Below are 56,321 nucleotides of genomic sequence, written 5' to 3'. Positions count from 1 at the left end.
GGCCGGCGCGAAACGGGCCGGAGGAGTAGGCGGCGATCAATTGACCAGCGGGGTCAGTGCTGTCTTGGGGCGGTTGAGACCGCCCTGGGAGCCGGCTGGGCATGATCGCGACGGGCTGAGGGGGTCGTTGCGGGGGTGCGGATGCGGGTGGTGGGGGTGCCGGTGTTGTGGGCGACGGCCTGGCGTGGGCAGGTGGCCCGGCGGGCGCGCTGCGGCATGGAGTTGCAGATGGTCGCGCGGCTTGGCGGGCGTTGTGGTTGCGGTTGTGGGCGAATTGCCGCGTACGAGAAAGGAAGAATCGCAAATAAACGGACAAATAGGCGATCGGGGTTTTGGGGGTGACACTTGCGGAAGGGGGGCTGTACAGTGCCGTGCGATGAATACCTTCGTTTGTGGATCGGGGGTTCTGTTCGCAAAAGGTGAGTGCTGATGCGCTCATGGATTGCGAACGGGGAATCCCGTCGTCAGGGCTGGCGGCGTGCGCGGGAGTTCGGCGTACCGCCTTCGATGATCGAGTCCGCTACCGCGCGACGGGTGGCCGGCGATTGGGCCGGGGCCTGCGCGGCCGCGCATGTGGACGTTGATCTCAATCTTCGGGCCGTTGGGCGCGCCTATGGGCGTGGGTTCGCGGCGATGATTCGTGCCGATCTTCGGCGCATGGCTCCTGAGCTGCTGCGATGGCATCTTCCGCGGGTTGCGCCGGACGGGCTGCTGCGGCCCGGTCTGACCATGACGCTCGCCCGGTATCCGGGAGCGGCCGTCCATCTGGTGGCACGGACCGCTCCGGGATGGGCCGCCGGCGGGCAGCGGATCAGTCTCGCCTTGTGGGAGCCGCGTTCCCGGGATCCGGGGCCGCATCCTCGCGCTCGGCCGGATCGGCGGTTCCGGCTCGATCTGCATCCTCATCTCTGGGCCGCCGATCAAGCTGCTGAGCTGCGGGAACGCTGCGGCTCGGACAGTTGGCAGCCCGCTCCGGAAGGGTATGCGGCGCACCGCTGGGAGGCCGAAGCCGCGATTCTGCGGGCGGCCGAAGGGCGGGACGGGGCGGTCACCGTTCGTCTCGGGGGCGGGCGGCGGCTGGTGCTCGGGGAGGACCGTCCACGGCGTGCCGACCGGGGCGGGGATCCGGCCGGGATGGTGCTGCCGTGGGCGGCCACCTGGGTCCTGCCCGACCTGGAACTGCTCCATGCCGGACTGATCACACCGGACCGGTTGCATCCGCTGGTGGCCGCGGCGTTGGCACCGGGCCGTTCCGGGGCGCCCAGCCGTTCCGGAGCACCCAGCCCGGCCGGAGCCGGTGCGACCGGAGCCGGTGCGGGCGGAGCCGGTGCGGGCGGAGCCGGTGCGGGCGGAGCCGGTGCGGGCGGAGCCGGTGCGGGCGGAGCCGGTGCGGGCGGAGCCGGTGCGGGCGGAGCCGGTGCGGGCGGAGCCGGTGCGGGCGTCCGCGATGGGGAGCGGCTGGTCGAGTGCCGGGGCGAGGTCCATCGGCTCGGGCTGGTGGACGGGGCACTGAGGCCGCTCGATCACGGCGAGGAGGAGCTGCGGCGGGAGGAGATCCTGCGGCGGCTCGGCGGCCCGCAACTGCCGTGCCTGGCGGCCATCACCGGTCAGGGACGGCGGCCGGCGTTCCTCGACGAGGTCCGGAACCGGCTCGATCACGGCGATCATGACGGGGCGCTGGCTGTCGCGGAGGAGCACCTCGGGCCGGAGGCGCGGCTGCCGGAGGGTGAGCTCCGGGACGAGTTCGCGGCCGCCGTGGAGGAGCGGGTCCGGCACGGGATGTTCCGGGCCGGGGTGCTCTCCGGCGAGCCGGGGCTCTCCGGGAAGGTCAAACTCGGGCGGCTCGGGCGCCGGGGACGGGACCATCGGACGAAACGACGAGCACGCCCCTTTCAACCCATCAAATCGATAAAAGGTGATCATTCTTGACTCTTACCGTGGCCACGGATCTGCTCACTCTGCTCGCCGACACCCGTACCGAGGAACGGCCCGACAACCAGCTCGACGCTCTCACCCTGGCCGTCGCCGCCGACCTGCCGGTGCTGCTCTGGGGCGAACCGGGCATCGGCAAGACCGCCACCCTGCATCAACTCGCCGACGGTCTGGGACTGCCACTGACCACGGTGATCGCCAGCGTGCACGAACCGTCCGACTTCGCGGGTCTGCCGATCGTCGGTGACGATCCGGCCGTGCAGGGGGTGCCGATGGCGCCGCCGGACTGGGCGGTCCGGCTGGTGCGGGCCGGTCGTGGCCTGCTCTTCCTGGACGAGCTGTCGACCGCCCCGCCCGCCGTGCAGGCCGCCCTGCTCCGGGTGGTCCTGGAACGGCGGGTGGGCGCGTTGCGGTTGCCGGACGGCGTACGGATCGTGGCCGCCGCCAACCCGCGCTCCTCGGCGGCGGACGGCTGGGAGCTCAGCCCGCCGCTGGCGAACCGGTTCGTACACCTCCAATGGACGTACGAGCACGAGGTCGTCGTCCGTGGCCTCGGCGGAACCTGGCCGCGTGCCGTTCTTCCGTCCCTGGATCCGGGCCGTCTGCCGGAGGCGGTGGACATGGCCCGGCGCGCGGTGTGCGGTTTCCTGCGTGCCCGGCCGACCATGGTGCACCGCCTGCCGGACACCGAGACCCGCCGGGGCGGCCCGTGGCCGTCGCCGCGCAGCTGGGACATGGCGTTGCGGCTGATCGCGTTCGCCACCGCGGCGGGCGCCTCCCGCGAGGTGCTGTCCATGCTGATCCGGGGCACGGTCGGCGACGGTCCGGGCCTGGAGGTGATGGCCTTCCTGGACCGGATGGACCTGCCCGACCCGGAGCACCTGCTCGCCGAACCGCACACGGCCCTGCTCCCGGAACGCGGCGACCTGCGCCAGGCGATCCTGGACGGGCTGGTCGAGGCGGTCCGCCGGCGCCCGGAACGCTCCCGCTGGGACGCGGCGTGGGTGGTGCTGGTGCGGTCGCTGAAGATGGGCGCCCCCGACCTGGTGGTGGCCCCGGCGTCCGCGCTGGCCGCCCTGCGCCGCGCCGACTGGGTGCTGCCACCCGACATCGAGCAGCTCACCCCGGTCCTGTCCCTCGCCGAGCGGGTCGGCGCGGCCCGATGACCGGCACAGGGCCGCGTGCGGCGCTCACCGCCGAGGAGAGCGAGAGACTGTACGCGGCGCGCCTCTACGCCGCCGAGGCACGGCCCTACCTGGCGACCGCCCTGTTCGCACTGCGGGTGGTGGAGTCGCCGACCGTACCCACGATGGCGGTCGACCGTTACTGGCGCTGCTACGTCTCCCCCGCCTTCGTGGCCGCCACACCCCTCAAGGATCTCGCCGGGGTGTGGGTGCACGAGGTCGCCCACCTGCTGCGCGACCATCACGGCCGCGGCGAGCGGCTCGCCGCCGCGAAGGATCTGACCCGGCGCGGGGACCGGCTGCGGATGAACATCGCGGCCGATTTCGAGATCAACGACGATGTGTACGGCGATGGCCTGCCGCAGCCACGCGGGGCGGTCCACCCCAGCCAGGTGAATCTGCCGGTCGGCCTGCTCATGGAGGAGTACGTCGCCCAGCTCTCGGCGAACACCTATCGCCGGCAGCTGGCCTGGCTGGACTGCGGCAGCGGCGCGGACGGCCTGGCCCGGGTCTGGGAACTCGGCCCGGACGGCGCCCACGCCCTCAACGAACAGGAACGTGACCTGGTCCAGTTGCGGGTGGCGCAGGCGATCACCGGCGCTCCGGGCCGGGCGCCGCTGGGCTGGCGGCGGTGGGCGGAGCGGGTGATCCATCCGCCGCAGCCGTGGCGGCATCTGCTGGGCGCCGCGATCCGCTCGGCCGCCTCGGCCCCCGGCGTCGGCGAGGACTACGTCTACAGCCGGCCGGCCCGGCGCTCGGTGTGCCTGCCGAAGGTGGTGCTGCCGAGCCTACGGCGCAACCCACCGCGGGTGGCCGTGGTGATCGACACCTCGGGTTCGGTGAGCGACACCGAGCTGGGCAGCGCTCTGCTCGAGGTCGCCGCGATCAGCCGGGCCGTCGGTGGCCACCGCGATCTGGTACGGGTGGTGGCCTGCGACGCCGCCGCCCACCTGGTGGCCCCGGTCTGCACCTCGGCGGGCATCGAGCTGACCGGCGGCGGCGGAACCGACCTGCGGGCCGGCTTCGAGCGTGCGCTGTCCACCCGCCCGGCACCGGACGTGGTGGTCGTCCTGACCGACGGCCAGACGCCGTGGCCCCGCAGTCAGCCCGCCTGCCGAACCGTGGTCGGCCTGTTCCACCGCCCCCGGACCGTCAACGCCGCGAACCCGGACCACCGCCCCGATCCCCCACCCTCGTGGGCCCGCGTAGTGACAATCGGCTGACCCCTCCGCCCCACCCCACCCCCGCCGCACCCCGCCCTCACCCTCGCCACCCCACCGCCGCACGCCCACCCCCACCACGACCTTGGACGATCTACCACCGCAGCAGGCGGTGAATCGTCCAAGATCGCGGCCGGCGGGAGCGCCCACCCCCTCCCCGATCTTGGACGATTCACCGCCGCGGAAGGCAGTAGAACGTCCAAGATCGCGGGGCCGGCGGGAGCGCCCACCACCGCCGCGACCTTGGACGATTCGCCACCGCGAGAGGCACTGGAACGTCCAAGATCGCGACCGGCAGGCCGGACCACCCCATCACCCCGCAACCTTGGACGATTCGCCACCGCGAGAGGTAGTAGAACGTCCAAGATCGCGGCCGGCGGCGGGCGCGCTCCACCATCCCCGCAAACCTGGACGTTTGGCCGCCTTCAGACGGGGTGGTGGGATGGCCAGGCGGCACGGATCAGTGGGGTGACCGTGTCTGCGAGCCGGGCCGCCTCAGCGGGGCTGAGGGAAGGGTCGGCGCGGCGCACCGCGATCGCGTCGCCGAGGGCGGAAAGCGCGCCGTCGCCGATCCGGGCGAGGAAGCCGGTGAGGAACTCGGCGGCCGCGGCGGCATGCGGGTGGGTTCGGTCGGCGGCGACCTGGGCCATGATGATCGCGGTCAGGCAGACGTCGACGGCGGCCGGGCCTTCGGCGGCGTTGTGCCAGTCGATGACGACCGGGCCGCGCGAGGTGAGCATGACGTTCTCGGGATGAAGGTCGCGGTGCAGGATGCGGTCGCCGGGCGCGGAGCTCAGGCGGGCGGGCAGCTCGTGCAGGCGATGATGCAGGCCGACGAGGATGTCGGCGCCTTCCGCCACGGTGAGCGTCCCGGCCGCGAAGGCGCCGGACATGGTGGGGCCGTCCAGCCGTTCCATGATCATGTCAGGGCCGTCCACCGAGTGCACCCGCGGCACCGGGAATCCGCGCCCGGCCAGGTATTCCATCACCGCGGCCTCGCCCGAAGCGTCATCCCCGCGACGGTACCGGCGCAGGACCCGGTGCTCATCGAGGGCGTAGATGTCGGCCTCCCGGCCGGATCCAAGAAGATCCATGCCCCGGGACGGTAACCGCCCCCGGCAAACCCCGGGACCGGCGATGCTGCCAGCACCGGTCCGCGAAAGCATCAGGTAGACACGCCCGGCCGGTGAAAGAGGCGGAAAACCGAACGCCCAGCCGGCGAAGAGGCCGGGGAAAACGGAACGCCCAGCCAGCGAACAGGCAGGAAACCGAACGCCCAGCCAGCGAACAGGCCGGGAAACGGAACGCCCGGCCGGTGGAGGCCGGCCGGGCGTGACGTGACGTGCAGGGGTCAGTGCAGGACGACGGGAGGGACGTTCTCGTCGTCGAGCAGGTGGGACTCCTCGTGCTTGCGGGGCAGGAACAGCGCCGGGACGATGGTGAGCACCGTCAGCACGAAACCGACCATGAACGTGTTGGCGAACGCGTCGGCCGCGAACTGGAGGCCGCGTTCGATCAGGGTCGGGTCGGGGATGGTCGCGGCGATCGACGGGTCGGACTGGGCGGCCATCGCGAGGCCCGCCTCGGTGACCGGGGCGCCGGTCTCCGGGTTGGTGACGCCGGGGATGGCGGGCGAGCCGTTCAGCTCGCTGGTGAGGATCACCGACATGACGGCGGATCCGACCGAGCCGGCGATCTGCTGGAGGATGTTCAGCAGGGTGGAGCCGCGGGCCACGTCGTGGTTGGTCAGGGTGCGCAGCGCCGAGGTCATGATCGGCATCATGGTGCCGCCCATGCCGAGGCCCATCACGAACAGCGAGCCGCACAGAAGCAGGTACGACGTGTCCGTCCCGACCTGGGTGAAGGTGTAGAACCCGCCCGCGATCAGGAGCAGCGCGAACGGCACGGTCCGCCCGACCGGGATCTTGTCGGCGAGGATGCCGGCGATCGGCATGGTCACCATGGCGCCGATGCCCTGCGGGGCCATGAGCAGGCCGGCGTGCAGCGTCGACTCGCCCCGGATCTGCAGGAAGTAGCTGGGGAAGAGCAGCCCGGCGCCCATGAAGGCGACGGTGAAGACGGCCAGCGTGATCGACGCGACGGTGAGGTTGCGGTTGCGCAGCAGCCGCAGGTCGAGCAGCGGGTGCACCGGCTTGAACGAGTAGAAGATGAAGCCGATCACCAGCGCGGCGCCGACCAGCATCGGGATCCACACCTTGTTCGCCGTGAGGGTCTGCTCCTCGGGCAGGGAGGACACGCCGTAGAGGAAGAGGGCGAGGCCGGGTGACAGCATCAGCATGCCGATGAAGTCGAACGACTCGGACGGCTCGGGGCGGTCCGCCGGCAGCACGACCTGCGCGTAGATCAGCGCGCCCAGACCGATCGGCAGGTTGATCAGGAAGATCCAGTGCCAGCTGTAGGAGTCGATCAGCCAGCCGCCGAGGATCGGGCCGCCGATCGGGCCGAGCAGCATCGGGATGCCGAGGACGGCCATCAGCCGGCCGATCCGCTCGGGGCCGGCCGCCCGCGTCATGATCGTCATGCCGAGCGGCATGAGCATGCCGCCGCCGAGACCCTGGAGCACGCGGTAGGCGATGAGCTGGCCGATGCTGTCGGCGGTGGCGCAGAGGACGGAGCCGATGGTGAAGAGCAGAAGGGCGGACATGTAGAGCCGCTTGGTGCCGAACCGGTCAGCGGCCCAGCCGGTGAGCGGGATGACCGTGGCCAGGGCCAGCGTGTACGCCGTCATGGTCCACGCCACTTCGGCGTAGGTGGCGTTGAACTCCTTCTGGAAGGTGGGCAGCGCGACGCTGACCACGGTCACGTCGAGGATCGACATGATGGCGCCGAGGACCACTACCCCGGCGATCTTGAGGACGGCACCGTCGAGTTTCGCCGGCGCCGCCGCGGATTGACTGCTCACAACATCTCCACAGGTTGGGCGGCATTCCGGAGCGTAGCGGCGGGGTACGACAGGGTTCTCAGGTTTCGTCGCGCTCGCCGATATCCGGTTGCCCGGATCGGCGCACCCATGCCGAGGTGAGTATTCCCAGGCCATTGGCGGTCCAATGGAGCACGATGGGGGCCAGAAGTCCGCCGCTGAGCAGCCGGAGAAAGCTGAGAACGACGCCCGCCAGGGTGGTGAACGCCACTTCCCGGGTGTCCGGAAGATGCCAGAGCCCGAAGAGCACCGAGGTCACGGCCACCGCCCAGGCCGGTCCGTGGGCCTGGGCGACCAGCGTGAACAGCACGCCGCGGAACGCCACCTCCTCGAAGATCACCGTGCTCAGCGGGACGCCGAGGAGGGCGCTGCGGACCGGGTGCGGGAAGTACGGTTCGGCCAGCGCCCGGCGCGCGGCCGGGATCGAGAGGGCCACCCCGTAGCCGGCCGCCACGAGCAGGGCCGCGCTCACCGCGTACCCCCGACCGGCAGCGAGGGTGAGACCCGCCTCGGCGGGAGTGAGCCCGGAGAGAAGGACCAGCGTGGCCGCGGCGAGCGGCCCGGTGAAGGGCTGGGCCCGCGCCGGACCGCGGCGGTTCCACACGCGGACCGCCGCCATGAACGCCAGCACCAGGACGATGATCGCTTCACATTAATCGCTCGACATCCCTGGCGGATCTTCCGTACCGTGACGCCATCACCGCGATCGGGAAGGAGACACGGCCATGCGCTACCGCACCGCCGTCGTCATCCCCGTGTCGCGTTTCGAGCTGATTCTCGTGTCTGGTGCGGCCGGCCCCGGCTGCGCCACCGGGGCTGGTTGCCGCCTGTAAACGGCGCGGTCCGCCTTCCGATCAGACTCGAAAGACCGATTCATCATGCATGTCCGTAATATTGGCATCCTTGCGCACGTCGACGCCGGCAAGACCACGCTCACCGAGCGGATCCTCTTCGCGACCGGCATGACCCACCGCACCGGCGAGGTGCACGACGGCGACACCGTCACCGACTTCGATCCACAGGAGCGCGACCGTGGCATCACCATCTTCGCGGCGGCGGTCAGCTGCGACTGGGCCGGCCACCGGCTCAACCTGATCGACACGCCGGGGCACGTCGACTTCGCCGACGAGGTGGAGCGGTCGCTGCGGGTGCTGGACGGCGCGATCGCCGTCTTCGACGGCGTCGCCGGAGTGGAGCCGCAGAGCGAGAGCGTCTGGCGGACCGCCGACCGGTACGGCGTACCCCGGATCGCCTTCGTCAACAAGCTGGACCGCCCCGGGGCCGACCTGGACGCGGCCGTGGCCTCGATCCGCGACCGGCTGGAGGTCACGCCGCTGGTGGTGCAGCTGCCGATCGGCCGGGAGGGCGACTTCGCCGGCGTGATCGACCTGGTCAACGATCCACCGGCCTCCGCGGGAGCAGCGAGGCAGAAGCTGGAGGAGGCGGTCGCCGAACTGCATCCCGAGGCGCTGGATCACCTCGACAACATGTCGGATACAACACTGAAGAAGGCGATACGCGATCTCAGCGTCACCCAACGCGCGGTAGTCGTGCTCTGCGGCTCGGCCTACCGGGACAAGGGTGTGGAACCGTTGCTCGACGCGGTGGTCGACTACCTGCCGGCGCCCGCCGGCGACCCGGCGAAGGACCTGGTCGCGCTGGTCTTCAAGCGGCGGGAACGGCTCACCTACCTGCGCGTCTACGACGGCACGATCACGAAGGGGGACACCGTGTGGGACGCGGGCGCCGGGCGTACCGAACGGATCGCCCGCATCCTGCGGGTGCAGGCCGACCGGCACACCGACATCGACCGTGCGGTGGCCGGCGACATCGTGGCGGTGGCCGGGGTGAAGGCGGCCCGGACCGGTACGACGCTGTCCAGCCGGCAGCGGCCGGTGCTGCTGGAGGCGCCGCGCACGGCTGAGCCGCTGGTGTCGGTGGCGGTCGAGGCGCGTACCCGGGCGGGCGCGCTGAAGCTGCCGGCGGCGCTGGCCGCGCTTGCCGGCGAGGATCCGTCGCTGACCGTGCGCACCGACCCGGAGACCGGGCAGACCCTGCTGTCCGGTCTCGGTGAGCTGCATCTGGAGGTGGCCGTGGAGAAGGTGCGGCAGACCACCGGCCTGGAGCTGACCGTGGGCCGGCCGCGCGTCTCCTACCGGGAGGCGGTGACCGGCGGCGTCACCGGCATGCTCTACCGGCACGTCAAACAGGACGGTGGCGCGGGCCAGTTCGCGCACGTCGTCCTGGACGTGACGCCGGAACCGGGCACGGGTTTCGTGTTCGCCTCCACGGTGACCGGTGGGCGGGTGCCGGCCGAGTACATCCGGGCGGTCGAGGCGGGCTGCCGGGAGGCGCTCGGCGACGGTCCGCTCGGCGGCCATCCGGTGGTCGGGCTGCGGGTGACGCTCACCGACGGGCAGACGCATCCGAAGGACTCGTCGGAGATGGCGTTCCGCGCGGCCGGCCGGTTCGGCCTGCGCTCGGCGCTGCGCGCCTGCACGCTGACGCTGCTCGAGCCGGTCGCGGAGGTCACCGTGAGCGCGCCCTCGGACGCGCTCGGCGCGGTGCTCGGCGATCTTGCCGCGCGCCGCGCTCAGGTGACCGATTCGACGGTACGGACGGTGACCGCGACGGTTCCGCTGTCCGAGCTGTTCGGGTACGCGACCCGGCTGCGCAGCCGCACGCACGGCCGCGGCACGTTCACCAGCCGTCCGGCCGGCTACCGTCCGGCGGCATAGCGAACGGTCGGCGCCACGATGATCTCATCCGCACGGGGGGATGTCGTGGCGCCGCCCTCCGACCAGGCTCTCGTCATGGCACGAGATGCGGAGCAGACGGTCGGCCGTCCCAATCGGCTGGCCGTGCTGCTGTCGATGGCGATGTTCGTCCTGGTCGTGGACACCTCACTGATGAACGTCTCGATCTCGGCGGTGGTCCGGGACCTGGACACCACGGCGAGCCGGGTGCAGTCGGCCATCGCACTGGAGGCGCTGGTGTCGGCCGCCTTCATCCTGATCGGTGGCAAGGTCGGCGACCTGATCGGCCGCAAACGGGCCTACGTGCTGGGCCTGCTCGGCTACGCGGTCGGCGCGGTGGCGATGACCGTCTCGCAGAGCCTGGCCCCGATCGTGATCTGCTGGGCGCTGATCGGCGGCATCGGCGCGTCCCTGCTGCTGCCGGCCATGCAGTCGCTCATCCACGGCAACTTCGAGGGCAAGGCACAGACCAAGGTGTACGCCATGGTCGGCGCCGCGGCCGCGATCGCCGCCGCGGTGGGGCCGCTGATCGGCGGTTTCATCACCACGTTCCTGTCCTGGCGGGTCGGGTTCGCGCTGGAGGGCGTGATCATCGCGGTGGTGCTGTCCGGCATCGGCCTGATCCGCAACGTCGAGTATGCCGGGCCACGGCACATCGACCTGGTCGGCGCGGTGCTGTCGGTCGTCGGCATGGGTGGTGTGGTGCTCGGCATCCTGGTCTGGCAGGAGGGCGGCGACCGGGTCTTCGCGCTGATCGGCCTCGGCGTGGTGGCGCTGGCGGGTCTCGCCTACTGGCTGGTGCGGCGCAAGCGGGCGAACCGGCCCGCGCTGCTGGACCCGGGCCTGTTCGGCTCCCACCTGTTCCGGGCCGGGATCACCGGGCAGCTGCTCCAGCAGATCACGCTGGGCGGCATCATGATCGCGCTGCCGATCTACCTCCAGATGGTTCTCGAGTACAACGCGCTGGAGGCCGGCCTGTCGCTGGCGCCGCTGTCGCTGACCATGTTCGGGGTCGCGCTGCTGGCCGGGCGCCGGGCCGGGAAACGCCGCCCGGCGGCCATCATCCGGACCGGGTTCCTGCTGCTCAGCCTCGGCACGGCGGTGCTCATCCCGCTGGTCCCGCGAGCCGGTTTCGGCTGGCAGCTGCTGATCCCGCTGGCGGTCGCCGGCGCCGGGCTCGGCCTGCTGGTGTCGCAGCTCAACAACTACACGCTGTCGCCCGTCGAGGACGAGCGGGTCAGCGAGGCGGCCGCGGTCAACTCGGCGGGCGGTTCGTTCGGCCTGTCGTTCGGGCTCGCCTTCGCCGGCGCGATCATGCTGGCCACGCTCAGCCTGTCGTTCACCACGCTGGCCGACCGCAGCACCGTGCTCGACCCGGGCGAGAAGCAGGAGGTCGCCCAGGCCCTGGAGCAGAACGCCGAGGTGATGACGAACGAGCACCTGGACACCCTGCTGGCGGGCAGATCGCCGGAGGTGCACGACGAGATCATCCGGATCAACACCGAGGCCCGGCCGGTCGCGCTCCAGACCGCGCTGATCATCCCGCTGCTGGCCGCGCTGCTCGGGCTGCTCAACGCGTTCCGGATGACCCGCCTGCCCGACCCGCGGCCGTCCAGCGGCGACAGCAACCTGCTCGGCTGATGCCGGAGGTGGTCGCAGGCCCCGGAGTCGAACCGGGCGGTCCTCCCTTATGAGGGGTGGCTGGGCGCCACGCCCGCCTGCGGTTGGCGCATGATCATGCGCGATTCGTCACCCGCCCAACACAATGAGCTGCCATCATGCCCGCATGCGTTCAACGGTGGCGGCAGTGCACGAACTCGTGACCCGGCTGGAGCCGGTCGACAACCTGGAAGGTGAACACCGCGGACACGTGCTCGGATGGCTGCGCCGCACCGACGACGTCTACCGGCGGGTCAAGCCGGCCGAGCCGGCGAAACACCTGGTGTCCTACGTGGTGCCGGTCGATCCGGCGGACGGCAGCGTCCTGCTCGTCGAGCACCGCAACGCCGGGCTGTGGCTGCCGCCCGGCGGGCACGTCGAGGTGGACGAGGAGCCGTACGACACCGCGGTCCGCGAACTCGAGGAGGAGCTCGAGGTGGTGGCGAAACCGTGGGCCGAGCCGCTCTTCCTGACCGTCACCGAGACGGTCGGCCTGGACTCCGGCCACATCGACGTGAGCCTGTGGTACGTCGCCGAGCTGCACCGCGGCCAGGAGCTGCGCCCGGACGCCGGCGAGTTCCACCAGGCCCGCTGGTGGACCCCGGTGGAGATCGCCGCGGCCGACCCGGCCCACTTCGACCCGCATCTGGGCCGCTTCCTGAGCAAACTGCCTACCTCAGTACGCGGTAGGTGAGATGGGTGACGCCGGTTCCCTCGATCACGTCGGGGCCGGCGAGGCGGATCGGCCCCACCTCCTGCTCGCGGAAGAAGCTGACACCCGCGCCGAGCAGCACCGGCACCAGCGACACGACGAGCTCGTCGAGCAGGCCGGCGTCCAGGTACTGCTGGGTGAGCGCCGGGGTGGAGACCGAGACGGTCCGCTCCCCGGCCGTGTCCTGTGCCGCTTCCAGGGCGGTGATGGCGTCGGGGTGGAAGCTGGTCTCCGAGTCCGGCCGGGGCCAGCCGCCGGGCACGGTGTGGCTGACCACGAAGACCGGGCAGCCGGCCGGGTGCCGCCCGCCCCAGCCGTCGGTGCGGTCGAAGAGCCGCCGCCCGCAGATCAGCGCGCCGGTGCCGGTCAGGGTGTGGCGCAGGAAGCCGGCGCTCGCCTGGGAGACGTGGAAGACCCGGCGTGGGTCGGCGCTCGGCACCTCGACGTCGCCGTTCTGGTGCCAGCCGAACAGCTCACCGACGCCGTCGTTCTCATCCGCGACGAACCCGTCCAGTGACATGGACAGGGCAGCGACGACCTTGCCCATGGCAGGCCTCCTTCTGCGCATCCCTTCTCGCAGGTTTCTACCCCGCCGGCGGTTCACGCAAGGCGTTCACGCGGCGATTCCCTAACGAAGGCGGAGACGGAGGGAGTCGAACCCCCACAAGGCGTCAAACCTCCAACCGCTTTCGAGGCGGCGGCCGGCACCCATCGGCTGGCGTCTCCCTGTCGAACAGTCGGGTCGGCGGGATTCGAACCCGCGACATCTCGCTCCCAAAGCGAGCGCGCTGGCCAGGCTGCGCCACGACCCGTTGACCAATTGCGCGGAGGGCGGGAGATTCGAACTCCCGACAGGGGTTGTCACCCCTGTTGCGGATTAGCAATCCGCCGCCTTGGGCCACTCGGCCAGCCCTCCATCGTGGATCCTCCATGATCCTTCGCGTACCCGGAGAGGGATTCGAACCCCCATCCTCCGCGCTCTGAACGCGGCGCCTCTTCCAGTTGGGCTACCCGGGCCTGCGTGTCCCCGGAGAGATTCGAACTCCCGACACCCGGATCCGTAATCCGGTGCTCTCTCCGCTGAGCTACGGGGACCTGTCATTCGCTGTGGAATTGTCAAGGGAAACGAAAAGCCGCCCGGTTCCGATGATCGGAAGGGCGGCGCGAAGATCGCTAGCAGGCTGCTAGCCGCGCCACCGCCCCAGCGGTCGGCTCAGGGGAAGCATCTGCATGACGGACATCGCTTCCCCTCCTCTTCCTGATCCGACTCGCTCGGTCGGTGCTGAAACCAAGGTAGGCAATGGCACGGGGACCCGTCCAACGAATTAATCGAGGAAACTGGACGGTATGGGTTACCGGATCCTTGCCGAGGTCACGATGGCCGTGCACTTCCTGTTCATCGCGTTCGTGGTGCTCGGCGGTTTCCTGGCCTGGCGCTGGCCGAAGGTGGTCTGGTTGCACCTGCTGGCGGCCGGGTGGGGCCTGTGCATCGTGCTGTTCGGGCTGAACTGCCCGCTCACCTACGTGGAGGACCGGGCCCGGGAGCGGACCGGCGAGGCCGGGCTGAGCCGCGGATTCATCGACACGTACCTGACCGGGGTGATCTATCCGGAGCGCTACCTGAACGAGGTTCGCCTGCTGATCGCCGCCGTGGTGGTCTTCTCCTACGCGGTCGCCGTGCGCCGCTGGCGGCTCAGGCGGGGATGATCGTCTCGACGGTCCGCAGGACCCGCTCCGGGGCGGGCGGGTCGCCGGTCCGGTCGGCGAAGAGCAGATGTCCGGTGCCGATCAGCACGGACCCGAGGGTCGCGGTGTCGGCGCCGGCCGCCACCCGGCCGCGGGCCCGCTCGTCCTCCAGGTAGTCGCCGATCATCACGGCCGCGTCGGTGAGCACCGGGACGCCGGCCGGCCAGGTCTCGCGGAGCCGGGCGCGCAGCCCGTCGCGGAAGGTGACCAGCGCGACGATGGCGACCGCGACCGATCCGAAGAGCGACGTCAGGGCCGCGGCCACGTTGCCGGTGACGGTCCCGGTGCCGGCGGCGTCGCGCAGGCCGAGGACCTCGGTGTCCATGCGGTTGGCGCGATCCAGCACGTACTCCGCGAGGAAGGCGTCGAAGTCGGCGAAGTGGCGGTGCAGCACGCCCTTGGCACAGCCGGCACCCTCGGTGACGGCACGACTGGTCAGCGCCTCGGGGCCGGATCGCAGCAGGATCCGGTCGGCGGCGTCGAAGAGTTGTTCCCGCACGTCGCGCAGGGCCACACCGGTCGGCACGAGCCGAATCTACACGAGCCGAATCTGTCGGGTGGGCAACCGCCCACTAGAGTGGGCGCATGCCCACTAAAAAGGAGATCGCCGAATCGTTCGGGCTGGACGCCGACCGGTACGACCGCGCCCGCCCCCGCTACCCGCAGGCCATGGTCGAGAGGATCGCCGCTTCCGGCCGCGACCTGCTCGACGTCGGCATCGGCACCGGGATCGCTGCCCGCCAGTTCCGCGACGCCGGCTGCCGGGTCCTCGGCGTCGAGCCCGACCCGCGGATGGCCGAAACGGCACGCCGGCACGGCTTCGGTGTCGAGGAGACCCGTTTCGAGGACTGGGAGCCCGGCGGCCGTACCTTCGACGTGGTCGTCGCCGCTCAGGCCTGGCACTGGGTGGACCCGGCCGCCGGCGCGGCGAAGGCCGCCGGGATCCTGCGCCCCGGCGGCCGGATCGCGCTGTTCTGGAACACCTGGCAGCCCGGCCCCGAGCTGGCCGCCGCGTTCGGCGACGTCTACCGGCGGGTCGCCCCGAGCCTGCCGTTCAACCCGTGGGCGATGGCCGACCCGTACGCGACGGTGGGCGACCGGACCGCCGACGGCTTGACGGGAAACAAGACCTTCACCGAGCCCGAGCAGTGGCGGTACGGGTGGGAGCACGAATACACCCGCACCGACTGGCTCGATCTGGTGCCCACCGCCGGCGGCCACCAACTGCTGCCACCGGCCGAGCTGGCGGCCCTGCTCGACGGGCTGCGCGAGGTGACCCCGGCACGGTTCGCCATGCCGTACACGACGGTGGTGGTCACGGCAACGGCAGCGTAGGCCCGGAGCTGCCGGCCGGGTATTCGCGCAGCGGCACTTTCCCGGCCCGCCACGCCTCCGTGACGGGCTCGACGATGCGCCAGCACTGTTCGGCGGTGTCGGCCCGCACCGACAGGGTCGGGTCGTCCTCGAAGACGCCGCGCAGCACCTCCCCGTACGGTGGAAGGTCGCCCCCGCCCAAATCGGCCTCCAGGGTGACCGGATCGAGTACGAACGGGTCAGCCGGCCCGTTGATGTTGAAATCGACGGCCAGCCGGTCCGGACCGAAGCCGATGCGCAACCGGTCCGGCTGGTCGCAGCCGCGCAGCCCGTCCGGAACCCGGGGCGGCTTCTTGAAGGTGATCACCGCTTCCTTGCGGCTGTGCCCGATCGCCTTGCCCGAGCGCAGCCGGAACGGCACCCCGGCCCACCGCCAGGTGTCCACCGCGACGATCAGCTCGGCGAGGGTCTCGGTGCCGCGGCCCGGGTCGACGCCGGGCTCGTCGGCATAGGACGGAAGCTGCCTCCCACCCAGTTCACCGGCGGTGTAGCGGGCGCGCAGACTGCACTCGGCGGGCTCGTCGCTCCACGGCCGGGTGGCGCGCAGAACGTCGGCCTTGCGGTCCCGGAACTCGGCGGCCTCCAGGGTGAACGGCGCCTCCATGGTGAGCAGGCCGAGGATCTGGAGCAGGTGGCTCTGGATCATGTCGGCCAGCGCGCCGGCGTGGTCGTAGTAGCCGGCCCGGTTCTCCAGGCCCAGGTCCTCGTCGAACACGATCTCCACCGACTCCACGTGGGTGTTGCCGAGCAGCGGCTCGAAGATCCGGTTGGCGAACCGCAGGCCCAGGATGTTGAGCACCGTCGACTTGCCGAGGAAGTGGTCGACCCGGTGCACCCGCTTCTCCGGGACCAGCCGGGTGAGCAGCGCGTTCAGCTCGGTGGCGGCGGCGCTGCCGGTGCCGAACGGCTTCTCCAGCACGAGCCGGGTGCCCTCCGGCAGATCCACGTCGAGCAGCGCCTGACAGGCCTTGGCGGTCACCGCGGGCGGCAGGGCGAAGAAGATCGCCACCGAGCCGCGCGCCTCCCCGAGCAGTCGCCGCAGGTCGTCGGCCTGTGTGACGTCGGTCCGCAGATAGCGGGCGCGGTCGGCGACGTCGGAGGCGGCCGCGGCGGTGTCGGTGACCGGGGTCGCCTCACCGGCCGATCGGGCGGCGGCCGCGGCGCCGTGCGCGCCGAAGGAGTCGTGGACCCGCTCGCGCCACCGTGTGTCGTCCCAGTCGTCGATGGCGGCGCCGATCAGGGTGAGGCCGGGCACGTGCCCGGCGGTGAGCAGCGCGCCGAGGCCGGGCAGCAGCAGCCGGCCGGTCAGGTCACCGGTCGCGCCCAGGATGATCAGGGTCTGATCCGTCATGGGCGCTGGATACCCCCGGACCCCGGCCGGTACTCGGCCGCGGGCTCGTGTCATCCCCCGGCCCGGGGTCGTTTCATACAGGTGATCACCACAACCGCCCCGATCGAGCGCGACCGCGCCCACTACCTGTACCTGGCGGTCATCGTGGCCGCCCTGCTCGGCGTCGCCGTCGGCCTGCTCGCCCCGGAGACCGCGGTCGAGCTGAAGCCGATCGGCACCGGGTTCGTCGACCTGATCCGGATGATGATCGCGCCGGTCATCCTCTGCACGATCGTCCTCGGGGTCGGCTCGATCCGGCAGGCGGCCCGGGTCGGCAGGGTCGGCGGCCTGGCCCTCGCCTACTTCCTCACCATGTCGACGGTGGCGCTGGCGATCGGCCTGGTGGTCGGCAACCTGATCCACCCGGGCTCCGGGATCAGCCTGGACGAGACGGTCGCCGCGGCCGGGCAGAGGGCGGCCGGTGCGGAGAGCGCCGAGAGCACCGCCGACTTCCTGCTCGGGATCATCCCGGACAGCCTGCTCACCCCGCTGGCCACCGGCAACGTGCTCCAGACCCTGTTGGTGGCGCTCCTGGCCGGGTTCGCCCTCCAGTCGCTGGGTGAGCGGTCCGAGCCGGTGCTGCGCGCCGTCGGGCTGTTCCAGCGGCTGGTCTTCCGGATCCTGGCGATGCTGATGTGGCTGGCCCCGTTCGGCGCGTTCGGCGCGATCGCGGCGGTGGTCGGCGCCACCGGTGTGGACGCCCTGATCAGCCTCGCGCAGATCATGCTGGGCTTCTACGTCACCTGCGCGATCTTCGTCCTCGGGGTGCTCGGCACGGTCCTCTGGCTGGTCGCCCGGATCAACATCTTCCGCCTGCTGCGCTACCTGGGCCGGGAGTTCCTGCTGATCGTGTCGACGTCGTCCTCGGAGTCGGCGCTGCCGCGGCTGATCGCCAAGATGGAGCACGTGGGGGTGAGCCGGCCGGTGGTGGGCATCGCGGTGCCGGCCGGGTACTCGTTCAATCTGGACGGCACGGCCATCTACCTGACGATGGCGTCGCTGTTCGTAGCGCAGGCGATGGGTGACCCGCTGTCGGTGCCCGAGCAGATCTCGCTGCTCGTCTTCATGATCATCGCGTCGAAGGGTGCGGCCGGGGTGACCGGGGCGGGCCTGGCCACGCTGGCCGGCGGCCTCCAGAGCCACCGCCCCGACCTGGTCGACGGTGTCGGCCTGATCGTCGGCATCGACCGGTTCATGTCCGAGGCGCGGGCGCTGACCAACTTCGCCGGCAACGCGGTCGCCACCGTGCTGATCGGCGTCTGGACCAGGGAGTTCGACCGCGACCGGGCAAAGCTGGTGCTCTCCGGCGGAGACCCGTTCGACGAGGCTGAGCTGGCTGGCTCCGCTTCGCTCCGCGGCAAAACGCCTTGTAACCGGTGACGAGACAGGCGATTCCCCGCCGCCCGCAAACCCCACGGGCGGCGTTTTGCGGGACGTTGAGTGCGCCGCCGTTCCGGTGACAGTGCTCGTTCACAGATACCAGGGGTGTGTCAGCGGCGTGTGCGGGCCGTGCCAGCGGGCACCGGCAACCTTCTCGGCATGACCGAAGATCTGGTGGTGCGCGCCGAGGGGCTGCGCAAGCGATTCGGGAGCACGCAGGCGCTCGACGGGGTCGACCTGTCGATGCGCCGCGGCACCGTGCTGGGAGTGCTCGGGCCCAACGGCGCCGGCAAGACGACCGCGGTACGGGTGCTCGCCACCCTGCTCCGCCCGGACGAGGGCCGCGCCTTCGTGGCCGGGATCGACGTGCTCAAGAACCCGCGGCAGGTGCGCCGCAAAATCGGCCTGACCGGCCAGTACGCCTCCGTCGACGAGGACCTCACCGGCGTACAGAATCTGGTGTTGATCGGGCGTCTCCTCGATCTGAGCGGGAGGGACGCGCGGCGCCGGGCCGACGAGCTGCTGGAGTGGTTCGATCTGAGCGAGGCCGCGCGGCGGCCGGCGAAGACCTACTCAGGCGGCATGCGCCGTCGCCTGGACCTGGCGGCCAGCCTGGTCGGGCAGCCTGAGGTGATCTTCCTGGACGAGCCGACGACCGGCCTCGACCCGGCCAAGCGCGAGGACATGTGGGGTGTGGTCCGCACCCAGGTCGCCAGCGGCGCGAGTGTGCTGCTGACCACGCAGTACCTGGAGGAGGCGGACGCGCTCGCCGACGAGATCGTGGTGGTGAACCACGGCAAGGTGATCGCCCACGACACCCCGGACGGCCTGAAGCGCAAGGTCGGCGGCCAGACGCTGCGGGTACGCCCGGCCGACCCGGCCCGGCTGCCGGACGTGCTGCGGCTGCTCGACCTGGTGGCCGCACCGGGCACCACGGCGAGTCTCGACGAGGCCGCCGGCTCCCGTCCCGGCGCGGCGTCCGTGCCGGTGACCAGTGACGAGGCACTGGACAAGCTGATCCCGGCGCTGCGTGCCGATCGCGTCGAGGTGACCGAGCTGGCACTGCATCTGCCCAGCCTGGACGAGGTGTTCCACGCCCTGACCGGGCGTGTCCGGACGGAGGAACTGGTATGACCGCGATCGCCATGCACAGCGCGGCCCTGGCCAAGCGCAGTCTCATCAAGACGATGCGGACACCGGAGGCGCTGATCGACGTCACGATCCAGCCGGTGATCTTCCTGCTGCTGTTCACCTACCTGTTCGGCGGCGCCATCGCGGACGGCGACCGGCACGCGTACCTCCAGTTCCTGTTACCCGGAATGCTGGCGCAGTCGCTGGCCATGGGCGGGGTGGCGCTCGGCCAGAACCTGAACGCGGACATCGAGAAGGGCGTCTTCGACCGGTTCCGGTCGCTGCCGATCTCCCGGGCCGCGCCGCTGATCGGTGCGGTGTCCGCCGACGTGATCCGCTATCTGTCGGTGTGCGTGAGCCTGCTGGTCTTCGGCACGATCATGGGGTTCCGGGTGGAGACCGGGATCCTGCCGGCGCTGGGCGCGGTGGCGCTGTCGATCGGCTTCGGGCTCTGCTTCTGCTGGATCTCGGTCTGGGTCGGCATGATGGTCCGGACCTCGGGCGCGGTGCAGGGCATCATGTTCCTGCTGGTGCTGCCGCTGACGTTCGGCTCCAACGTGTTCGTGTCGACCGAGACACTGCCCGGCTGGTTGCAGGCGTTCGTGGCGGTCAACCCGATCACCCCGCTGGTCGAGGCGATCCGGGGGTTGCTCGTCGGCGGGCCGGTCGCCGGGCCGCTGACCACCACGCTGCTGTGGATGGGCGGGCTGCTGGTGGTGTTCGTGCCGCTGGCGCTGCGCGCCTACTCACGCAGGGCCTGAGGGGAGCGCAGGGCCTGGTGAACGCCGCGCGGGGTCGACCAGACTCCGCGCGGCTTCCGCGTCCAGGGTCCAGCCGACGGCGTACGCCTCCCCGAACCCGTCGTCCCCCAGCGCCGCCCGGGCCTCCGTGGCCACCTTCGCCACGTTGAGGTCGGTGTGGTCGTGGGCGCCCCGCAGCCGGGCCGACGCGCCCAGCAGCACCGCCGCGTCCCGGTGCCGTCCGTGCAGCCCGGCCAGCCCGGCGGCGGCGACCGCCACCAGCGCGAGGATCGGCATGTCGTGGGTCTCCAGGGCGGCCGGGTAGGCGACCAGCAGCGCCTTCTCCGCCGTACCCGGGTCGCCGCGGCGCAGCGCCACCGACGCCCGGACCGCGCCGACGATGGCGGTGCCGTGGTCGCCGCCCATCATCGGCATCTCCTCGGCGTCCACCCCCAGCCCGTCGGCGGCCCGGTTGATCAGTTCCTCGCCGCGGTCCAGCTCGCCCTGCCAGATCAGCATCCCGGCCTCGAGCGCGTCGACCAGCAGCCCGATCTCCCGGTTCCCGGACCGCTCGGCACGCTGCCGGGCGGTCGCCAGCGCGGCCGTCGCCTCGGCCGGGTCACCGCGGCGCATGTGCAGGTCGGCCCAGCGCAGGTCGATGAAGATCTCGTCGTTGACGTCCAGCGAGCCGAACTCGGCCGCGAACGCCCGAGCCGCCCGCAGATCGGTGAGCGCCCCGTCCAGATCGCCGTCGAACTGGCGGATCAGGGCACGCAGCGGCAGCACCGACGCCTGACCCCACCGGTCGCCGATCTCCCGGAACGCGTCGAGGGCCGCCCCGGCGTTCACCGCGAGCCCGCGCGTGTCGCCGTCGTTCTCGGCGACCTGGGCCCGGTACATGTGGGCCAGCGCCGCCTTCCACCGGTCCGGCCCGGTGATGAGCTGCTCGATCCGGCGGTCCGCGAGCTCCTTCTCCCCGGCGAAGTAGAGGGCCATGGTGGCGATGACACCGGCCGGGCCGGGCAGCTCCGGATGGGTGCCGAGCCGCTGTGCGACGGTCCGCAGACGCTTCTGGCGCCGCGCGGCGGTCTCCCCGACCGGGGACGGTTCGGTGCCGCCCCGGTTGATGGCCATCACCGCCTCCGCGCAGTCGGCCAGCACCGGGTCGGTGTCGCCGGGCACGGCGAGCGCCTCGGCCAGCCAGTACGCGGCGTCGGCGTGCCGGCCCATCATGTGCCAGTACCAGCACAGGTCCAGTGCGAGCGCGAGCGCCGCCGGGGCGTCCCCGGTGTCACAGAGGTGACGCAGGGCGGCGAGGGCGTTGTCGTACTCCGCACGCAGCACCCGGATCGCGGCCATCTGTTCGGCGGTGCGCAGCAGCGGGTCGTGGTGGGCGACCAGCGCGGCCAGGTGCGCGGCCGCCCGGGCCCGGACCTCGCCGAGGACACCCTGCTCGGCGAGACGTTCCAGGCCGTACTCGCGGATCGTCTCCAGCATCCGGTAGCGGCCGCCCGGCGCCAGCTGGAGCAGCGACCGGTCGACCAGACAGGCCAGCAGATCGGCGGTGACGGCGCCGGACCCGCTGACCGCGGCGGCCGAGGCCACCGTGACCCCGCCGGGCAGCACCGCGACGTGCTCGGCCATGGCCCGTTCGGCGTCGTCGAGCAGATCCCAGCTCCAGGCGATCACCGCGCGCAGCGTGCGGTGCCGCGGCTGGGCGGTACGGCTACCCGTGGTGAGCAGCCGGAACCGGTCGGAGAGCCCGTCCGACAGCTCGGCCAGCCCGAGGGTACGCAGCCGGGCCGCGGCCAGTTCGAGGGCGAGCGGCAACCCGTCCAGCCCGCGCACGATCCGGACGATGTCACCCACCGTGCCGTCACCGACCGTGAACCCGGGCCGCACCGCACCGGCCCGCTCCGCGAACAACCGGACCGCCGGGGCCCCGGCCGCCTGCACCGCGCGGGCGCCCGGTTCGGGCAGGCCGAGCGGCCCCAACGGCACCAGCGACTCGCCGTCCACCGCGAGCGGCTCCCGGCTCGTCGCCAGCACCCGCAGCCGCGGGCAGCACACCAGCAGCCGCGACAGCAGATGCGCGACCGCGTCGACCAGGTGCTCACAGTTGTCGACGAGCAGTAGGATCTCCCGCCCGCTGAGCCGCTCGGCGAGCACGTCCAGATCGTCGCGGCCGTCCGGGCGTGCCCGGTTGGCGGTCTCGAACAGCGCCGAGCCGCGCAGCCCCGCCGCGGCCACCACGGCCGCGCCGACCTTCGCCGGTTCGGTCACCGACGCCAGGTCGACCAGCCAGGTCCCGTCCCGGTAGTGGTCGCCGTAGCGCCGGGCCGCCTCCAGCGCCAGCCGGGTCTTGCCCGCGCCACCCGGCCCGAGCACGGTGACCAGCCGCCCGCGCGTCAGCAGCGCATCGATCCGGGCCAGGTCGTCCTCCCGCCCGATGAAGCTGGTCAGCGGCGCGGGCAGATTGCCCTCACTCACCCTTCGCGGTGGTCCGGCTTCAGGAACAACACTTCGCGGGGGTACGACCGGAGCACCGCGCAACAACCGCAGATGCCGCTCCCGCAGCGCCGCGCCCGGGTCGGCCCCGAGCTGGTCGGCGAGCCGTTCCCGGATCCGCTCGTAGACGGCGAGCGCCTCACCCTGCCGCCCCTGACCGGCGAGCGCGTCGATGAGCAGCCCGGCCAGCCGTTCGTTGAGCGGATGCTCGGCCAGCAGCCCGGTCAGCCGGTCCGCGGCCCGGTCCAGCTCGCCCAGCGCCACCTCGGCCTCGGCCAGGTCGGCGCCCGCCTCGACGATCACCCGCCCGAGCCGGACGGCCTGGGCCGGCGCCACCTCCCCCAGTTCCGCCGCGATCGGTCCGCGCACCAGCGCGACCGCCTCCCGCAGCAGGCCGGCCGCCGCCCGCGGCTGGTCACCGCGCAGCCACTCCCGCCCGTCCGCCACCAGCCGCTCGAACCGGCCGGCATCCACGTCCTCGGCCTCGACCGCCAGCCGGTAGCCGCCCTCGGCCTGGGTGACGGTGTCCCCGCCGCCGAGCAGCCGCCGCAGTCTTGAGATCAGCGATTGCAGGGCGTTGGCCGGATCCCCGGGCTGCTCCTCGGGCCACACCGCGCCGGCGAGCGCCCCGGCCGGGACCGGGCGCCCACCGGCCACCGCGAGCCGCACGAGCAGCCCCCGCAGCCGGGCGCCGGGCACCGTCACATCGACGTCCCCCCGGCACACCCGAAGCTCCCCGAGCAGCCCGACCCGCAGCCGGTCCCCGTTCCCACTCACGCCCCCGATCCTCCCCCGGCCACGCCGCCACCCCAAATTCAGCGGACCAGCCGGGCCTCGGGGTCAGTTCTCGTCGGCGTAGGACTCGACCTTGGCGGTGTCGCCGGCGACGATCAGGACGGCGTTCTCCGGGACGACGGTCTCGGGGCGGGCGTACACGAAATCCTCGCCGGGGCGTTTGGTGCCGACCACCGTGACCCCCCACCTGGTGCGGAGGGCGAGGTCGGCGAGGGTGCGCCCGGCGGCGCCGCGCGGGGCGCGGACCTTGGCGATGGCGAAGCCGTCGTCGAACTCGATGTAGTCGAGCATCCGGCCGGTGAGCAGATGGGCGACTCGTTCGCCCATGTCCGACTCGGGGAAGACGACGTGGTCGGCGCCGACCGACGACAGGATCTTGCCGTGTTTGACGCTGGTGGCCTTGGCCCAGATCTCCGGCACGCCGATCTCGGCGAGGGTGAGCACGGTGAGGACGCTGGTCTCCAGGTTGGTGCCGATGCCGACGACGGCTCGCTCGAACTCGTGCACGCCGAGCTGGCGCAGCGCGTCCTCGTCGGTGGAGTCGGCCTCGGCGACCTGGATGAGCCGGTCCGACCAGTCCTGGACGATGCGCGCGTCGCTGTCGATGCCGAGCACCTCGTAGCCCAGTTCCAGCAACGATTCCGCGACCGCGCCACCGAACCGGCCGAGGCCGATCACCGCGACGTGGCCGCCCTTGGGCAGTTTCTCGTCAGCCAACGAGGGGTCTCTCCTCCGGGTAGCGGTAGAGCCGGCGGCGGGTGTTGAGGGCGATCGCGGTGCCGACCGCGATGGTGCCGACCCGACCGCAGAACATCAGGACGACCAGGACGATCTGGGCGGAGGGCGGCAGGCTCGCGGTGATGCCGGTGCTCAGCCCGACCGTCGCGAACGCCGACGTCACCTCGAACAGCGCCCGGTCGAACGGAATGCCTTCGGTGAGCGCGTCCAGCACGACCGTACCGGTGGCGACCAGCGCGACGCCCAGCAGGGCAACGGTGACGGCCTGCCGCTGGGAGTCCTCGGCGATCCGCCGTTTGCGGATCACCACGTCCGGCTCGCCGCGGATCTCCGCCCAGATCACGTACGCCAGCAGCAGGAACGTCGTGAGCTTGATGCCGCCGGCGGTGCTCGCGCTGCCGCCGCCGATGAACATCAGGCCGTTGGTGACCGCGATCGTCTCACTGTTCAGCTTCCCCATGTCGACGCTGTTGAAGCCGCCGGAGCGGGTCATCACGTCCTGGGTGAACGCGGCCAGCATCTTGCCCGGGACGCTCAACGGCCCGAGTGTGCCCGGATTGCGCCATTCGAAGATCAGAAAGACCAGGAAGCCGACGATCGTGAAGAGCAGGCTTCCGGTCACCGTCAGCCAGGTGTGGGTCGTCCAACACCCGGGGGTACGCCACTCGCGCGCGAGTTCGAACAGGACCGGAAAGCCGATCGAACCCGCCAGCACACCGAGCGCCAGGGTGACGCAGATCCACGGGTCGGTCACGAACCCGACGAGACTGTCGGAGTAGAGGGCGAACCCGGCGTTGTTGAACGCCTGCACGGCGTGGAACACGGCTTCCCACAGCGCCCGGCCGAACGTGTAGTCGTACCCGAGCCAGAAACGCAGGGTGAGCACGACGGTGATGGCGCTCTCCGCGATGAGCATGACCATCGCCACCCGGCGCAGCAGGGCGACCATGTTCGCGCCGGTCAGGCCGGCGCTCTCGGCCTGCGCGAGCAGGCGGCCGCGCACGCCGAGCCGGCGCGTGACGAGGATGCTGAGCAGGGTGGCCAGGGTCATGATCCCGAAGCCGCCGATCTGCGACAGCACGGTCAGCAGCACCTGACCGAAGGTGGACCAGTAGGTCGGGGTGTCGACGACGGACAGGCCGGTGACGCAGACCGCGGAGGCCGCGGTGAACAGTGCGGTGACGAACGGCGCATGCCCGGGCTCGGCGCGCGCGGCCGGCAGCATCATCAGCGCGGTGCCGGCGACGATCAGGGCCAGGAACGCGAACGGCACGATGCGGGCCGGACGCCGCCAGGGTGATTGCACCAAAGGTTCATATCACCGGCACGTGCCCCGCGCTGGACGAGGGTTGCCGCCCCTTCTTGATCGACTGGTCTCACTCCCCCGGGGCAGCCCGGGTTGTGGCCACGACGATACGATGCGAGGGCAACGGGGGCCGGGAGTGCGACGGTCGACACGTTGCGGCCGGTAACCGGAATTCACAAACGCCGGTTATCCTCCTCCGCCGGGGAGGGCAACATGAAACTTGTACGGGGGATTCTGGCCGGCGGTCTGCTGGCCGCGTTGGGAGCGGGCCTGGCAGCCTGCGGCCCGATCGGTGTCCCGGGGACACAACTGGTCGAGCCCGAGGGCGGCGGACTGTCCGGTTTGAACGGACACGTGGTGTTGACCACTCAGCCGGGCGTCGCGCAGGGCGAGACCCGGGTCCGGTTCAGCCGTGAGCCACTGCCGGACGACCGGCCTCTTCCGCCCGGCATCGTCCCGGTCGGCGACATGATCGATGTCACGTTCGACAGCGGCAACCTGACCAAGGCCCGGGTCACCCTCGACTACGGCGACCTGCCCGCCGGGGTGCGGCCGGAGATGCTCAACGTCTTCGCCTGGTCGGCCGAGCTGGGCGGCTGGTTCCCGCTGACCGCCACCGCCAACGACGCGGTCGAGCGCGCGGTCAGCGGCGACACGGTGCTGTTCGACGGTTTCGTGCTGGGCACCTGGCAGGTCACCTCGGACGCCACCGGCGACACCATCCGGACCGGCTCGGGCGCGGTGCTGCCGGTCAAGCCCGGCACCGTCGGAACCTTCTGGGGTTACGCGCGAGCCGGCGCCGCCGCGTCGCTGGAGGAGACCCTCAAGCACCTGACCGGCGCCCCGCAGGCCCTCTCCTGCGAGCCCAAGGCGGCGAACGCCACTGTCCGTAACGTGTCGGTCCCGGCCGGCCGGGTCGACGCCTGTGTGATCTCCGGGACCGGATCCCAGCAGATCAGGGTCCGCAACCGGTTCCCCTTCCCGATGGTGCTGGACCTGCCGGACGACGGCTCGGTCCGCCCGGTGCCGACGTCCGAGGCCGGCTCCCTCGACGGGGTGCGGGACACGATCCTGACGTACCTGGACGGTTCGGTCGCGGTGGGCGGCGGCCAGGTCGTCACCCTGGAGCTGACGCCCGGGCGCAGGGACCCGGTGATCCTGTCCGGGCGGCTGGACTGGTCGGTGATCGCTCTCGACTCCGGTCTGCGCCACCTGGACCTGCTGCTGCCCAACAGCCGGGCGCTGCGTGGCAGCACCGCCGAGGCGCTGCTCCAGGCACACCAGGAGTTCGGTGCGGCGGCCCGGAACGCGCTGGCCGAGGGGCAGGAGGGCGACCCGGCGGTCCGCTCGCTGCTCCAGGCGACCGGGCTGTCCGACGCCGGGCGCAGTGTCGCCGACGTGTTCCGGTTCAGCTCCTGCGTACTGGAGCGCAGCCGTACCGTCGCCGGGTCGGACCAGGACGTGCTCGCCGCACTGAAGACGGCCGGTCCGGCGATCACGCTGGTCACCGGCGACTGCCTGCGGGAGATCTACGACCGGTACCAGCCGGTCGGCGCCCGCTCCTACATCGCCGTCCTGGACACGCTGAAGGCGACCACGTCGGTGGTCCGCAAGGCGGTGCCGAAGGCGGACCGGGTGCGCGGCACCGGACTCGTCACCGTGACGATCGACCCGAACTGAGACACCCCTTTCCGTTTCGCCCCGGACCTGCCCATACGGGCCGGCCCGGGGCGATTCGCATAGTTGTTGCAGAAATCCTGCAAACGGATATCTCTTCCCATCCATCCAGGCCTATGTTTTTCTAGGGCCGGGAGCGCTCCCCTCATCCCCCGAGATCCGTCGATCGGGCGCCGGTCGACGGGTCGGTGATATCTGAGAAGGAGCACCACAATGCATCGCCGAATTCATCGGTTCATACAGGGCGCCATCCCCCTCGCCCTCGTCGGCGCAGTGCTGGCCGCACCCCAGCCGGCCTCCGCCGCGATCACCGACCTGGTCGGGTGGGCCACTCAGAACGGCGGCACCACCGGCGGCGGCAGTGCCGCCACCACCACCGTGACCAGCGCGTCCGCCCTCACCACGGCGGTCGGGTCGACGTCTGCCGCGGTCATCCGGGTGTCCGGGACCATCTCCTGCTCCGGCATGCTGCGGGTCCGGTCCAACAAGACGATCATCGGAAACGCCGGTGCCGCGATCGTCGGTTGCGGGCTCAACATCAACGGCGACCGGAACGTGATCATTCGCAATCTGACGTTCCGGAACTGGAACGACGACGCGATCAACGTGCAGGAATCGGCCACCAACATCTGGGTGGATCACAATAGTTTCAGCAATGGATACGACGGCGCCGTGGACATCAAACGCGGTTCCGATTTCATCACCGTCTCGTGGAACCGGGTGTTCTCCCACGACAAATCCATGCTGCTCGGGCACAGCGACAGCAACGCGAGCCAGGACGTCGGCCATCTGCGGGTGACCTACCACCACAACTGGTTCGACGCGTCGACCCAGCGGCATCCGCGGGTGCGATTCGGCAACCCTGTGCACGTCTACAACAACTACTACAACAACAATTCCGGGTACGGCGTCGCGTCCACCGAGGGCGCCGGCGTCCTGGTAGAGGCCAACTCGTTCGAGAACGTCGACGACCCCTTCCACCTGGGTGAAGGCTCCTCCGACGCCGGAACCCTGGTGGCCCGCAACAACCTGCTGGTCAACTCGGGCAGCGGCCAGACCGGCGGTTCGGTCGCGTCGATCCCCTACTCCTACACCGCGGACGCGGCCGCCAACGTGAAGTCCATCGTGACCGCCAACGCGGGCGCCGGCCGCATCAGCGTCTGACACTCCACACGCGACACCCGTGCCGCCGCTCCCCGCGGCGGCACGGCCCGGAGCCCCGGCGGTCAAGGCCGCTCACGGTTGGCGAGGCCCGCGGAGCCTCTTTCCCGGTTGTCGCCTGGCGTCGATGTCAAGTCGCCTGTTCGCGTGTTTCCCCGCCTTCGCCGCGAGATCCGGCCGGTCACCGCCGGCCGCTCGATCCACCCGCGAGCGTCGTAGATCTTGAACCAAGATCGCCGGCGAGTCGGGGTGAGCGGCCATTGTGGGGATGGGCGCTCACGAAGAGCCCCGCGTGCGCGCGTGCCGACCATAGTGAACAAGTCGGCGGGCACGGACCCGCAATGGTGAGACCTCACCCCGCCTCGAGAACTGTCGGGCGACGGCTACTGCGGGCGGCGTCACCGCGGCGAACGGGGCAAGCCGGACGCTCACAGTAAGCGGGCGGAGCCCCGGAAAGTTGGCTGAGGGACCGCGGGGACAGACAGCCGGCCGGGGCGGGCTAGGGCTCGGATGTCGCGGGGGGCCAGGGGAGGTTCTCCCACAGCTCCGGGTGGCGGGTGAGGTGCAGCAGGCGCTCGGCGAGGCGGCGGTCGGCGGGAGTGTTCACCGCGCCGCCCCACAGCGGGGTGCAGCTCAGGCCGTCCGCGGCGGCCACCACCAGGGTGAGGACGCTCTCCGGGAGGCCGTCCGCGGCCAGGGCGGCGTCGATGCGCTCGGCGTCGGCGCGGGCCACCTCGGCGACCGCGGGCAGGGACATCAGCTGGGTGATCAGGGCGAGCGAGACGCGCACCTCGTCGTCGGCCACCGGAATCAGGACGGCCCGGATGTAGGCGCGGGTGAGCCGTCCGGGGGCGGTGTCGGCCGGGTCCAGCTCGGCGTCCATGGCGGCCTGGAAGGTGGCCAGCTCGGTGCGGACCAGCTCCATGATCAGCTCGTCCTTGCTGGCGAAGTGGTAGATCAGGCCGCCTTTCGAGACCCCGGCGTAACGGGCGATCTCGTCGAGGGAGGCGTGGATGCCGCGCGCCCCGATCGCCGCGGCCGCCGCTTTCAGCAGCGCCCGTCGCGTCTCCTCCGGTGACCGGCCCGCCGTACGTCCCACGCTCGCCACCGTACCCATCCGTCATCGTGCCGCGGCGTCTGGCCCACACCGCGACGCAGCCGCGAATCATCAAGCGCACGGGGTCGACGCGGAAGGAACGCCCACACCACGACGCAGCCGCCAAGCCTCAAGCGCACGGGGTCGACGCGGAAGGAACGCCCACACCACGACGCCGCCGGCGGGCGTCAAGCGCGCCGGGCGGGGGTGGAGGGGATCAGGCGCCAGGCCAGGAACGCGGCGGCCAGGGTGAAGACGGCGGCCACCAGGGAGGTGATCCGCATGCCGGCGATGAAGGCGTCCCGGGCGCCGTCGGCCGCCGGGGACGTCGGGTCGAGCACGTGCAGGGCCGAGGCCAGCGAATCGCGGATCGCCGCGGCGTCCCCGGCGGGCAGGCCGGCGGGGATCTCCACGCCCGCACGGTAGACCAGGGTGGCGAGCGATCCGAGGACCGCGATGCCGAGGACGACGCCGAGTTCGATGGCGGCCTCGGTGATCGCCGACACCGATCCGGCCTTGTGCGGCGGCGCGGCCGAGACGATCGCGTCGCCGGTCAGCGTCATCGCCAGGCCGATGCCCAGTCCGATCGGGACAAGGGCAAGACCCAACCAGAGGTACGGTCCCCGCGCGGCCGCCGCGACCAGAGCGAGTCCGGCCGCGGCCATCGCCAGGCCGAGCGCGATGGCCCGCCCCCGGCCGAGCCGTGCCGCGGCGACGCCGACGACCCCGACGACGGCGATCGACGCGATGGTCGCCGGCAGTTCGGCGAGCCCGGCCTCCAGTGGGCTGTGCTCCCGGGCGAGCTGGAGGTACTGGGAGAAGAAGAACAGCAGCCCGGTCAGCGCGAAGATCGCGATCATGTTGGCGGCGACCGCACCGGAGAAGGTCGGGCTGCGGAACAGTTCGACGTCGAGCATCGGCTGGTCGAGGCGCCGCTGACGCCGGACGAACAGGACACCCGCGGTGACGCCGGCCAGCACGCACGCCACGGTCACCGGGTCCGGGCCGTGCCCGGCGGCGTGCTTGATCGCGTAGACGACCGGGACGATCGCGGCCATCGACAGCGCCGCCGAGGGCACGTCGAAACGGCCGGGCCGCGGGTCGCGGGACTCCGGGAGCAGCAGCCATCCGGAGACCAGGACCAGGATCATCACCGGTACGTTGATCAGGAATACCGAACCCCACCAGAGGTGCTCCAGCAGCAGTCCGCCGACCAGCGGGCCGATCGCCGAGCCGGCGCCGAACGCGGTGGACCAGATCGCGATGGCCCGGGCCCGTTCGGTGTCGTCCGGGAAGATGTTGCGGATCAGCGACAGCGTCGCCGGCATCAGCGTCGCCCCGGCCACACCGAGCAGCAGCCGGGCCGCGATCAGCTGTTCCGCGCTGGTGGCGAACGCGGCCAGCAGCGACACCAGCCCGAACCCGGCCGAGCCGAGCAGCAGGATCCGCTTGCGGCCGAACCGGTCGGCCAGGTTGCCCATCAGCACGAGCAGTCCGGCGAGCGCCAGCGAGTAGACGTCACCGATCCAGAGGATCTGCTCGGCGGTGGGCGAGAGGTCCGCGCTGAGGGCCGGCACGGCGAGGGCCAGGACCGTGTTGTCGATGGCCAGCAGCAGGACGGCCGCCGCCAGGACGGCCAGGGCCGCCCACCGTCGCCGCGCGGGCAGCGGCGTGCCCACCGCGTTCGTGGAGAGGAGCATTCCGAAACTGTACCGACCGGTCGGTACAGTTTCACAGTCACGGTTCGGTCATACTCCGCGGAGCCGGTCGTCAGCCGGTGGCGTCCTGGTAGCCGGCGAATCGGGCACGGGCAGCCTCCAGCCGGGCCGCGAAATCCGGATCCGTGGCGATCCGCTGCTCCACGTCCGGTTCACGCAAGCGCCGTCCCATGGCGAACAGCAGGCTGGACAACCGCCAGGAGCCGGCGACCGGCAGCACAGCGAGCAGGTACAGACAGGTGCCGGGGGAAAGAACCTGGAGCGCCAGCCGCACCGCCAGTTCGGCGGCGAACCCGTCGTAACGCCCTGACGGTTGCCCGCGGCCGATGGCGAGACAACTCAGCGCCAGGGCGGTGGTCTCGCCGGTGAGCCGCCAGTCGGCGGCGAGGACGTGCCCGATCAGCCGCAGGACCTCGGCGGACGGCAGCCGGCCCGCATCACCGGCGAGTGACCGGAGGAACAGATCGACCGGGCGGTTCTCCGAGTCGCGCAACAGCGGGCTCAGCCGGTCGATCGCCTTCACGGCACGGTTGTAGGACTCCAGCAGATCCGTGGTGAGGGCCGGCGCCCCGGAGTTCATCGAGAGGCGCATCAGGGTGTGCGCCACCGATTCGGCGTCGCCCGGTCCGTGCTCGACGAGGATCACCAGCGATTGGAAAGGAAGATGGGCCAGCGCCGTCTCCGCCGCGTGCCGGATCGCGTCGTCGGAGAAGGAGTTGCTCAGGTTCATCGATTGGAACGCCATGGCCAGCGGGAAGTGGTCGGTGCTCGACATGACCTCCGGGAAGTTCCAACTGCGCCCGAAGCTGAACGCCCAGTGTGGATCCACCCCGGTCCACAGGATCACCCGCTCCCTGCTCAGCACCATGTCACGGCGGCCGTCGGCGGCCCACTCCCGCTTCACCTGCAAAAGCCCCAGCGCGTCGAGGAACATGCCGCCGGGGACGGCCGCCCGCCACTGGAGGGCCATGTCGCGCAGCCAACCGGCCGGGTCCCTGGCGTGCCGGTAGAGATCGGTCGCCCGGACCGGCTTCCCGCAGGCCAGGGTGAGCAGCAGCAGGTTGAACGAGTAGGTCGCCATCCAGTGGTCGGCCCGCTTGTCCACCGGCTGGTAGGCCCTCGGCGCCCAGGTCGGGCGGATCACCGCCGTCCGCAGCCGGTCGATCAGCCATTCACGCAGATCGTCCGGGCCCGACCGGGCCACCAGGGCGGTGACGAACGGCAGGATCGTGTTGCGGGCGCTGAGCGGCGTGTACCCGAGCAGGTTCTGGAGCAGTTCGTCGTCCTGGGACTGCTGGCCCAGCCGGATCGAGCGGACCTTCGACAGGGCGGCCGCCTCCTGGACCGCGTGCACCACGAGCCGGGCCACCAGGTACTCGCCGAACGTCGCGTGCAGGAACTCGTACGTCTGACGGGTTTGATCGTCTTGCAGGGCCTGCGCCCGCTGGATGAAGAAGAACCGGCCGACCATCTCCTGGCCCGCGGAGAGCCGACTGCGGAAGTCGGCGGTCCGGCCGGTGGCCGAGCGCCGGAGGCCGAGCCCGGCCAGGTCGGCGTCGAGTTCGTCGGTGGTGACCCAGAGACGGAGCCGGTGGAACATCGCGAACGCCACCACCGACAGCCGGAGCAGTTCCTCCTCGACGAGCCCCGGCAGTTCGGCGTCCGGGCGCCCGTCGTGGACCCGGCGCACCTCGCGGGCGGCGAAATCATGCAGCAACTGTTCGTAGAGCTGGCCGGTGTCGAAGTCGGTGGCGTCCTGGAGAGCGTTCGAGGTGGCGTCGTAGAGGGCCAGCATGAGCAGCAGCAACGGCTGGGTGGCCAACTCCGGGAAGCGCAGCACCACATCACGGACGAGCGGCCGTAGCCCGGTCCGTGCCCAGTAGGGGGCGTTGGCGTCGTTCCAGGTGGTGAGCCAGCGGTCCACCTGGGACTCGTCGAAGGGTTCCAGGCGGGCGGCGAGGCTTCCGGCGGGCAGGCGGGCCCGGTCGGCGACCGCGATCCGGCTGGTCACCACGACCGCCGCCGGGCGGCCGAGCCGGGCCTCACGCTGCTGGAAAGTGGCCACCCGGGTCAGGTAGTCGGACTGGTGCAACCCGGTGGCCTGCAACAGCTCGTCGAAGCCGTCGAGCAGGATCACCGGCATGGCGGCATCGGCGTCGCGGGCCAGGTCGGCCCAGGCGACGGTCTCGCCGATGGCACCGCGCAGCGCCTGCTCGATCTGGTCCTGGATCTCGGCTTCGGCGCGGACCTCGCGAAGCGTGACCCGGACGACCAGGTAGTCCGCGGCCGGCAACCGGGCGGCGAGAACCTTGGTCAGCGTGGACTTCCCGGCGCCGGGCTGACCGAGCAGCAGCATCGGGGCCTCGGCCGCCTGCGGGGTGGTCAAATACGTGGCCAGGAAGGTGTCGAAGTCGTCGCGGACCAGCGCGTCCGCCCACCAGTCCTCGTCGGCGGCGCGGGCGCCCGGGCCGGCGGCCTTCACCCGGAAGCGCGGGTCGAGGTAGGCGGTCCCGAGGCTGGGCTTGGTCACCTCACCGGTGTCGCCGCCGAGGACCGGGTCGTCGAGCACGGCGTGGTAGATGGCGGCGAGGTCGGCGCGGTGCCGGGCCGGCGCGCGGTTCGACGTGACCCGGAGCAGGGCGGCTTCCAGTGCCTCCAGTCCGCGGGAGGTGGCCCGGGAGTCGAGGCGGGACAGCCAGATCGCGAACTCGGGCACGTCCAGGGACAGCTGCCGGGCGGCCTCCTCGTAGCGGGCGGCGGCCATCGCGGGCACCGCTTCCATGAGGGCCTTCTCGGCGGCGTCCCGGGTGCGATGGTCGGCCGACTCCCAGATCGCGAAGCCGTGCAGGTGCTTGGCGAGACGCCAGGACAGCGACTCGAACCAGGTGACCAGTTCGGCGACGAGACGGTCGTGGGTGAGGTCGGCGCCCGGGGCGGGGATCCGGGCGGCGAGCAGCTGCGACTGCCAGGATCCGTCGGCTTTGGCCGCGGCGGCCAGGAAGATCTGGTCGTCGCGGGTGAAGCCGGGATTCTCCAGGCCGGCGGCGCCGAGGGTTTCGTCGAGGGCGGTGAAGAACGAGGTGACGACCAGGACGGCATGGGCGGCGTGCAGGCGCTCGGTGCGGTTGTAACGTGTCTGGCCTCGTACGATATCGGTGATCCTGTCGGTGACCAGGTGGCCGAGCCGGACCGCTTCGATCTTGGCGTCGAAGAGGCTCATGGCGGCTTCGCTGCCGCCGGCCGTCGCCACGCTGAGCACGCCGCCCAGCACGTTGTCGGCGACCTTCATGAGCGGCCCGGAGCCGCCGAGCAGTTTGACGGCGTCGAGATAGGACAGCGACTGCGGCACGGCCCCATCATAGGGACGGCGGTCCTACCATCGAGGGATGCGCGAGGTGCTGCGGGCCGGGTGGAACGAGCCCCGGGCGACTCCCCCGCCCCCGGAGCGGGTGTGGTGGGACAGGGTGCTGATCGGGGTCCTGCTGGTGGCCGCGATCGTCGAGGGTGTGGTCCGGTCGTCGCCGGTCGGTGCGCTGATCTCGGCGGCCGTGGTGCCGGTGCTGTCGATTCGGCGCACGCGGCCGCTGGTGGCGCTGGCGATCGGCTTCGGGGTGTGCGCGATCGAGCCGTTCCTGACCGGCTTCCCGAGTTTCCTGACCCTGGCGGCGGTCCTGGTGCTGCTGCCGTTCGCGCTGTTCCGCTGGGGGTCCGGGCGGGAGATCGCGGCCGGTGCTCTGATCATCGCCGGGCGGCTGGCGGTGGGTTTCGGGTTCGGGCAGATGACCGGGGCCGACCTGGTGGCCGGGCTGATCATCCTGTTCGGGATCGGGGCGCTGGGGTCGGCGATGCGGTTCCGGGCGCGGGCGCGGCTGCGGGAGCGGCAGCACCTGCGGATGCTGGAGCGGGAGCGGCTGGCCCGGGATCTGCACGACACGGTGGCGCATCACGTGTCGGCCATGGCGATCCGGGCGCAGGCCGGGCAGGCGACGGCGGAGAGCGATCCGGCGTCGGCGGTGGAGGCGTTGCGGCTGATCGAGTCGGAGGCGTCGAAGGCGCTGGCGTCGATGCGGTCGATGGTGCGGGTGCTGCGCGAGCCGGGCATCGGTGACGTGCGGGCGCTGGCCGGGCCGTCGACGGCGGGCCCGCCGGTGGAGGTGCGGCTGGACGGTGACGTCGACGATCTGTCCCCGGCGGTGGCGGCCACGCTGTTCCGGCTCACGCAGGAGTCGGTGACGAACGCGCGCCGGCATGCCCGCAACGCCACCCGGATCGAGGTCCGGGTGACGGCGGACGAGACGTCCGTGCGGCTCGAGGTGAGCGACGACGGCGAGCACGGTGGGCTTTCCTCGGGGTACGGGGTGAGCGGCATGGTCGAGCGCGCCGGCTTGCTCGGTGGGACGTGCCAGGCGGGTCCCGATCCGGATCGCGGCTGGTCCGTGAACGCGGTGCTGCCGCGGGCCGCCGCGTGAGCGTTCGCGTCGTCGTCGCGGATGATCAGGAGATCGTCCGGACCGGGCTGGCGATCATGCTGAACGCGCAGCCGGACATCGAGGTGGTCGGTGAGGCCGGGGACGGGCGGCAGGCGGTGGAGCTGGCCCGGCGGCTGCGGCCGGACGTGTGCCTGCTGGACATCCGGATGCCGGGGATCGACGGGATCGAGGCGACCCGTCTGCTGGCCGGCCCGGCGGTCGCGGATCCGCTCGCGGTCGTGGTGATCACGACGTTCGACCTGGACGAGTACGTGTACGCGGCACTGCGCGCGGGCGCCCGCGGTTTCCTGCTGAAGGACGCCGGGACGGCGCTGCTGGGTCAGGCGGTGCGGGCCGCGGCGTCGGGGGACGCGCTGATCGCCCCGAACATCACCACCCGGCTGCTGAAGGCGTTCGCCGGGACGGCTCCGGCGCCGGTGCCGCGGCAGCCGGTGGATCCGCTGACCGAGCGGGAGGAGCAGGTGCTGGCGCTGGTGGCCCGGGGGCGGACGAACGCGGAGGTGGCGGCCGAGCTGTTCATCACGCTGAGCACGGTGAAGACGCACGTCACGAGCCTGATGAACAAGCTGGGCGCCCGGAACCGGGTGGAAGTGGCGATCTGGGCGTTCGAGACGCGGCGGATCGAACTTTAGTACGGCTTCCGGAGCGTACCGCGGACCGATGAATGTGGACCGCCCAGTCGCGACCATCGAGGTATGAGGGCGATGGTGCAGGACCGGTACGGCGAGACGCTGCGGATGGCCAAGGTGGCGGCGCCGGTTCCGGCTGACGACGAGATTCTGGTACGGGTACGGGCCGCGTCCCTGAACGCACGGGACTGGCACGTCATGCGCGGCGACCCGTACGTGGCCCGGCTGATGTCCCCGATCTTCGGGCGGCGCGGACCGGCCGCCCCGATCCGGGGCAGTGACGTGGCCGGGGTGGTGACCGCGGTGGGCCGGTCGGTGACCCGGTTCGCGCCGGGTGACGAGGTGTTCGGCGACGTGATCGCCCACGACGGGGCCTTCGCCGAGCTGGTGTGCGTGCCGGAGTCGCTGGCGCAGCGCCGCCCGGAGAACCTGGGTTTCGAGGAGGCCGCGACCCTGCCGCTGGCCGGCCAGACGGCGCTGCTGGCGGTGCGGGAGGCGGCTCCGGTGCGGCCCGGCCACCGGGTGCTGGTCAACGGGGCGTCCGGTGGGGTGGGGACGTTCGCGGTGCAGCTGGCTCGCGCGTACGGCGCGGAGGTGACCGGGGTGTGCAGCGCCCGCAACGCCGACCTGGTCTCCTCGCTGGGCGCCGAGGTCGTCGACTACACGCGGGAGGACTTCACCCGGTCCGGCCGCCGGTACGACATCGTGCTGGACCTGGCGGCGAGCCGTCCACTGCGGGCGCTGCGCCGGGCGGTGGCCCCGGGCGGGACGCTGGTGCTGGGCGGTGGCGGCAACGCGCGCCCCGGCCGTCCGTCGCTGATCGGGCCGGTGGGCCTGTCGGTGGCCGGGCAGACGGTGGGCCGGCTGGGCCGGACCCGGGTGGCGCAGCTGAACGCGAGGTCGGAGCCGGCGATGCTGGCCACGCTGCGGGAGCTGGCCGAGGAGAAGACGATCGTGCCGGTGATCGACCGGGCGTACCCGTTCGAGCAGACCACGGAGGCGCTCCGCTATCTGATGGTCGAGCACGCCCGGGCGAAGGTGGTCGTCACCTTCCCGGCGTGATCACCGCGTGGCCAGCAGGGTGGACAGTGTCTGCACGTCCTTGACCCGCTCCGCGCGCTCGGTGGCCAACGGGGACACCAGCAGCGTGGTGACGCCCGCGCCGGCCAGGGCGTCGAGGCGGCGGCGGATCTCGTCCGGCGGGCCGGTCAGCGAGGTGGCGGCGACCAGGTCCTCCGGTACGGCGGCGACCGCCTCGGCCCGGCGGCCGGACAGGTAGAGCTCCTGGATGCGGGTGGCCTCGTCGGCGTACCCGTACCGGCGGACCAGGTCGTTGGAGAAGTTGCGGCCGCGCGCGCCCATGCCGCCCAGGTAGAGGGCGAGCTGGGCGCGGTGCCGGTCCAGGCCCTGCTCGCGCAGCGCGAACGGCACCGGGACGCTGATGTCGAGCGGGCCCAGCGCCGGGTCGCGGCGGGACCGGCCGTCGGCCAGCGCGTCGCCGAAGACCCGGGCGGCGTTGCGCGGGTCGATCCACAGCGCCTGCCAGCCCTCGGCGATCTCGGCGGCCAGGGCCACGTTGCGTGGTCCCATGGCGGCCAGCAGGACCGGGATCCGCGGCCGGACCGGGTGGTTGATCAGTTTGAGGGGTTTGGCGTACTCCCCCGGCAGCGGGATCCGGTAGTGGCCGCCCTCGAAGACGAGCGTCTCGCGGCGCCACACCCGGCGGCAGATCTCGACGATCTGCCGGGTCCGGGCCACCGGCGCGTCGTAGCGGACGCCGTGGAAGCCCTCGATCACCTGTGGTCCGGACGCGCCCAGCCCGAGGCTGAACCGGCCGCCGGAGACGTAGTCGATGCCGGCCGCGGTCATCGCGGTCAGGGTGGGCGTGCGGGTGTAGATCTGCATCACCCCGGACGCCAGCTCCATCCGGCGGGTGCGGGCGGCCAGGAAACCGAGCCGGCTCACCGCGTCGAAGCTGTACGCCTCCGGCACCACGACCAGTTCGGCGCCGGCCTCCTCGTACTCCACGACCTCGTCGACGTCCGCCGCGAAGCCCTCGCCGCTGTAGCCGAGCTGGATCCCGAGGCGCATGTCAGTCGTGGACGATCACTTGGCGGATCACGTCGCCGCTGCCCAGTGCGGCCAGCGCGTCGCCGATCTGGTCCAGCCGCAGCCGCCGGGTGATCATGCCCTCGATGTCCAGGCGGCCGGCCCGCCACAGGGCCAGCAGGCGGGGGAAGTCGCGGTGCGGTTCGGCGGAGCCGTACAGCGAGGGCAGGATGCGCTTGCCCTCGAAGAGCAGCTCGAACGGGCTGAACTCGACCTGGTGCTCGGCGCGGCCGGCGCCCACCACGATCACACTGCCGCCGCGCCGGCACGCGGTCCAGGCGGTCCGGAGCGTCTCGGGTACGGCGACGACGTCGAAGGCGTGGTCGAAGCCCTCCGGCGCCACCGCCATCTGGAGGTCGCTCAGCTCGTCCGGGGTGGCCGTGTGGGTGGCGCCGAACCGGCGGGCCGCCTCGTGCCGGGCGGGCACCGTGTCCACCGCCATGATCAGGGCGGCGCCGGCGATCCGGGCGCCCTGGACGGCCGCGATGCCGACGCCGCCGCACCCGATCACCACGACACTGTCGCCGGGCCGCACCCGCGCCGTGTTGATCACCGCGCCCACGCCGGTGGTGACGCCGCAGCCGACCAGGGCGGCCACCTCGTACGGAACGTCGTCGTCGATCTTCACGGCCCCGGCCCGCGGCACCACCATCTCCTCGGCGAACGCCCCGCATCCGGCCAACCCGAAGATCGGCAGGTCCCCGGCGGTGAACCGGGGCATCACGTAGCCGGCCATCACGTGCGTCATGCAGAGGTACGGCTCCGCGCGCCGGCAGTGTGTGCAGACCCCGCAGGCGGGCAGCCAGTTGACCGCGACCCGGTCGCCCGGCGCCAGGTCGTCCACATTGTCGCCGACCTCGAGCACGTCGCCGGCCGCCTCGTGGCCGAGGATCGCGGGCACCGGCTGGGGCAGGCCGCCCCGCAGGGCGGACAGGTCGGAGTGGCAGACGCCGGACGCGCGCACCCGCAGGCGCACCTCACCCGGACCGGGGCCGAGGACGGCCACGTCGTCGCGGATGTCGAGCTTCTCGTCCCCGATCGTGTGCAGCACCGCCGCGCGCATCCCGGACCTCCTCGAAAATTAGAACGCGTTCTACGCTAACCGGGAGGGGGGTACCAAGCAAGCGTTCGGTCGGCGCCCATAATGGCCCGGTGAGCACCTCGAAGACGCCGTCGGAACGGCGCACGCACCTGGTCCGGCTGGCCGGCGGCCTCTTCGCCGAGCAGGGGTTCCGGGCCACCACCGTGCGGCAGATCGCCGACGCCGCGGGCATCCTGTCCGGCAGCCTCTACCACCACTTCGACTCCAAGGAGTCGATCGGCGACGAGATCCTCAGCGCGTTCCTGGAGGACGTGCTGGCCGGGTACCGGGCCGCGGTGGCCGAGAGCGACGACCCGCGGGCGGCGATCGAGCGGATCGTCCGGTCCAGCACGGCCACGCTGAGCCGGCACCGGGCCGCGCTCACCATGCTCCAGAGGGACTGGAACTACTTCTCCGGGCAGCCCCGGTTCGCGTACCTGCGGACCGCCATGAAGGAGATCGAGCAGACCTGGATCGACCTGCTGGAACGCGGCAGGGAGACCGGAGTGTTCCGGGCCGACCTGGACGCGCGGCTGACGTACCGGCTGCTTCGCGACATCCTCTGGCTGCCGACGTCGTGGGCGTCGTCGAAGAGCTGGACCACCGACCAGATCGTCGACGGCCTGTTGCGGCTCCTTTTCGACGGCATCAAGTCGGCGTAGCCTCCCAAGCAAGCGCTTGGTATGCGCTTCGACGACACCCGGGAGGCGCCATGGGGCGGCTGGACGGCAAGGTGGCTCTGATCACCGGCGGGGCGCGCGGCATGGGCAAGGCACACGCCCGGCACTTCGCGGCCGAGGGCGCCCGGGTGGTGATCGGCGACGTGCTCGACGACAAGGGCCGGGCCGTCGCCGACGGGATCGGGGCGGACCGGTGCCGGTTCGTGCACCACGACGTCACGAGCGAGGACGACTGGGCGGTGGCGGTCGACGAGACGATCGACGCGTACGGGCGGATCGACGTGCTGGTCAACAACGCCGGCATCCTGCGGCACGCGCCGGTCGCCGCGATGGACCCGGCCGATTTCCGGCAGGTCGTCGAGGTCAACCTGGTGGGCACGTGGCTGGGCATCCGGCAGGTGGTGCCGCCGATGACCGCGGGTGGCGGCGGCTCGATCGTGAACATCTCGTCGATCGAGGGCTTCGCCGGGGCGGCCGGGCTGTCGGCGTACAGCGCCAGCAAGTTCGGCGTCCGCGGCCTCACCCGGTCGGCGGCGCAGGAGCTGGGGCCGGCCGGCATCCGGGTCAACTCGGTGCACCCGGGCGGCGTGATGACGTCGATGGCGCTGGCCGCCGCGCAGACCATGACCGGCGTCGACGGGGGCGGGTTCCTCAAGTCGCTGCCGATCGCCCGGTTCGCCGAGCCGGTGGAGATCTCCCGGCTGGTCGCGTTCCTCGCCTCCGACGAGGCGTCCTACACCACCGGCGCCGAGTTCCTCGCCGACGGCGGCCTGCTCAGCGGCCCGGGCTACTGAGATGGCCACGCTGGACGGGCGGGTCGCGATCGTGACCGGGGCCGGGCAGGGGCTGGGCGCCGCCGAGGCGGAGGCGCTGGCCGCGGCGGGCGCCCGGATGGTGCTCAACGATCTGCCCGGGCCCGCGCTCGACGCGGTGGTCGAGCGGATCCGGACGGCCGGCGGGACGGCGGTCGCGGTCCCCGGCGACGTGGCCGACATGGCCACCGGGGAGGCGCTGGTCAAGGCCGCGGTGGACGGGTTCGGCGGCCTCGACGTGCTGGTCAACAACGCGGGCGTGCTGCGCGACCGGATGATCTTCTCGATGTCCGAACAGGAGTGGGACACGGTCGTCCGGGTGCACCTGCGCGGCCACTTCGTGACCACGCGGTTCGCGACCGCCTGGTGGCGGGACCGGAGCAAGGACGAGGGCGGCCCGGTCTACGCCCGGATCGTCAACACCGCCTCCGAGGCGTTCCTGCTCGGATCGGCGGGTCAAGCCAACTACGCCGCGGCCAAGGGCGGGATCGTCTCTCTCACCCTCGCGACCGCTCGGGGTTGTGCCAGGCATGGGGTACGGGTGAACGCGATCTGCCCACGGGCCCGTACCGGGATGACCGGCGAACTCATGGGGCCGCCGCCCAGCGGAGCGGACCCGATGGCGCCGGACCGGGTGGCGCCGCTCGTCGTGCACCTGGCCGGGCCGTCCGGCGCGCGGATCACCGGCGAGGTGTTCGTGGTGCACGGCGACGTGGTGGCGCTGCTCGGGCCGCCGACCGTGCGGGCGGTCTTCCGGGCGGAGACCGGCACCTGGACGGCCACCGAGCTGGACGCCGCGCTCGGCCCGGTGTTCACCGCCGAGCAGCCCAAGCCCGGGTTCGTCTGCGAGGAGACGCTGCCGCTGGCCGCGACCACCTTCGGCGAGGCGCCGTGAAGCAGCGGGTGGCGGTCACGATGACCGATGACGAGGTGGGCGCGCTTCTCGCGTACGCCCGGAAGGTCCAGACAGCGACGATCAACCCGGACGGAACCCCGCACCTGGTCACCATGTTCTTCGGTCTGGCCGAAGGCCGGATCGCGTTCTGGACCTACCGGTCGTCGCAGAAGGCGCGGAATCTGGCCCGCGATCCCCGGCTGACCTGCCTGGTCGAGGACGGCGAGGACTACTTCGAACTGCGTGGCGTGCAGGTCACCGGGGTCGTGACCCGGATCGAGGACCTGCCCGGGGTGACCGCGGTGGGCCGCCTGATCGCGGCGCGGATGCCGGACGTCCCCCGCGACGCGCTGGACGCCTACGTGACGCACGCGGCCCGCAAGCGTGTCGCCTACCTGGTCCAGCCGGCCCGAACCGCCAGCTGGGACCACCGCAAACTGCTCTCCTGACCATAGAATGGCCGCCGATCTCGAACCGTGCCGGGAGGGCTTGATGACGGCTGGGGTGCCGGCGGGTCGCCCGCGCGATCCCGGGGTGGACGAGCGGATCACCCGTGCCGCCGCGCTGGTGTACGGCACCGACGGCTGGGCCGGATTCTCGGTGGACGCGGTCGCGCGCAAGGCGGGCGTCGGCAAGGCGTCGATCTACCTGCGCTGGCCCAACAAGGAGGCGCTGTTCGTGGCGACCCTGGCCAGCCGGCTCGGCGGGGTGCGGGACATCGACACCGGCTCGGTCCGCGACGACCTGGTGGCGCTGGCCCGGCAGGTGCTGCACACCTTCCTCGGCGAGGACGGCGGGGCGGTGCTGCGGCTCACCGTGGAGGCGGGCGGCATCCCGGCCGGGCGCGAGCACCTGGACCGGTTCCTGCGCTCGCAGGTCGCGGCCGCCCGCGCCATCGTGCTGCGCGGCATCGACCGCGGCCAGCTGTCCCGCGACACCAGCGTCACACTGCTGCTCGACTGCATCAGCGGCGGGGCGCTCAACCACGCGGTGGCCACCCCGGCCGATCTGCGCGCGCAGGTGGCGGCGGGCGCCGACCGGTACGCCGAGGAGCTGGTCGACTTCGTGCTCTCTAGCTCCTACAGAGTGCCCCGGTGACCACCTGCGGGCCGCCGCCCTTCCACTCCAGCTCGCCGGCGCGGACCAGCAGCTCGATGTGGGCGGCCGTCTCGGCGACCGCCCCGACCAGCATCGGGCCGATCTCCGCCCACGGCCGGGACCAGGTCAGCTCGGAGGCCACCTCCCAGATGGTGGCGGCGCCCAGGCGGTCGACCACGGACACGATCTCCCGGCAGCGCTCCCGGTGGTGCCGGTCCAGCTCGGCGGCGCGGGCCGCGATGCCGTGGAAGCGGTACTCGTGGCCGGGCAGCGCCTCGCACTCGTCGTACGCGGAGACCTTCTCCAGCGACTCCAGGTAGCGGCCGAGCGGGTCCTCGCCGCTGAGCTGGAGGCCGATGTTGGGGCTGATCCGGGGCAGCACGTGGTCGCCGGTGAGCAGCACCTGCGCGTCCGGCTCCAGCAGGCACAGGTGGCCGGGGGTGTGGCCGGGCGTCCAGACGGCCCGCAGACGGCGGCCGGCCAGCGGCACCAGGTCGCCGTCGCCGAGCATCACGTCGGCGTCGGCGAGCGGGGCGAAGTGCAGGTCCACGGCCTTGCCGAAGGCGCCGAGCAGCCGGTCGATCTCGGCGTCCGGCACGTGCAGGGTGCGCATCCAGTCGCCGAGCGCCCGGCTCGGCTCGGTGTCCCGGTCCCGGCGCAGCTGCGCACGCTCGGCCGGGTGCATGGCCACCCAGGCGCCGGAGGCGTCGCGCAGCCGGGCGGTGAGCCCGTGGTGGTCCGGGTGCACGTGGGTGAGCACCACGCCGGTGACGTCGGCGGCGGTCGCCCCGGCCTCGGCGAGCCCGTCGGTGAGCGCCTGCCAGCCGGTCTCGCTGTCCCAGCCCGGGTCGACCACGACCAGGCCGTCGTCGCCCGGGATCAGGTAGGACAGCGTGTAGCGCAGCGGGTTGTTCGGGATCGGGACCGGAACGGACACCAGGCCGCCGGGAAGCCTCTCCACCGGCGGCAGCGTCCGCGCGCGCCAGGCGGCCTGTTGTGCGTTCATCCCGAGCCCCTTTCCTAGACGGATCCCGTCTAGGAAAGGGACCCTACATCATCTCCTCTGTCGTCGGGATGAGGACGGTCTTGAGCTCCGTGTACGCCTCGATCGAGGTACGGCCGCCCTCGCGCCCCAGGCCGGACTGGCCGAAGCCGCCGAACGCCACGTGCGGTTCCAGCTGGTAGCCGTTGACGCCCACGGTGCCGGCCCGGACCGCCCGGGTCAGCCGCATGGCCCGCTTCACGTCATTGGTCCAGACCGTGGCGGCCAGGCCGTACGTGGTGTCGTTGGCCATCCGCACCGCCTCCTCCTCCTCGGTGAACGGCACCACCGCCAGCACCGGGCCGAAGATCTCCTCCCGGGCGATGGTGGCGTCGTTGGTGACGTCGGCGAAGACCGTGGGCTGCACGAAGTTGCCGGCCGCCAGCTCGCCGTCGGGACGGCCGCCGCCGCAGACCAGCCGGGCACCCTCGGCCCGGCCGCTCTCGATGTAGCCGAGCACCCGGGCAAGCTGGCGCTCGTTGATCAGCGGCGAGGCGGTGGTCTCCGGATGGAACGGGTCGCCGTAGTTGACCAGGGCGGCCATCCCCTCGACGACGGCCAGGAAGTCGTCGTAGACGTCCCGGTGCACCAGCGCCCGGGTGTGCGCCACACAGGCCTGGCCGGAGAGCCCCAGGGTCACCGTGCCCATCGTGGTGGCGGCGGCCGCGTAGACGTCGGCGTCCGCGAAGACCAGCGACGGGCTCTTGCCGCCGAGCTCCAGGCTGACGCGCTTCATGCCCTTCGCGGCGGCGGCCAGCACCCGGCGGCCGACACCCCGGCTGCCGGTGAAGGTGATCTTGTCGATCAGCGGATGATTGATCAGCGCGTCGCCGGTGCTCTCGCCCGGCCCGGTGACCACGTTGAACACGCCCGGCGGCAGGCCCGCCTCCTCGACGATCCGGGCCAGGCGCAGCGCCGAGAAGGTGGCGTACTCGGACGGCTTCAGCACCACGGTGCAACCGGCCGCCAGCGCCGGGGCCAGCTTCTGGGCGGCCAGCAGCAGCGGGCCGTTCCACGGGATGATCGCGGCGACCACGCCGACCGGCTCGCGCAGGGTGAGCACCAGGTGCTCGCCGCCCTGGTAGCCGGGCAGCGTCTCACCGGCCAGCTTGTCCACCCAGCCGGCGTGGTGCTCGAAGACGTCGGCCACGCACTCGACCGACATGGCGTAGGTCTCGCCGAACGTGACCGGCACCCCGTTGTCCAGCGCCACCAGGGCCTGCAACTCGACGGCGTGCTCACGGATCGCGTCGGCGATCCGGCGCAGCACCCGGATCCGCTCCTTCGCCCGGGTACGCGGCCACGGCCCCTCGTCGAACGCCTTACGGGCCGCGCGGACGGCGGCGTCCACGTCGGCCGGGGTGGCCACGGCGAACCCGCCCACCTCCTCGGCGGTCGCCGGATGCATGTGGGTCCAGGTCCGCCCGTCGGCGGCCGGGCGCCAGCGCCCGTCGATCAGCAGCTCACCGCCGGCCAGGCCGACCTCGTCGCGTTTGGCCTTGATCGAGAGCACCATGCCGCACCTCCATCGGCGGAACTGGAACGCGTTCTACTTCTCGGCACGGTACGCCGTGTCCCGGAGGTCCGCCAGATACGCCGGCCACTCCCCTCCCCCATGAACCGCCAGCGACGCCCCGGTGACGTAGCCGGCCAGCGGCGAGGCCAGCAGCAGACAGGCGCCCGCCACCTCCCCGGCCGACGCCGCCCGCCCCATCGGCACGGTCCGCGCCACCGCCTCCCGATCCGGGCCCGCACCGGAGTCGACCGGGCCCACGACCAGGCTGTTCACCCGCACCTTCGGCGCCCACTCCGCGGCCAGGCTGGTGGCGAGGTGGTGGAGGCCCGCTTTGGCCGCGCCGTAGGCGGCCGTCCCCGGGGACGGCCGGGTGCCACTCACGCTGCCGATCATGAGGATCACGCCGCCGGTGGCCTGCTCCCGCATGACCGCGTTGGCCGCCTGCGAGACGTGCAGCGGCGCGATCAGGTTCAGCTCGATGACCTTCGCGTGCAGGCGCGGCGAGGCCGTGTCAGCGCTCGCGGTCGGCGCTCCCCCGGCGTTGTTGATCAGCACGTCGAGCCGCCCGAACCGTCGCACGGCCTCCGCGATCAGCGCGGCCGCCTGCACCGGATCCCGCACGTCGGCCTGGAAGAACGCCGGCGCCACCCCTCCCGCGCGCGGCGTCGCCGACGGCGAGGGCGGGAGCGGATCGGAGGAGGGGGCGGTGCGGGCGCAGACCAGGACGTGGGCGCCGGCCGCCTGGAAGGCGCGGGCGACGGCCGCGCCTATGCCGCGGGTGCCGCCGGTGACGACCACGGCCCGGCCGGTGAAGTCGAGGGGGTCCATGAGGGTCGATGCTAGCCACCCAAGCAAGCGCTAGGTTAGCCTCGACGCCGTGGGCATCGCACTGCACCGCGGCACGGTCGCCGAGGTCGTCCTGGACTTTCCGCCGGTCAACGCGGTGCCGGCGGCCGGGTGGCACGATCTCGCCGCGGCGGTCACCGAGGCCGGCGCGGATCCGGCGACCCGGGTCGTCGTCCTGGCGGCGGAGGGGCGCGGGTTCTGCGCGGGCGTCGACATCAAGGAGATGCAGCGGACCGCCGGGCACGAGGCGCTGCTCGCCGCGAACCGGGGGTGTGCGGCCGCGTTCGCCGCGGTCTACGACTGCCCGGTCCCGGTGATCGCGGCCGTGCACGGGTTCTGTCTCGGCGGCGGGGTGGGCCTGGCCGGCAACGCCGATCTGGTGGTGGCCGCCGACGACGCCACGTTCGGCCTGCCGGAGGTGGACCGTGGAGCGCTCGGCGCGGCCACCCACCTGGCCCGGCTGGTGCCGCAGCAGCTGATGCGCACGATGGTCTACACCTGCCGCCGGGTCGGCGCGTGGGAGCTGCACCGGTTCGGGACGGTGCTGGAAGTGGTGCCGCCGGCCGGGCTGCGGCGGGCCGCGCGGCGGGTGGCGGAGGAGATCGCGGCCAAGGATCCGCTGGTCATCCGCCGGGCCAAGGAGTCACTGAACGGCATCGACCCGATCGACGTGAAGCGCTCCTACCGCTTCGAGCAGGGTTTCACCTTCGAGCTCAACCTCGACGGCGCCGGCGACCGCGCCCGCGACGCCTTCGTCCGGAAGGAATCCGATGGATAAGCGGGTGACCATCGCCGAGGTGGTGGGCGAGATCCGGGACGGGATGACGGTCGGGATCGGCGGCTGGGGGTCCCGCCGCAAGCCGATGGCGCTGGTCCGTGCGCTCGTCCGGGCCGGGAAGAAGGACCTGACGCTGGTCACCTACGGCGGGCCGGATGTGGGGCTGCTGGTCGCGGCGGGCTGTGTGAAACGGGTGGTGACCGGGTTCGTGTCGCTGGACAGCATCCCCCTCGAGCCGCACTTCCGGCGGGCCCGCAGCGCCGGGACGATCGAACTGACCGAGTACGACGAGGGCATGCTCTACTGGGGACTGCTGGCGGCCGCGAACCGGCTGCCGTTCCTGCCGATCCGGGCGGGTCTGGGCTCCGATGTGATGCGGGTGAACCCGGAGCTGAGAACGATCCGCTCCCCCTACGCCGACGCCACCGAGCTGGTGGCGATGCCCGCCGTCCCGCTGGACGTGTCACTCGTACATCTGAATCGCACGGACGCCGGGGGAAACGGCCGCTATCTGGGCCCGGACCCGTACTTCGACGATCTCTTCTGTCTTGCCGCGAAGCGGCGTTTCGTCTCCTGCGAGCGGGTGCTGAGCACCGAAGATCTGATCGAGACAGGACCGCCGCAGACGCTGCTGACCAACCGGTCGATGGTGGACGGTGTGGTGGAGACCCCGCACGGCGCCCATTTCACCAGCTGCGTGCCCGACTACGGGCGGGACGAGGCGTTCCAGCGGGAGTACGCGACCACCGACTGGGCGGCCTTCCGTGCCCGCTATCTGGACTCCGGCGAGGACGACTATCAGAAGGCGGTCGCCTGATGACCCGGGCGGAGACGTGTGTGGTGGCGTGCGCCGAGGCGTGGCGCGGCGACGGCGCGGTGCTGGCGAGCTCCGCCGGGCTGATCCCGCAGTTGGGGGCCCGGCTGGCCCAGCTGACGTTCGCTCCGGAGCTGCTGGTCACCGACGGGGAGGCGACGCTGCTGCGGGACGGCCGGGCGGAGGGCTGGCTGCCGTACCGTGCGGTGTTCTCGATGGTCGCGGCCGGCGCCCGGCACGTGATGATGGGCGCGAGCCAGCTGGACCGCTTCGGGAACCAGAACATCTCCTGCGTGGGCCCGTGGGAGCGGCCGAGGTCTCAACTTCTGGGCGTCCGGGGCGCGCCGGGCAACACGGTCAACCACGCCACCAGCTACTGGGTGCCCAGGCACTCGCCGCGGGTGTTCGTGGAACGCGTCGACATGGTGTCCGGAATCGGTCACGACCGGGGTGCGCACGAGATCCGCCGGGTGGTCACCGATCTGGCGGTGCTGGACTTCGAGACCCCGGACCGGTCGATGCGGCTGCGGTCGGTGCATCCCGGCGTGACCGTCGACGAGGTCATCGCGGCGACCGGTTTCGCGCTGACGATCCCGGCCGGCGTGCCGGCGACGCGCGAGCCCACCGAGGAGGAACTGAAGCTGATCCGCGAGCACCTGGATCCGCACGGTCTGCGGGAGAAGTGATGCGGACCGCGCTCACCGAACTGCTCGGCTGCCGGCATCCGATCGTGCAGACCGGGATGGGGTACGTGGCCGGGGCACGGCTGGTCTCGGCGGTCGCCACGGCGGGCGGTTTCGGGATCGTGGCGTCCGCGACCATGAGCCTGGAGCAGCTGCGCGACACGATCCACGAGATCAGGGACAGAACCGATCAGAACTTCGGGGTCAACGTACGCGCGGACGCGCCGGACGCGCATGCCAGGATCGAGCTGCTGATCCGCGAGAAGGTGCGGCTGGCGTCGTTCGCGCTGGCCCCGGACCGGGATCTGATCCGGCGCTGCGCCGACGGCGGGGTGCTGACCATGCCGTCGGTGGGCGCGGTCCGGCACGCCGAGAAGGTGGCCGGCTGGGGTGTGGACGCGGTTCTGGTGCAGGGCGGGGAGGGCGGCGGGCACACCGGGCCGGTGCCGACGACGCTGCTGCTGCCCCGGGTGGTGGACGCGGTCGGCATTCCGGTGGTGGCGGCCGGCGGGTTCTTCGACGGGCGGGGGCTGCTGGCCGCGCTCGCCTACGGGGCGGCCGGCATCGCGATGGGGACCCGGTTCCTGCTCACTTCGGACAGCCCGGTGGGCGTACCGGTGAAGCGGCTGTATCTGGACGCGCCGCTGACCGGGACCGTGGTGACGACCCGGGTGGACGGTGTTCCGCATCGGGTGCTGCGTACCCCGTACATCGATGGTCTGGAACGCTCGGGAAGGGTGACCGCGCTGCTCAGGGCGACCCGGCACGCGATGGCGTTCCGCCGGCTGGCCGGGCTCTCCTGGCCGGAGCTGGTGCGGGCCGGGCGCGCGGCGCGGCACGGTCGTGAGCTGACGTGGGCGCAGACGCTGATGGCGGCCGGCACGCCGGTGCTGTTGCGGGAGGCGATGGTCGAGGGGCGGCCCGAGTTCGGGGTGATGTCGGCCGGTCAGGTGGCCGGGGTGATCGATGATCTGCCGTCGTGCGCCGAGCTGATCGAACGGATCATGAAGGAGGCTTCGGAGGGTCTGGACCGGCTCAGAGCCGTTCGATGATGGTGACGTTGGCCTGGCCGCCGCCCTCGCACATGGTCTGGAGGCCGTAGCGTCCGCCGGATCGTTCCAGCTCGTGCAGCAGGCTGACCATGAGCCGGGCGCCGGTCGCGCCGAGCGGGTGGCCGAGGGCGATGGCGCCGCCGTTGACGTTGACGCGGTCCGGGTCGGCGCCGGTCTCGCGCAGCCAGGCCAGGACGACGCTGGCGAACGCCTCGTTGATCTCGAAGCGGTCGATGTCGTCGATGGTGAGCCCGGTGCGGCGCAGGGCGTGTGCGGTGGCCGGGATGGGCGCGGTGAGCATGAGGACCGGGTCGTCGCCGCGGGCCGAGAGGTGGTGGATGCGGGCGCGGGGACGCAGGCCGTGGGTGCGGACCGCTCGGTCGTTGGCGATCAAGAGGGCGGCGGCGCCGTCGGCGATCTGGCTGGAGGTGGCGGCCGTGGTGAGGCCGCCTTCGCGTAGGGGCTTCAACGCGGCCATCTTGGCGCTGTCGGTGTCCCCCCTCGGGCACTCATCCGATTTGTCGCCGGTCATCTCGGCTTTGAAACGCTTCATGGCTCTATTGGCCCGCCGATGGCTTGCCAGCGCGTATCCCTCTAGCTCATCTCGAGCGAGGGACCACTTCAGCGCGATCTCGTCCGCACTGCGGAATTGGGATATATCCGCATTTCCGTAGCGGGCAGCCCAGCCGGGACTGTGGCGATACGGGCCCTCCGGCGCCATCGCGCTGCCGATCGGCACCTGGCTCATGTTCTGCACTCCCCCGGCCACCACCAGATCCGCGGTCCCGCTCATCACCGCCTGCGCCGCGAAGTGGACAGCCTGCTGCGACGATCCGCACTGCCGGTCCACGGTCACACCGGGCACGTGCTCGGGCAGCCCGGCGGCCAGCCAGGCGGTCCGCGCGATGTCCCCCGACTGCGGCCCGATCGTGTCGACGCACCCGAGGATCACGTCGTCGACCGTGGCCGGATCGACCCCGGCCCGCTCCAGGAGGGTGGCGATGACCCCACCGGCAAGGTCGGCCGGGTGGATGGCGGCGTGCATCCCACCCCGGCGGCCGACCGGGGTGCGCACGGCTCCGACCAGATACGCGTCCATGTCCCGATACTAGAACGTGTTACAGAGAATGGCTTCCGCCGCGTTGCCCGGACCGTCGATGCCGGCATAGATCTTCCGGATGTCCTCGGCCGCACGCCGGTAGCGGCCGTCGTCCAGCATCGCCCCGGCGAGCGCGGTGAGCCGGGGCCCGTGGGCGTCCCGCTTCGCGATCCAGCGGCCGGCGCCGCGGCGTTCCACGAGGGCCAGGTTGAGGTCCTGCTCCATCTGGAGCGGGATGCCGAGCAGCGGGGTGCCGGCGGCCATCGCGGTCTGCACGCTGCCCTGCCCGCCGGCGGTGACGGCCAGGTCGGCGCGGGGCATGACGAGGTGGCTCGGCAGGACCCCGCCGACGTGCACACGGTCGTCGTTCAGGTCGCCCAGCTCGTGCACGGTGGCGGCGACCAGGATCCGGGCGCCGAGCGGGCGCAGCGCCGCGACCACGTCCCGGACCAGCGCGGACTCGCTGGAGGTGATCGCCACGTAGACGAGCGGGCCGGGCTCGGCGAGGAACCGTCCGGTCTCCGCGGGCAGCGGCACCGGCAGCTTCGCGTAGAGCGGCCCGGTGCAGCGCAGCCGGGTCTCCGGCCGGTAGCCGCGACCGGGCCGCCATGCCGCGATCTCGTCGGCCGGGACGCCGAGCACCTCGGGCGCCTCGGTGACCAGGGTGAGGTCGCCGAGCAGCAGGGCCGCGACGCTGGGCAGGCCGGGGACACCGAGTTCGGCGGCGATCCGGTTGAACCCGCCACAGTAGAACCGCGCCCGGCTGGGCAGCGCGTTGGCGATCCACCGCCGGGCCGGCCGGGGCAGCGGCAGGGTGCGGCCGCTGGGCGCGGGGAGCAGGCCGCGCTCGAACATCGGCGGCGCCCAGCTGGCCGAGTGCTCGGTGACCAGGCGGATCCCGGCGAGGCGGGTGGACAGGGTGGTGGTCAGGGTGAAGCCGGTGACCGCGGTCCGGATCCCGTGCCGGGTGAAGTACTCCGCCTCGGCCGTCACGTACGCCCGCAGCTCCTCGTCGCTGTAGGCGCTCTGCCCGACCGGCCCGCTGCTGGGCTGTTCGCGCAGGAAGCGGGCGCAGCGCTCGTCGTCCATCCGCGGGCCGACGATGTCGTAGTCGATGCCGGCGGCCCGCAGCGCGGACTCGTAGGTGCCGCCCTGGGTGGCGACTCTCGGGGTGACGCCGCGCTCGCGCAGCGCCCGGTAGATCTCGATCATGCGCGATGTCTGGGACAGGTACGCGCAGTGTGGCACCAGGCAGATCATGTTAGGTAATATATTGCGCATGACGGAGCCGGAACAGACCCTCTTCGATCTGGGGCCGCGGTCGGGCCTCACCCCGCCGGTGCGCGCGTTCCGGGTCGGCCTCGTGCTCGCCCAGCGTCTGCGCTACCTGATGGACGATCGGCTGCGCGCCGACGGCCTCACCACCCAGCAGGCCGCGCTGCTCACCGTGGTCCGGGCGCTGGACCGGCCGGGGCTGACCGAGGCGGCCGCCGCACTCGGCACCACCCATCAGAACGTGGCTCAGCTGGTCACCGCCCTGGAGCGCAAGGGCATGCTGCGGGCCGAGCCGGATCCGGCCGACCGGCGGCGGCGCCGGCTGACCGCCACCGAGGCGAGCGAGCGGTATTGGCGGGGCCGCGACGCCGGCGACGAGGCCGCGGTGGCCGGCTGGTTCGCGACGCTGACCGCGGAGGAGCTGGCGACGTTCTGCGATCTCGCCGAGAAGGTGCTTGCCGGACTCGACCGATAAGGTTCTACTAGTAGAACCTGTTCTACTAGTAGAACCGAGGTCGGCCATGCACGTCGGATACACGCCGGAGCAGGAGAAGCTGCGATCCTCGCTACGGGAGTACTTCGCCGGGCTCCCGGCCGGCGCCTCCTACCGGGAGGTGGTCCGGCAGCTCGGGCGCGACGGCTGGCTCGCCGTCGAGGGCCGCTCCCGGATCGACCAGCTGATCTTCGCCGACGAGGCGGCGCTCGCCGGGGTGCAGGTGCCGTTCCTGACCCTCTACACGGTCGGGCCGACCATCGCCCGGCACGGCACCGACCAGCAGAAGGCGGAGCTGCTGCCCGGGATCGAGGCGGGCGAGATCCACTTCTCGATCGGCTACTCGGAGCCGGAGGCCGGTACCGATCTCGCGGCGTTGCGCACCCGGGCGGTCCGGGACGGCGACCACTACGTGATCAACGGGCAGAAGATGTGGACCAGCCTCATCGAGGACGCCGACTACGTGTGGCTGGCCTGCCGGACCGACCCGGAGGCGCCCCGCCACAAAGGGCTGTCGATCCTCATCGTGCCGACCGGCTCCCCCGGCTTCTCCTGGACACCGGTGCGGACCGTGGCCGGGCCGTCCACCAGCGCCACCTACTACGACGACGTACGCGTGCCGGTCTCCGCCCTGGTCGGCGAGGAGAACCAGGGCTGGCGGCTGATCACCGACCAGCTCAACCACGAACGGGTGGCGCTCACCTCGGCCGCTCCCCTGCAACGGGCGCTGCGCGAGGTCCGCGAGTGGGCGCAGCAGTCCGGGGCGATCGGGCACGAGTGGGTCCGGCTGCACCTGGCGCGGGTGCACGCGCGTACCGAGGCCTTGAAGCTCTTCAACTGGCGGGTCTGCGTCACCGAGGGCACCCCGGCCGCGACCCGGGCATCCGCCGGGAAGGTGTACGGCACGGAGCTGGCGATCGAGGCGTACCGGCTCCTCATGGAGATCATCGGGCCGGCCGCCACGATCCGCGCCGGAGAGCCCGGTGCGGTGCTGGCCGGGCGGATCGAGGCCATGTACCGGTCGTCGCTGATCCTCACCTTCGGCGGCGGGACCAACGAGGTGCAGCGCGACATCATCGCGGCGGGCGCCCTGGGCCTGCCGGTCCGGCGTTGAGGAGACGGGTCATGGACTTCGAGTTGAGCGGTGAGGCGCGGGAACTGGCCGGGCTGACCCGGGACCTGTGCGAGTCCGGCCGTCCGCTGTGGCCGGCCCTGTCCGAGGCCGGGGTGCTGACGGCGGTGCTGCCGAAAGAGGCAGGCGGTGAGGGCTACGGGCTGCCCGAGCAGTGCGCCATCCTCATCGAGCTGGGACGGCACGCGGCCGACGTCCCCCACCTGGAGGAGATCGTGGGGGCCGCCCGGGTCATCGGGACCACCGCCCACCAACTCGGCGTCGTCGAACGGGCACTGGAGATGACCGCCGAGTACGCCCGCACCCGAGTCCAGTTCGGCCGCCCGATCGGCGCGTTCCAGGCGGTGTCGCAGCGGCTCGCCGACGCGTGGATCGACGTGGAGGCGTTACGGCTGGCGCTGTGGCAGGCGGTGTGCCGGCCGGAACCCGCCGAGGTGGCGACCGCCGGGTTCTGGGCCGCCGAGGCCGGGCACCGGGTGCTGCACACCGCGGTCCACGTGCACGGCGGCGTCGGCCTCGACATGGACTATCCGCTGCACCGCTACTTCCTGGCCGCCGAGGCGAACGAGTTCTCGCTCGGCGGCGCCACCGCACAGCTCGTGACGCTCGCCGAGGAGATGCTGCCGTGAAGTTCACGCTGGGGATCGCGCTGAGCCCGCTCGACCAGTTGACCGAACTGGCCCGGGCCGCCGAGGAGTGCGGGTTCGACTCGATCGCGCTGCCGGACTCGCTGTTCTACTCCGAGCAGGTGTCGGCGGCGTACCCGTACACCCCGGACGGCAGCCGCTTCTGGGACTCGCACACCCCGTGGCCGGACCCGATGGTCGCGGCCGGGGCGATGGGCGCGGTGACCAGCCGCATCCGCTTCTACACCCAGGTGCTCAAACTCGATCCCCGCAACCCGCTGCTGCTGGCCCGGCAGATCGGTACGGTCGCGGCGCTCACCGGCGGCCGCTTCGGCCTCGGGGTGGGGCTCGGCTGGTCACCGGAGGAGTCACTGTGGTGCGGGGCGCCGTTCCGCGACCGGGGCGCCCGCGCCGACGAGGCGATCGAGGTGCTGCGGCTGATCCTGGGCGGCGGCATGGTCTCGTACGAGGGGAAGCACTTCTCGTTCGGCAAGCTCCAGATGAGCCCGGCGCCCCACGAACCGGTCCCGATCTACATCGGCGGGCACTCCGAGCCGGCGCTGCGCCGCGCCGCCCGGGTCGGTGACGGCTGGTCGTCGGCGATGATGCGCTTCGACGAACTGCGGGACACGATCGGCCGCCTGCACCGGCTGCGCGAGTCGTTCGGCCGTGCGGACACCCCGTTCGAGATCCAGGCCGTCTGCATCGACCGCCGCGGCCTCGACGGCTTCCGGCAGCAGGCGGAGATCGGCGTGACCGACGCGATCGTCATGCCCTGGCGCCGCCTCGACGCGCCCATCCAGGAGAAACGCGACGCCCTGCACCGCTTCGCCGAGAAGTTCATCGAGCCCCTGAAATCCACTGTCGCCACCTGATCCGCCCCCACCAGCTTCATCGTCACACCCACCGTCCTCGACGGCGGCGACCTCCGCTGGACCTTCTCCGACCTCGAACCGGCCACCTTCCGCTGGCGCAACGAGGCCCCGGGCGGCCGGCGCCTCCAGTGAACCTTCCACGTCTGGCGAGTCTGAAAACCCTTCCTCGGTACGCGTGACGCCGTCCCGCGTACCGAAAGAGATCGGTCTAGACGGAAGGCCGTCGCTCGTAGGCCTCGACGACGCGGGCCGTGGGGTCTGCGGCGGCCGGGTCCCGCGTCCGGTCTGTCACCACGAACGCGGGCAGGGTGACGCTCTCCGGCAGCGGAAAGGTGCCGCCGCGGTGGCCGGGATCCCAGCCGAGCCGGAGCCCGTGGGCGACGAGAGCGCGGACGTCCTCCGAGGTGGGGTAGGCGCCGTCGGCGGCGCAGGCGCCCCACGGTGCCGGCCAGGTCAGCGACAGCAGATCCGCCTGGAGGGCACGACCGGTCTTCCCGGCGCCCCAGACGCGTACCCGGACGCAACGGTGACAGTCGCCGTCGCCCTGCACGTGGCCGATCTCGGCGCGCCAGGTGTAGTCGCGGCCATCGATGCACAGACGCCGCAGGCGGGTCCTCATCCGTGGAGCATAAGCCGGATGGGGACCCGCCTTGCGATGTGTCGGCCGCGGTCGAAGGCGGCTGTCTCGTGGACGGCCGGTGGAGGGGATCAGAGGCTGCGGGCGGTGATGTCACCGTGGGCGGTGGTGGCCTTGATGGTGAGGGCGGCCGTGGCGCCTTCGGTGTTGAGCAGGGTGTTGTGGACTCGGCCGTAGCCGGTTCCGGCGTCGAGGGTGGCCGAAACACCCTTGGCGGCGGCGACGGTGACGTTGCCCATCTGGGCGCTCAGGACGACCGTGCCGGCGGTGGCCTCGGCGACGGTGATGTCGCCCTTCTGCGTGCTGATCTCGGCCGAGCCGGTGAGCCGTCCGATGGTGATGTCGGCGCCGAGGGCGTCGATGGCGAGGCTGCCGGCTTCGTCGATCTTGACGGTGCCGTGCAGGCCGGTGGCGGTGACGTCGCCGAGCCGGCCGACGCCGCGGAACTCGGCGGCGCCCGCGGTCGCCTCGACCCGCGAGCCGGACGGCACCTGA

Annotated in this window: 50 protein-coding genes and 5 tRNA genes; 29 read left to right on the top strand and 26 right to left on the bottom strand. The window is 72.0% G+C overall.

From position 1 onward, the window contains the following. Positions 1-429 precede the first annotated feature (429 nt). Genes KZ829_RS10835 through KZ829_RS10825 form a run of 3 tightly spaced genes read left to right on the top strand, consistent with a single transcriptional unit; the run spans position 430 to position 4,339 of the window. Complete coding sequence (locus tag KZ829_RS10835) at positions 430-1,929, top strand: hypothetical protein (protein ID WP_246635442.1); 1,500 nt, start codon at positions 430-432, stop codon at positions 1,927-1,929. Next, on the top strand, positions 1,926-3,098 hold the full coding sequence (locus tag KZ829_RS10830; protein ID WP_220143717.1) for an AAA family ATPase: 1,173 nt from the start codon (positions 1,926-1,928) through the stop codon (positions 3,096-3,098). Before KZ829_RS10835 ends, KZ829_RS10830 begins: the two co-directional genes overlap by 4 nt. After that, entirely contained in the window at positions 3,095-4,339 is a 1,245-nt protein-coding gene (locus tag KZ829_RS10825; protein WP_220143716.1) for a vWA domain-containing protein, read from the top strand. Before KZ829_RS10830 ends, KZ829_RS10825 begins: the two co-directional genes overlap by 4 nt. A 422-nt stretch (positions 4,340-4,761) precedes the next feature. On the opposite strand, the gene KZ829_RS10820 is transcribed toward KZ829_RS10825, so the two are convergent. From KZ829_RS10820 to KZ829_RS10810, 3 genes are all read right to left on the bottom strand, one after another. After that, complete coding sequence (locus tag KZ829_RS10820) at positions 4,762-5,430, bottom strand: phosphotransferase (protein ID WP_220143715.1); 669 nt, start codon at positions 5,428-5,430, stop codon at positions 4,762-4,764. A 257-nt stretch (positions 5,431-5,687) separates the two neighbouring features. After that, positions 5,688-7,259: a DHA2 family efflux MFS transporter permease subunit gene (locus KZ829_RS10815; RefSeq protein WP_220143714.1), complete on the bottom strand. Its 1,572-nt coding sequence runs from the start codon at positions 7,257-7,259 to the stop codon at positions 5,688-5,690. A 58-nt stretch (positions 7,260-7,317) separates the two neighbouring features. Next, positions 7,318-7,908 carry a CPBP family intramembrane glutamic endopeptidase gene (locus KZ829_RS10810; RefSeq protein WP_220143713.1) on the bottom strand — a complete coding sequence of 197 codons (591 nt, stop codon included), beginning with the start codon at positions 7,906-7,908 and terminating at the stop codon, positions 7,318-7,320. A 247-nt stretch (positions 7,909-8,155) separates the two neighbouring features. On the opposite strand from KZ829_RS10810, the gene KZ829_RS10805 reads away from it, so the two are divergent. From KZ829_RS10805 to KZ829_RS10795, 3 genes are all read left to right on the top strand, one after another. Further along, positions 8,156-10,015 carry an elongation factor G gene (locus KZ829_RS10805; RefSeq protein ID WP_220143712.1) on the top strand — a complete coding sequence of 620 codons (1,860 nt, stop codon included), beginning with the start codon at positions 8,156-8,158 and terminating at the stop codon, positions 10,013-10,015. A gap of 75 nt (positions 10,016-10,090) precedes the next feature. Then, a complete protein-coding gene (locus tag KZ829_RS10800) occupies positions 10,091-11,674 on the top strand; it encodes an MFS transporter (protein ID WP_220143711.1) in 1,584 nt (527 codons plus the stop codon). 145 nt (positions 11,675-11,819) lie between these two features. Further along, positions 11,820-12,386, top strand: a complete 567-nt coding sequence (locus tag KZ829_RS10795) for an NUDIX domain-containing protein (RefSeq protein WP_220143710.1) — start codon at positions 11,820-11,822, stop codon at positions 12,384-12,386. On the opposite strand, the gene KZ829_RS10790 is transcribed toward KZ829_RS10795, so the two are convergent. From KZ829_RS10790 to KZ829_RS10765, 6 genes are all read right to left on the bottom strand, one after another. Continuing rightward, entirely contained in the window at positions 12,364-12,951 is a 588-nt protein-coding gene (locus tag KZ829_RS10790) for a dihydrofolate reductase family protein (RefSeq protein ID WP_220143709.1), read from the bottom strand. The two genes, KZ829_RS10795 and KZ829_RS10790, sit on opposite strands and share 23 nt — an antisense overlap. A gap of 91 nt (positions 12,952-13,042) precedes the next feature. Then, positions 13,043-13,130: transfer RNA gene (locus KZ829_RS10785), tRNA-Ser, on the bottom strand. An 11-nt stretch (positions 13,131-13,141) separates the two neighbouring features. Further along, a tRNA-Pro gene (locus KZ829_RS10780) sits at positions 13,142-13,216 on the bottom strand. 13 nt (positions 13,217-13,229) lie between these two features. Then, a tRNA-Ser gene (locus KZ829_RS10775) sits at positions 13,230-13,320 on the bottom strand. 27 nt (positions 13,321-13,347) lie between these two features. After that, positions 13,348-13,421: transfer RNA gene (locus KZ829_RS10770), tRNA-Leu, on the bottom strand. A gap of 5 nt (positions 13,422-13,426) precedes the next feature. Next, positions 13,427-13,499, bottom strand: a tRNA-Arg gene (locus KZ829_RS10765). Positions 13,500-13,751: 252 nt separating this feature from the next. On the opposite strand from KZ829_RS10765, the gene KZ829_RS10760 reads away from it, so the two are divergent. Next, positions 13,752-14,111 (top strand): DUF2784 domain-containing protein, encoded by a 360-nt coding sequence (locus KZ829_RS10760; RefSeq protein WP_220143708.1) that lies wholly within the window; start codon positions 13,752-13,754, stop codon positions 14,109-14,111. On the opposite strand, the gene KZ829_RS10755 is transcribed toward KZ829_RS10760, so the two are convergent. After that, entirely contained in the window at positions 14,098-14,676 is a 579-nt protein-coding gene (locus KZ829_RS10755; RefSeq protein WP_220143707.1) for a TetR/AcrR family transcriptional regulator, read from the bottom strand. The genes KZ829_RS10760 and KZ829_RS10755 overlap by 14 nt on opposite strands. 59 nt (positions 14,677-14,735) lie before the next feature. Between KZ829_RS10755 and KZ829_RS10750 the strand changes: the two genes are divergently transcribed. After that, positions 14,736-15,485 (top strand): class I SAM-dependent methyltransferase, encoded by a 750-nt coding sequence (locus KZ829_RS10750; RefSeq protein ID WP_220143706.1) that lies wholly within the window; start codon positions 14,736-14,738, stop codon positions 15,483-15,485. On the opposite strand, the gene KZ829_RS10745 is transcribed toward KZ829_RS10750, so the two are convergent. Next, positions 15,466-16,875: a glucose-6-phosphate dehydrogenase gene (locus tag KZ829_RS10745; protein ID WP_220143705.1), complete on the bottom strand. Its 1,410-nt coding sequence runs from the start codon at positions 16,873-16,875 to the stop codon at positions 15,466-15,468. The genes KZ829_RS10750 and KZ829_RS10745 overlap by 20 nt on opposite strands. 81 nt (positions 16,876-16,956) lie before the next feature. Here KZ829_RS10745 and KZ829_RS10740 point away from each other — a divergent pair, with 81 nt between their 5' ends. The 3 genes from KZ829_RS10740 (at position 16,957) to KZ829_RS10730 (ending at position 20,186) form a co-directional block, all read left to right on the top strand. Continuing rightward, positions 16,957-18,294: a cation:dicarboxylate symporter family transporter gene (locus KZ829_RS10740; protein ID WP_220143704.1), complete on the top strand. Its 1,338-nt coding sequence runs from the start codon at positions 16,957-16,959 to the stop codon at positions 18,292-18,294. A 159-nt stretch (positions 18,295-18,453) separates the two neighbouring features. Next, positions 18,454-19,428 carry an ATP-binding cassette domain-containing protein gene (locus KZ829_RS10735; protein WP_220143703.1) on the top strand — a complete coding sequence of 325 codons (975 nt, stop codon included), beginning with the start codon at positions 18,454-18,456 and terminating at the stop codon, positions 19,426-19,428. Further along, positions 19,425-20,186, top strand: a complete 762-nt coding sequence (locus KZ829_RS10730) for an ABC transporter permease (protein ID WP_220143702.1) — start codon at positions 19,425-19,427, stop codon at positions 20,184-20,186. The genes KZ829_RS10735 and KZ829_RS10730 overlap by 4 nt, the downstream gene beginning before the upstream one ends. On the opposite strand, the gene KZ829_RS10725 is transcribed toward KZ829_RS10730, so the two are convergent. The 3 genes from KZ829_RS10725 to KZ829_RS10715 form a co-directional block, all read right to left on the bottom strand. Continuing rightward, on the bottom strand, positions 20,172-23,450 hold the full coding sequence (locus KZ829_RS10725; RefSeq protein WP_308285425.1) for an AfsR/SARP family transcriptional regulator: 3,279 nt from the start codon (positions 23,448-23,450) through the stop codon (positions 20,172-20,174). The genes KZ829_RS10730 and KZ829_RS10725 overlap by 15 nt on opposite strands. 63 nt (positions 23,451-23,513) lie before the next feature. Then, positions 23,514-24,185: a potassium channel family protein gene (locus KZ829_RS10720; RefSeq protein ID WP_246635441.1), complete on the bottom strand. Its 672-nt coding sequence runs from the start codon at positions 24,183-24,185 to the stop codon at positions 23,514-23,516. Continuing rightward, positions 24,178-25,512 carry a TrkH family potassium uptake protein gene (locus KZ829_RS10715; protein ID WP_220143701.1) on the bottom strand — a complete coding sequence of 445 codons (1,335 nt, stop codon included), beginning with the start codon at positions 25,510-25,512 and terminating at the stop codon, positions 24,178-24,180. Before KZ829_RS10715 ends, KZ829_RS10720 begins: the two co-directional genes overlap by 8 nt. Before the next feature lie 213 nt (positions 25,513-25,725). Between KZ829_RS10715 and KZ829_RS10710 the strand changes: the two genes are divergently transcribed. Continuing rightward, a complete protein-coding gene (locus KZ829_RS10710) occupies positions 25,726-27,192 on the top strand; it encodes a hypothetical protein (RefSeq protein ID WP_220143700.1) in 1,467 nt (488 codons plus the stop codon). 210 nt (positions 27,193-27,402) lie between these two features. Continuing rightward, on the top strand, positions 27,403-28,353 hold the full coding sequence (locus KZ829_RS10705) for a pectate lyase family protein (protein WP_220143699.1): 951 nt from the start codon (positions 27,403-27,405) through the stop codon (positions 28,351-28,353). Positions 28,354-28,849: 496 nt separating this feature from the next. On the opposite strand, the gene KZ829_RS10700 is transcribed toward KZ829_RS10705, so the two are convergent. From KZ829_RS10700 to KZ829_RS10690, 3 genes are all read right to left on the bottom strand, one after another. Further along, entirely contained in the window at positions 28,850-29,449 is a 600-nt protein-coding gene (locus KZ829_RS10700; protein WP_220143698.1) for a TetR/AcrR family transcriptional regulator, read from the bottom strand. A 185-nt stretch (positions 29,450-29,634) separates the two neighbouring features. Beyond that, entirely contained in the window at positions 29,635-31,146 is a 1,512-nt protein-coding gene (locus tag KZ829_RS10695) for an MFS transporter (RefSeq protein WP_220143697.1), read from the bottom strand. Between the two features lie 70 nt (positions 31,147-31,216). Next, a complete protein-coding gene (locus KZ829_RS10690) occupies positions 31,217-34,513 on the bottom strand; it encodes an NACHT domain-containing protein (protein WP_308285424.1) in 3,297 nt (1,098 codons plus the stop codon). Positions 34,514-34,550: 37 nt separating this feature from the next. Here KZ829_RS10690 and KZ829_RS10685 point away from each other — a divergent pair, with 37 nt between their 5' ends. The 3 genes from KZ829_RS10685 (at position 34,551) to KZ829_RS10675 (ending at position 37,345) form a co-directional block, all read left to right on the top strand. Next, positions 34,551-35,633 (top strand): sensor histidine kinase, encoded by a 1,083-nt coding sequence (locus tag KZ829_RS10685; RefSeq protein ID WP_220143696.1) that lies wholly within the window; start codon positions 34,551-34,553, stop codon positions 35,631-35,633. Beyond that, positions 35,630-36,286 carry a response regulator gene (locus tag KZ829_RS10680; RefSeq protein WP_188122393.1) on the top strand — a complete coding sequence of 219 codons (657 nt, stop codon included), beginning with the start codon at positions 35,630-35,632 and terminating at the stop codon, positions 36,284-36,286. Before KZ829_RS10685 ends, KZ829_RS10680 begins: the two co-directional genes overlap by 4 nt. Positions 36,287-36,349: 63 nt before the next feature. Next, entirely contained in the window at positions 36,350-37,345 is a 996-nt protein-coding gene (locus tag KZ829_RS10675; protein WP_220143695.1) for an NAD(P)-dependent alcohol dehydrogenase, read from the top strand. On the opposite strand, the gene KZ829_RS10670 is transcribed toward KZ829_RS10675, so the two are convergent. Both KZ829_RS10670 and KZ829_RS10665 read right to left on the bottom strand, forming a co-directional pair. After that, positions 37,346-38,374 carry an LLM class F420-dependent oxidoreductase gene (locus tag KZ829_RS10670; RefSeq protein ID WP_220143694.1) on the bottom strand — a complete coding sequence of 343 codons (1,029 nt, stop codon included), beginning with the start codon at positions 38,372-38,374 and terminating at the stop codon, positions 37,346-37,348. It abuts the gene before it with no gap. A gap of 1 nt (position 38,375) precedes the next feature. Then, positions 38,376-39,455 (bottom strand): Zn-dependent alcohol dehydrogenase, encoded by a 1,080-nt coding sequence (locus KZ829_RS10665; RefSeq protein WP_220143693.1) that lies wholly within the window; start codon positions 39,453-39,455, stop codon positions 38,376-38,378. An 89-nt stretch (positions 39,456-39,544) separates the two neighbouring features. On the opposite strand from KZ829_RS10665, the gene KZ829_RS10660 reads away from it, so the two are divergent. The 5 genes from KZ829_RS10660 to KZ829_RS10640 are packed head-to-tail and all read left to right on the top strand — an operon-like array spanning position 39,545 to position 42,958. Then, complete coding sequence (locus tag KZ829_RS10660) at positions 39,545-40,135, top strand: TetR/AcrR family transcriptional regulator (RefSeq protein WP_220143692.1); 591 nt, start codon at positions 39,545-39,547, stop codon at positions 40,133-40,135. Positions 40,136-40,185: 50 nt separating this feature from the next. Further along, positions 40,186-40,947 (top strand): glucose 1-dehydrogenase, encoded by a 762-nt coding sequence (locus KZ829_RS10655; protein WP_220143691.1) that lies wholly within the window; start codon positions 40,186-40,188, stop codon positions 40,945-40,947. 1 nt (position 40,948) lies between these two features. Next, positions 40,949-41,860 (top strand): SDR family NAD(P)-dependent oxidoreductase, encoded by a 912-nt coding sequence (locus KZ829_RS10650; protein ID WP_220143690.1) that lies wholly within the window; start codon positions 40,949-40,951, stop codon positions 41,858-41,860. Then, positions 41,857-42,309 carry a pyridoxamine 5'-phosphate oxidase family protein gene (locus tag KZ829_RS10645; protein WP_372453855.1) on the top strand — a complete coding sequence of 151 codons (453 nt, stop codon included), beginning with the start codon at positions 41,857-41,859 and terminating at the stop codon, positions 42,307-42,309. The genes KZ829_RS10650 and KZ829_RS10645 overlap by 4 nt, the downstream gene beginning before the upstream one ends. 43 nt (positions 42,310-42,352) lie before the next feature. Further along, positions 42,353-42,958 carry a TetR/AcrR family transcriptional regulator gene (locus KZ829_RS10640; RefSeq protein WP_220143689.1) on the top strand — a complete coding sequence of 202 codons (606 nt, stop codon included), beginning with the start codon at positions 42,353-42,355 and terminating at the stop codon, positions 42,956-42,958. On the opposite strand, the gene KZ829_RS10635 is transcribed toward KZ829_RS10640, so the two are convergent. The 3 genes from KZ829_RS10635 to KZ829_RS10625 are packed head-to-tail and all read right to left on the bottom strand — an operon-like array spanning position 42,933 to position 46,344. After that, positions 42,933-43,964, bottom strand: a complete 1,032-nt coding sequence (locus tag KZ829_RS10635; RefSeq protein WP_246635439.1) for an MBL fold metallo-hydrolase — start codon at positions 43,962-43,964, stop codon at positions 42,933-42,935. The two genes, KZ829_RS10640 and KZ829_RS10635, sit on opposite strands and share 26 nt — an antisense overlap. Before the next feature lie 43 nt (positions 43,965-44,007). After that, on the bottom strand, positions 44,008-45,516 hold the full coding sequence (locus KZ829_RS10630) for an aldehyde dehydrogenase family protein (RefSeq protein WP_220143688.1): 1,509 nt from the start codon (positions 45,514-45,516) through the stop codon (positions 44,008-44,010). Between the two features lie 33 nt (positions 45,517-45,549). Beyond that, the gene (locus tag KZ829_RS10625) at positions 45,550-46,344 is read right to left on the bottom strand and encodes an SDR family oxidoreductase (protein ID WP_220143687.1); all 795 of its coding nucleotides are present in this window, start codon (positions 46,342-46,344) and stop codon (positions 45,550-45,552) included. A 49-nt stretch (positions 46,345-46,393) separates the two neighbouring features. Here KZ829_RS10625 and KZ829_RS10620 point away from each other — a divergent pair, with 49 nt between their 5' ends. Genes KZ829_RS10620 through KZ829_RS10605 form a run of 4 tightly spaced genes read left to right on the top strand, consistent with a single transcriptional unit; the run spans position 46,394 to position 49,689 of the window. After that, on the top strand, positions 46,394-47,140 hold the full coding sequence (locus tag KZ829_RS10620; protein ID WP_220143686.1) for an enoyl-CoA hydratase family protein: 747 nt from the start codon (positions 46,394-46,396) through the stop codon (positions 47,138-47,140). Then, entirely contained in the window at positions 47,133-47,957 is an 825-nt protein-coding gene (locus tag KZ829_RS10615) for a CoA transferase subunit A (protein ID WP_220143685.1), read from the top strand. Before KZ829_RS10620 ends, KZ829_RS10615 begins: the two co-directional genes overlap by 8 nt. Beyond that, on the top strand, positions 47,957-48,640 hold the full coding sequence (locus KZ829_RS10610; protein WP_220143684.1) for a CoA-transferase subunit beta: 684 nt from the start codon (positions 47,957-47,959) through the stop codon (positions 48,638-48,640). The genes KZ829_RS10615 and KZ829_RS10610 overlap by 1 nt, the downstream gene beginning before the upstream one ends. Further along, positions 48,640-49,689, top strand: a complete 1,050-nt coding sequence (locus tag KZ829_RS10605; protein WP_220143683.1) for an NAD(P)H-dependent flavin oxidoreductase — start codon at positions 48,640-48,642, stop codon at positions 49,687-49,689. Before KZ829_RS10610 ends, KZ829_RS10605 begins: the two co-directional genes overlap by 1 nt. Here the strand turns inward: KZ829_RS10605 and KZ829_RS10600 are convergent. Both KZ829_RS10600 and KZ829_RS10595 read right to left on the bottom strand, forming a co-directional pair. After that, positions 49,673-50,788, bottom strand: a complete 1,116-nt coding sequence (locus tag KZ829_RS10600; protein ID WP_220143682.1) for an acetyl-CoA C-acetyltransferase — start codon at positions 50,786-50,788, stop codon at positions 49,673-49,675. The genes KZ829_RS10605 and KZ829_RS10600 overlap by 17 nt on opposite strands. Positions 50,789-50,797: 9 nt before the next feature. Continuing rightward, positions 50,798-52,048: a glycosyltransferase gene (locus KZ829_RS10595; protein ID WP_220143681.1), complete on the bottom strand. Its 1,251-nt coding sequence runs from the start codon at positions 52,046-52,048 to the stop codon at positions 50,798-50,800. Positions 52,049-52,067: 19 nt separating this feature from the next. Between KZ829_RS10595 and KZ829_RS10590 the strand changes: the two genes are divergently transcribed. Genes KZ829_RS10590 through KZ829_RS10575 form a run of 4 tightly spaced genes read left to right on the top strand, consistent with a single transcriptional unit; the run spans position 52,068 to position 55,189 of the window. Then, complete coding sequence (locus KZ829_RS10590; protein WP_220143680.1) at positions 52,068-52,538, top strand: MarR family winged helix-turn-helix transcriptional regulator; 471 nt, start codon at positions 52,068-52,070, stop codon at positions 52,536-52,538. A gap of 46 nt (positions 52,539-52,584) precedes the next feature. Next, positions 52,585-53,670 carry an acyl-CoA dehydrogenase family protein gene (locus tag KZ829_RS10585; protein WP_220143679.1) on the top strand — a complete coding sequence of 362 codons (1,086 nt, stop codon included), beginning with the start codon at positions 52,585-52,587 and terminating at the stop codon, positions 53,668-53,670. Positions 53,671-53,681: 11 nt separating this feature from the next. Beyond that, positions 53,682-54,317: an acyl-CoA dehydrogenase family protein gene (locus tag KZ829_RS10580; protein ID WP_220143678.1), complete on the top strand. Its 636-nt coding sequence runs from the start codon at positions 53,682-53,684 to the stop codon at positions 54,315-54,317. Then, a complete protein-coding gene (locus KZ829_RS10575) occupies positions 54,314-55,189 on the top strand; it encodes a TIGR03619 family F420-dependent LLM class oxidoreductase (protein WP_220143677.1) in 876 nt (291 codons plus the stop codon). The genes KZ829_RS10580 and KZ829_RS10575 overlap by 4 nt, the downstream gene beginning before the upstream one ends. A gap of 208 nt (positions 55,190-55,397) precedes the next feature. On the opposite strand, the gene KZ829_RS10570 is transcribed toward KZ829_RS10575, so the two are convergent. Further along, the gene (locus tag KZ829_RS10570) at positions 55,398-55,808 is read right to left on the bottom strand and encodes an integrase (RefSeq protein ID WP_220143676.1); all 411 of its coding nucleotides are present in this window, start codon (positions 55,806-55,808) and stop codon (positions 55,398-55,400) included. An 89-nt stretch (positions 55,809-55,897) separates the two neighbouring features. Further along, a partial coding sequence (locus tag KZ829_RS10565) for a DUF4097 family beta strand repeat-containing protein (protein WP_220143675.1) occupies positions 55,898-56,321 on the bottom strand: 424 nt, incomplete at its 5' end.

The organism is Actinoplanes hulinensis (assembly GCF_019429605.1).
In the GTDB taxonomy this organism is placed as follows: Bacteria; Actinomycetota; Actinomycetes; order Mycobacteriales; family Micromonosporaceae; genus Actinoplanes; species Actinoplanes campanulatus.
This window is presented reverse-complemented; position numbering and strand designations above follow the sequence as displayed.

What these genes read in the sequence shown, in the direction of transcription:
- KZ829_RS10795 (WP_220143710.1), top strand. Translation starts at nt 11,820, where the DNA reads ATGCGTTCAACGGTGGCGGCAGTGCACGAACTCGTGACCCGGCTGGAG.
- KZ829_RS10735 (WP_220143703.1), top strand. Translation starts at nt 18,454, where the DNA reads ATGACCGAAGATCTGGTGGTGCGCGCCGAGGGGCTGCGCAAGCGATTC.
- KZ829_RS10745 (WP_220143705.1), bottom strand. Translation starts at nt 16,875, where the DNA reads ATGACGGATCAGACCCTGATCATCCTGGGCGCGACCGGTGACCTGACC.
- KZ829_RS10760 (WP_220143708.1), top strand. Translation starts at nt 13,752, where the DNA reads ATGGGTTACCGGATCCTTGCCGAGGTCACGATGGCCGTGCACTTCCTG.
- KZ829_RS10835 (WP_246635442.1), top strand. Translation starts at nt 430, where the DNA reads ATGCGCTCATGGATTGCGAACGGGGAATCCCGTCGTCAGGGCTGGCGG.
- KZ829_RS10670 (WP_220143694.1), bottom strand. Translation starts at nt 38,374, where the DNA reads ATGCGCCTCGGGATCCAGCTCGGCTACAGCGGCGAGGGCTTCGCGGCG.
- KZ829_RS10695 (WP_220143697.1), bottom strand. Translation starts at nt 31,146, where the DNA reads ATGCTCCTCTCCACGAACGCGGTGGGCACGCCGCTGCCCGCGCGGCGA.
- KZ829_RS10590 (WP_220143680.1), top strand. Translation starts at nt 52,068, where the DNA reads ATGACGGAGCCGGAACAGACCCTCTTCGATCTGGGGCCGCGGTCGGGC.
- KZ829_RS10640 (WP_220143689.1), top strand. Translation starts at nt 42,353, where the DNA reads ATGACGGCTGGGGTGCCGGCGGGTCGCCCGCGCGATCCCGGGGTGGAC.
- KZ829_RS10580 (WP_220143678.1), top strand. Translation starts at nt 53,682, where the DNA reads ATGGACTTCGAGTTGAGCGGTGAGGCGCGGGAACTGGCCGGGCTGACC.
- KZ829_RS10600 (WP_220143682.1), bottom strand. Translation starts at nt 50,788, where the DNA reads ATGGACGCGTATCTGGTCGGAGCCGTGCGCACCCCGGTCGGCCGCCGG.
- KZ829_RS10685 (WP_220143696.1), top strand. Translation starts at nt 34,551, where the DNA reads ATGCGCGAGGTGCTGCGGGCCGGGTGGAACGAGCCCCGGGCGACTCCC.
- KZ829_RS10790 (WP_220143709.1), bottom strand. Translation starts at nt 12,951, where the DNA reads ATGGGCAAGGTCGTCGCTGCCCTGTCCATGTCACTGGACGGGTTCGTC.
- KZ829_RS10655 (WP_220143691.1), top strand. Translation starts at nt 40,186, where the DNA reads ATGGGGCGGCTGGACGGCAAGGTGGCTCTGATCACCGGCGGGGCGCGC.
- KZ829_RS10820 (WP_220143715.1), bottom strand. Translation starts at nt 5,430, where the DNA reads ATGGATCTTCTTGGATCCGGCCGGGAGGCCGACATCTACGCCCTCGAT.
- KZ829_RS10605 (WP_220143683.1), top strand. Translation starts at nt 48,640, where the DNA reads ATGCGGACCGCGCTCACCGAACTGCTCGGCTGCCGGCATCCGATCGTG.
- KZ829_RS10705 (WP_220143699.1), top strand. Translation starts at nt 27,403, where the DNA reads ATGCATCGCCGAATTCATCGGTTCATACAGGGCGCCATCCCCCTCGCC.
- KZ829_RS10585 (WP_220143679.1), top strand. Translation starts at nt 52,585, where the DNA reads ATGCACGTCGGATACACGCCGGAGCAGGAGAAGCTGCGATCCTCGCTA.
- KZ829_RS10615 (WP_220143685.1), top strand. Translation starts at nt 47,133, where the DNA reads ATGGATAAGCGGGTGACCATCGCCGAGGTGGTGGGCGAGATCCGGGAC.
- KZ829_RS10800 (WP_220143711.1), top strand. Translation starts at nt 10,091, where the DNA reads ATGGCACGAGATGCGGAGCAGACGGTCGGCCGTCCCAATCGGCTGGCC.
- KZ829_RS10595 (WP_220143681.1), bottom strand. Translation starts at nt 52,048, where the DNA reads ATGATCTGCCTGGTGCCACACTGCGCGTACCTGTCCCAGACATCGCGC.
- KZ829_RS10750 (WP_220143706.1), top strand. Translation starts at nt 14,736, where the DNA reads ATGCCCACTAAAAAGGAGATCGCCGAATCGTTCGGGCTGGACGCCGAC.
- KZ829_RS10730 (WP_220143702.1), top strand. Translation starts at nt 19,425, where the DNA reads ATGACCGCGATCGCCATGCACAGCGCGGCCCTGGCCAAGCGCAGTCTC.
- KZ829_RS10630 (WP_220143688.1), bottom strand. Translation starts at nt 45,516, where the DNA reads ATGGTGCTCTCGATCAAGGCCAAACGCGACGAGGTCGGCCTGGCCGGC.
- KZ829_RS10805 (WP_220143712.1), top strand. Translation starts at nt 8,156, where the DNA reads ATGCATGTCCGTAATATTGGCATCCTTGCGCACGTCGACGCCGGCAAG.
- KZ829_RS10650 (WP_220143690.1), top strand. Translation starts at nt 40,949, where the DNA reads ATGGCCACGCTGGACGGGCGGGTCGCGATCGTGACCGGGGCCGGGCAG.
- KZ829_RS10570 (WP_220143676.1), bottom strand. Translation starts at nt 55,808, where the DNA reads ATGAGGACCCGCCTGCGGCGTCTGTGCATCGATGGCCGCGACTACACC.
- KZ829_RS10635 (WP_246635439.1), bottom strand. Translation starts at nt 43,964, where the DNA reads ATGAACGCACAACAGGCCGCCTGGCGCGCGCGGACGCTGCCGCCGGTG.
- KZ829_RS10710 (WP_220143700.1), top strand. Translation starts at nt 25,726, where the DNA reads ATGAAACTTGTACGGGGGATTCTGGCCGGCGGTCTGCTGGCCGCGTTG.
- KZ829_RS10825 (WP_220143716.1), top strand. Translation starts at nt 3,095, where the DNA reads ATGACCGGCACAGGGCCGCGTGCGGCGCTCACCGCCGAGGAGAGCGAG.
- KZ829_RS10665 (WP_220143693.1), bottom strand. Translation starts at nt 39,455, where the DNA reads ATGCGCGCGGCGGTGCTGCACACGATCGGGGACGAGAAGCTCGACATC.
- KZ829_RS10610 (WP_220143684.1), top strand. Translation starts at nt 47,957, where the DNA reads ATGACCCGGGCGGAGACGTGTGTGGTGGCGTGCGCCGAGGCGTGGCGC.
- KZ829_RS10625 (WP_220143687.1), bottom strand. Translation starts at nt 46,344, where the DNA reads ATGGACCCCCTCGACTTCACCGGCCGGGCCGTGGTCGTCACCGGCGGC.
- KZ829_RS10675 (WP_220143695.1), top strand. Translation starts at nt 36,350, where the DNA reads ATGAGGGCGATGGTGCAGGACCGGTACGGCGAGACGCTGCGGATGGCC.